Origin of the sequence: Amycolatopsis sp. CA-128772 (assembly GCF_002904295.1) — a bacterium.
Lineage (GTDB): Bacteria > Actinomycetota > Actinomycetes > Mycobacteriales > Pseudonocardiaceae > Amycolatopsis.
In genome coordinates this window covers 110,514-167,362 of record NZ_PPHG01000078.1, presented here as the reverse complement: position 1 = coordinate 167,362, position 56,849 = coordinate 110,514, and the positions used below count along the sequence as shown (strand labels likewise).

The following is a 56,849-nucleotide window of genomic DNA, read 5'->3' as shown; positions in this document are numbered from 1 at the left end:
TGGCTGGTCACGCTGGCCATCGAACTGGTCGTCTTCCTGCGGTTCTTCGCCGCCGACCTGCGGCCGCGCGAGACGCCCGAACCGCGGCAGCACCTCGAAACACCGACGTTCGCTCTGGTCGTCCTCGGCCTGACGCTCGCCGGGTTCGCGGTGGGGCAGCTCGGGCACGTCGAGCCCGTGTGGATCGCCGCGCTGGCCGCGCTGATCCTCGGCGTGCGGGCGCTCGCGCAAGGGAAGATCCGGCCGTGGCAGCTGGTCAGCGAGGCCGCGCCTCAGCTGTGCCTGTTCGTGCTGGGGCTGGCCGTCGTGGTGGAGGCCGTGTCCGAGCACGTCCTCGGCGGTGTGCTGCGGGACGTCCTGCCAACCTCGACCGGCCTGGTGGACCTGCTGGTGGCGGCCGGGGTGGCGGCGCTGCTCGCCAACCTGGTCAACAACCTGCCCGCGACGCTGATCCTGCTGTCCGTGCTCGGCCCGCACCCGGCGCCGGGTGTGCTGCTCGCCGTGCTGCTGGGCGTCAACATCGGCCCGAACGCGACCTACCTCGGCTCGCTGGCCACCCTGCTGTGGCGCCGGACGCTCCCGAAGCCGCCCTCGGCGCGGACGTTCCACGCCCTGGGCGCGCTCACGACGCCGTTGTGCCTCGCCGCCGCCACCGTCGCGCTCTGGCTGGGCCTCAGCTGGGCATCGTGATCGTCTGGCCCGGCTTCATCGTCGCGCCGCAGTCGTCCAGCGGGCCGCCGAAGCGGTCCGCGGCCACCGCGGGGATCGTCTTCGCCGCGTAGCCCTGGGCCGCCTTCAGCTTCGCCGGGTCGGTCGCCGCGTCGCGACGCACCCAGTCGCCGTTGCGGAGGCCCTCGATCGGGGAGCTGTAGATCAGCACGTAGTCGCGGTCCAGGCGCGGGTCCAGCGCGATGCCGTTGCCCGCCGCCCAGGGACCCCATGAGTGGATGAACGTCGGCTTCACCGTGTCGAACACGTAGTCGCGCAGACCGGCCAGGTCGTTGTCGTGGACCAGGTCCGCGATCGGCTTGTTGACCAGGCCCGCCATGTCGACCAGCTCGAGCCGGCTGGTCATCGACGAGCCGCCGAGGTCCGGCAGCAGCAGCGACGCCTTCTGCAGGCCGAGGATGTCGGCGTAGGTGTTGAAGCCGCGGCCGAAGCGGTCGGCCACCAGGCACGCGGTGATGTTCGGGTTCTTCGCGAACTTGTCCGCCGCCGCCGCGAAGCCGACCGCCGACGGGACGAACGCCCCGACCAGCACCACGACTACGCCGACGCGCAGCAGCGCCCGCCGGTGGCGCAGCAGCTCACCGGCCGACAGCGTGCCCGCGATCACCGCCAGCGGCCAGATCGGGCTGGCGAACCGGTGCTGGTACATCCAGTCGGCGACCATCACGCCGTACGCGACGATCCCCAGCCCCAGCGGCACCAGCAGGGCGACCAGCGAACGCCGCCACGGCGCCTTGACCAGCGCGAACACGATCACCAACACGAGCGCGACCACGCCCGCCCAGCCCGCGTAGCCGACCAGTTCGAAGGGCCGCTTGACGGCGTCGAAGCCGGGGAGGCCCTGCTGCTTCGCCACCGAAGGGTTGGCCAGCAGGCGCCCGAACTCCGCGTGCCGCCAGACGACGTACCCGCCGAACGGCACCGCGAACGCCGCCACCGACAGCAGCGCGAGCCGGAAGCTCTTCCAGAACAGCCCCGAGCGCAGCAGGAACAGCGCCGCCAGCGGGTACGCGCCCGCGTAGATCAGGCCTTCCGGGCGGGTCAGCGCGGCGAACGCCACCAGGACCCCGGCCCACAGCGCGACCTTCGGCGTCAGCAGCTTGTCCCGCCGCACCGACACGAACAGCGTCACGGCCAGGGTGACTACCGCGAACGCGAACAGCGAGTTCTCCAGGCCGGACACGACCCAGATGACGTACGACGGGATCGTCGCCAGCGTCAGCCCGGCGACCAGGGTGACCAGCCAGGCGAAGCGGGTGAAGATCTGCTTCGCGGCGATGTAGCAGGCCGTCAGGACGCCGCCGGTGAACAGCAGGCCGAGCGTCTTCGGGAACAGGACGTAGTCCGGGATGCCGAAGAGCTCGCCGTGGTCGAAGAGGCCGACGAGCTTGCCGAGGCCGAGCAGCACCATCCACGTCGGGTCGGAGAAGCCCTCGACCGGCGGGGCGCCCGGCTGCAGCACCGGGCCGAGGCCGTCGGCGAAGCTGCGGGCGTAGGAGAAGGTGATGGCGGCGTCGTCGACGATCCAGTGGCCGTAGCGGGTGGCGTGCACGGCGACCGCCGCGACGCCGGCGAGCACGGCCAGCACCGGCGCGAGGCGCGCGCCCCAGCCGCGGGTGGCCGGGGCGGCCGCCGGGTCCTCGGGGACGTCGCTGGGGGAGGTCTCGGTGAGTGCGCTAGCCGTCATGTCCTCGTCACTGTTCCGCCCGCAGGCTTCTGCCGGTGGGATACGCGCGAGCTGGCGCCCCCTTAGTGGACCGATCCAGCCGGCCCGCCACCGCGGCGACGCGGTCGAGACACTGTAGCCAATACCTCATCCGGGGTCCGCCACGCGTCGGGGTCGAGCGTGATCCACCCCACATTTTCCTGATCGGCACAGTCGCGGGTCAGCTCAGGTGCGAAGTGTCGTTGACGAGCCGGACCGAAGCGTTCCCGTCCGGGTAGAACTCGACGATCGACAGCGACGCCAGGTCCAGGTGCAGCCGGAACAGCAGCTGCGGCCCGGCGTCGAGGCCCATCCGGAGCAGGGTCTTGATCGGCGTCACGTGGCTGACCAGCACCAGCGTCTTGCCGCCGTGCTCGGCGATGAGCTCGTCCCGGGCCTTGCGCACGCGTCGGTGGACGACGTCGAAGCTCTCCCCGCCGGGCGGCGGGACCGAGCTGTCGCCCAGCCAGGCGCCGTGCAGGTCGGGGTCGCGGTCGGCCGCTTCGGCGAACGTCAGGCCTTCCCAGTCGCCGAAGTCGGTCTCGATGAGCCCGGGGTGGGTCTCGACGCGGCCGCCGAGCGCGTCGGCGACGGCCTGCGCGGTCTGCTTGGTGCGGGTGAGCGGCGAGGAGACGATCGGGACGGCCTCGCCGTCGACGACCAGGCCCTCGGTGGCGGCCAGCCGCTTCGCCGCCGCCGCGGCCTGCGTCCGGCCCAGCTCGGTCAGCGGGACGTCGCCGCGGCCGGAGTACCGGCGCAGCGCCGACATCTCGGTCTGGCCGTGGCGGAGCAGGACCAGCCGGGTCGGGGTGCCCTTCGCGCCGGTCCAGGCCACGGCCGCGCGGTCGGGCTTGCGGGTGGGCAGCTTCGGCAGGGTGGCGGCGGCCACGGGCTTCCCGGCCGTGCCGGGCCGGCCGGCGGCGGGCTTGCCGGTCGCCGCGTCCATGGCCTCGTTGGCCAGCCGATCGGCGTGCGAGTTCTGCGCGCGCGGGATCCACTCGTACTCGACGCGGGCGAACCCGGCGGCCAGCCCCTTGGCCTGCTCGGCCAGCGGCTGCATGTCCGGGTGCTTGATCTTCCAGCGTCCCGACATCTGCTCGACCACGAGCTTCGAGTCCATCCGGACGTCCACAGTGGACGCTCCGACCTCGGCCGCGGCGGCCAGGCCGGCGATCAGCCCGCGGTACTCGGCGACGTTGTTGGTGACGACGCCGAGGCTTTCCCTGCGCTCGGCGAGGACCTGGCCGTCGCTGTCCTTGACCACGGCGCCGTAGCCGGCCGGCCCCGGGTTGCCCCGGGAGCCGCCGTCGGCTTCGACGACCACATGCTTCGGGGGGTCCGTGGGGGCGGAGCCCCTCGGGCGGGGCGCGGGGGTTGCCCCCCCGAAGGCACCGTGCGAGGTCACAGACCCGACTCCAGGGTCCGGACCAGGATCGCGCCGCAGTTCTCGCACTGGATGACGTCGTCCTCCGGCGCGGCCTTGATCTCGTTGACCGTGTTGCGGTCCAGCTCCAGCTGGCAGGCGCCGCAGCGGCGGGCGCGCAGCAGCGCGGCGCCGATGCCCTTGTGCTCGCGGACGCGCTCGTACAGCTTGAGCAGCGGCTCCGGGAAGCGCGGCACCAGCTTTTCGCGGTCTTCGTCACGGCGGGCGCGGGTGGTGTCGAGGTCCTTGAACGCCTCGTCGCGGCGGGCGATCGCGGCGGCGACCTCGGCCTCGGCCTTGTCGACCTCGGCGCCGGTGCGCTGCGCGTCCAGGCCGAGGGCCTCGCGCTGCTCCATCAGCTCCAGCAGGTCGTCCTCGAGCGCGCTCTGCCGGCGTTCCAGCGACTGCAGCTCGTGCTCGATGTCGGTCATCTGCTTCGAGTTCACCGAGCCGGAGGCCAGGAGCTTGCGGTCGCGGTCCTCGCGGGCGCGCACCGACTCGATCTCCTTCTCCTGCCGGGCGATCTCGCGGTCGAGGTCGGAGGCGGCGGTCTCCACCGAGACGAGCGCGTCACGGCGCTCGCGGGCGGTCTTCTCCCCCGCGTCGATCTCCGCCAGCTCGGGCAGAGTGCGGCGGCGGTGCGCGGTGCGCGAGAGCTCGGCGTCCACCTTGGCGAGCTCGAGCAACTGGCGCTGCACGGCGGGTTCGGCCTTCACGGTGCTCCTCTTAGCTAGATGTGCGCTCGGCGCGGACGTTCCACGGGTCGGTGCACCGCGTGGAGACGTAGGTGTCGACGTTACCCGCAAACGCCTGCGCCACGAGCGCCGAGGCTTGCCCGCACCAGGGCCACTCGCTGGCCCAGTGGGTCAGCCCGACCAGCGCAGGCACCGCGCCCGGGTTCGCCAGGTGCTCGCCGGCGGGGTGATGCCGCAGGTCGGCGGTGACGAAGGCGTCGACGCCGGCCGCGGTGGCCTGCTTCAGGTAGGAGTCCCCGGCCCCGCCGGACACGGCGACGGTGCGGATCGGGCGGTCCGCGTCGCCCGCGCCGAGCACGCCGGGCACAGTCGCGGGCAGGGCGTCGGCGACGCGCTGGACGAAGGTGGCGAACGGCTCCGGCGCGGGCAGCTCGCCGAGGCGGCCGATGCCGGTGACGCCGTCCTCGTTGGCCGCGAGCGGGCCGGTCACGCGGAGCCCGATAGCCTGCGCGAGCGCGTCGGAGACGCCGGGGTCGGCGGAGTCGGCGTTGGTGTGCGCGCAGTAGAGGGCGACGCCCGCGCGGATCATCCGGTGCACGAGCGCGCCCTTGGCGGTGTCGGCGGGCACGCCGTGCACGCCGCGCAGCAGCAGCGGGTGGTGGGCGACGATCAGCTGAGCGCCGAGTTCGACGGCCTCGTCGACGGTCTCGGCGACCGGGTCGACGCAGAAGAGCACCCGGCTCACGGATTCGGCCGGGTCGCCGCAGACGAGACCGACGGCGTCCCAGGACTCGGCGAGCGCGGGCGGGTAAGCCTGCTCCAGGGCGGTGATGATTTCGGAAAGCGCGGGCACCCCGGGATCTTCGCATGTACGGTCGCGAGCCATGCGGGTACTGGCGGTGCTCTTCGCGGTGGTTTCCGGTCTCCTGCTGGCGACGGTCCCGGCCTCGGCTTCGACGTCGTCGCTGTGGCGCCTGACGGACCTGGCGGCGCAGCGCGTGGCGATCGCCGACCAGGTGGCGGCGGCCAAGTACGGGACGCCGTCGCCGATCGACGACCCGGCGCGGGAGCAGCAGATCTACGACTCGGTCGCGGCGCGGGCACCCGGCCTGGGCCTCGCCCCGGCGGCGGCGGTGCGGTTCTTCCGCGCCCAGATCGAGGCGAACAAGCTGGTGCAGCGCGGCCTCTACGCCCGCTGGGACGCGCACCCCGGGCAGGCCCCGACGACCCGGCCCGACCTCGCGCGGATCCGCCCGGTGATCGACCGGCTGAACACGGACCTGCTGACGGAGCTGGCGTCGACGACGCCGGTACGCGCGGCGCGGACGTGCCCGATCCGCCGGCTGCTGACGGCCGACGTGGTGGACCTGTCCCACCGGTTCGACGCCCTCCACGCGCGAGCGCTGGCGGAAGCGACGTCGGCGACCTGTTCGACGGATTAGGGGCGCCCCGGCGGCATCGAGCCGCCGCGGGCGCCGGGGGCGGTCAGTTGCAGTTGCCGCAGCAGCCGCAGCCCTGACCGGTGCACTTCGAGCAGCACCCGTGCATGATCGCTCTCCTTCCGGTTCGCGTCCTCGCCCGACCGACGCTAGGTGGGGGCTGTGGGCGGGGATACCGCCGAGCGGGCGGGTGACGGGGTGAACGGGCGGTTACGCACGGGGGCGTTCTGCGGCGCCCGGGGTGAGGCGGACTCGTGCCCGCACCCGCGCAGGCCGGTCGACCCCGGTGGTTACCCTCGGCACGTGACGCACATCGTCTTCGTCTGCTCCGGCAACATCTGCCGCTCGCCGATGGCCGAGCTCGTCTTTCGCGCGCGGCTCGAAGATGCCGGGCTTGGCCACGCCGTCCGCGTGACCAGTGCCGGGACCGGGCCGTGGCATGCCGGGGAGCCCGCCGACAAACGGGCCCGGGCCACGCTCAAGGCACACGGCTATCCCACCTCGCACGTCGCTTCCGAAGTGTCCGACGAAGACCTCGCCGCCGATCTCCTCCTGGCCGCGGACGAAGGGCACCTCGACTTCCTGCGCGCCCGCGTCGACGATCCGGGAAAGGTGCGGCTGCTGCGGTCCTTCGACCCGTCGGCCCCCGAGGGCGCCGAGGTTCCCGATCCCTACTACGGCGGCGATGACGGCTTCGAAGACGTCCTCGGCATGGTCGAGCGCTCGGTGCCCGGTCTGCTGGATTGGGTGCGTTCGCGGAGCTAGACGTCACAGCCCGCGACGACCCGCCGGGGGCACGGGCTACCGTGGTGGGGTGCGGTTGCGGTTCCTGCTCCGGCCCGGGTGGCTGGCTCTGACGGCGGTGGTGTTCACCTTCGCCGTCTGCTGCTTCACCCTGCTCTCCCCGTGGCAGTTCAGCCGCAACACCGAGCGCGAGCAGCAGAACTCCGCGCTCGAGGCGTCCTTCACCGCCGCGCCGCTGCCGCTGGACCAGCTGCTGCCGCCGGGGAGCGTGCCCGGCCAGCACACCGAATGGCACCTCGTGTCGATCACCGGCCAGTACCTGCCGGACAAGGAAGTCGTCGCGCGGCTGCGGACCGTCCAGGGCGAAGGCGCCTTCGAGGTCCTGACGCCGATGCGGACCACCGACGGCACCGTCGTGCTGATCGACCGCGGGTACGTCCGGCTGGACAGCAAGTCCGGCGCGCTGCCGTTCGCGCCGCCGCCGGCCGGGACCGTGCAGGTCACCGCGCGGGTGCGGGCCGACGAGACCGACCCGAAGAACCGCGACGCCTTCGCCGACGCCTCCACCGGCGGGCGGCTGCAGAGCTACGTCGTCGACTCCCGGGTCGTCGCGCGGGCGGGCAAGCTCGACATCCGGCCCGGGTACTTCCAGCTCGACGTCGGCCAGCCCGGCGTGCTCGGCGCGCTGCCGCTGCCGCAGACCGACTCGGGGCCGTTCCTGTCCTACGCGCTGCAGTGGATCGCGTTCGGCGCGATGGCGCTGCTCGGCTGGCTGTACTTCACCGTCCGCGAGCTGAAGCCGGGTGGGGCGCTGGACGGGGCCGAGGCCGCGCCGTCCCGGCGGAAGTCCGTCGCGGAGATACTGGCCGAGGACGAGCTCGCCGAAAGTGGCCATCAGAAGTAGGCCGGAACTGGCCCTTCGGTGTGGCCAATCCGCGTGGTGATACTCCAGGCATGCTGATCCACCCCTGGGACGCCGCCACCTCCGACGCCGAGTGGCGCGAGTGGCTGTCCGGGCACGACTTCGGCCAGCTGATCGCCGGCGGCCGGGATCGCGACCTGCCGGTGGTCACCCCGGCGCCCTTCGCGTTCGACGGCGACCACACGATCCTCACCCACCTGGCCCGGCCGAACCCGATCTGGCCGTTGCTGGAGGAACACCCGCGGGCGCTGCTGGCGGTGGTCGGCGACTACACGTACGTCCGGGCGGACTGGAACACGACGGCGGACCCGGCGTACGGCGTGCCGACGTCGTACTACGCGACGGTGCAGCTCGAAGGGGACGTCCGGCTGGTCGACGAGCCGGCGGCGAAGGCGGCGTTGCTCGACAAGCAGCTGCGGCACTTCGAGCCGGACGGGGCGAGGGCGCCGGTGAGCGCCGCCCAGGACGCGCCGGACCGGCGGCTGCTGCCGGGCATCCGCGGGATCGAGTTCACGATCACCGGCGTCCGGGCGAAGTTCAAGTTCGGCGGCAACAAGGCGGCGGAGGACCGCGAGCGGATCGGGACGCGGCTGGCGGAGCGCGGCGGCCCGCTGGACGCGGAGGCGCTGGCGCAGCTGCGCCGCCGCGGCTGAGGGAGCCCAGCCGCGGCACGCGGATCAGCCGCCGCAGGCCGGCACCGGCAGCACGGCCAGGGAGCCGTGGATGGTCTCGCCGGTGGCGTGGTTCAGGGCGTCGGCGGTCATGTGCTGGGTGACGCCCGGCTGGTCGGCGGTCGCGTGCTGCTCGCGGATGCCGGCGGTCGTCGAGACGTCGTCGCCGGTGAAGAAGATCTTCCCGTTGTCGGCGAACGTGATGGTCCAGGTCTGGCCCGCGACGGTGGTGTGAATCTCGAACTCCTCCCCCACGACGAAGGACCCGCCGGGGCCGTCGTCGTCGTGCTTGGACTTCAGCGTGAACGCCGTGCCCAGGCTGCCGAAGCCGTCCTGCTCGTAGGTGGGGCCGCAGCGCCGCACCTTGGCGTCGGCGGTCCCGGTCACGACCAGGGTGAGCAGGCTCGCGGCGACCACGCCGGCCGCCATGTGCTTGTACCGCATGAGTTCCTCCCGGTTATCGGCGATGCGTTGCCTACGCTCGTCGATACGCGGAGGAGTTACACGTCAGCGGCGTCGCAAGCCCGTCAGCACGGCCAGCACCACCGCGGTCGCCCCGGCCAGCCAGCCCACCACCCGGGACAGCTCCACCGCCCGCGTCACGTGTCCCGCGTCCGGGTTGCGGCCCACGCCCAGCACCGGCAGCTCCGCCACCCCGTGCGGGTACACCGTGCGGCCGCCGACCCGGATCTCCAGCGCGCCCGCGAACGCCGCCTCCACCCGGCCCGCGTTCGGGCTCGGGTGGGCGATCGTGTCGCGGCGCCACGCCCGCCACGCGCCGCCCGCCGAACCGCCGACGACCGGGGCCGCCGCGACCGTCAGGGCCGCCGCCACGCGGGTGGGGACCAGGTGGACCAGCTCGTCGGCGCGGTCGACCGCCCAGTGGCCCCGGCGGCCCACGCGCGCCCGGCGCAGCAGGCTCACCGCCCGGGCGCCGACCAGGCCCGGCACGCCCGCCACCGCACCCCACACCAGAGGCGCCACCACCGCGTCCGACGTGTTCTCCGCCAGCGTTTCCACCGAGGCCCGCGAAAGCGCGATCGCGCCCAGGCCGTCCGCCACCCGGGGGTCCAGTTCGGACAGTGTCGAGCGCGCCGGCTCGAAGCGGCACTCCTCGAGGTCGCGGGCCAGCTCCGTGCCGTGCAGGGCGAGGCCGGCCGCGCCGAGGACCGCCCACGTCGTCACCGCCGTGGCCGACGCCTGCAGCAGCGGGCGGCCGCGGGCGGCGCGTTCCAGCGCCGCCCCGGCGACCACCGCCGCGCCCGCGACCAGGACGCCCGAGCGGGGCGGGAGCCGGCGGAACGCCGTCACCGGGGCGCGGCGGCGGGGGTCGCCGAGGGCGCCGTCGGCCGCCACACCCAACACCAGTCCGATCGCGCGTGCCGCGCTCACCCGTGCCCCCCGGCGGAAGAAAAGTCCAGTTCCGCGAGCAGGCTACCCGGCCTCGGGACCGCCCTCCGATACCAGGGCGGCGATCTCGTCGCGCGCCTGGACGACGATGTCGCGCATCGCCCGCTCCGCCCGGTCCGCGTCGCCGCCGGCCACCGCCGCGGCCACCTCCAGGTGCAGCGCCACCGCCTCGGGCTGCGGTTCCGGGGGCATCAGGCCGTGCCCGGTCCGCCCGGTCAGCACCTCCGCGACGACCTCCGACAGCTGGCCGAACATCGGGTTGCGGGACGCGGTGAGCAGCAGGTCGTGGAAGGCGATGTCGAACCCGAGGAACGCCGGCAGGTCGCGCGCCCGGGCCGTCCGCGCCAGCCGCTCCCCCAGCGCGCCCAGGCGGCCACGCTCCTCCGGCGTCGCGCGCAGGGCCGCGTACCGCGCCGCGCACGGCTCGATCGCCGACCGCAGCTCGTTCAGCGTGGCCAGGGCCGCCGGCCGGGCCGGGCCGTCGAGCTGCCAGCGGATCAGCCGCGGGTCGTAGTGGTTCCACTCCGCCGGCTCGCGGACGATCACCCCGACGCGGCGCTTGCTGCTGGTCAGCTGCATCGTCTCGAGCACGCGGACGACTTCGCGCGCCACCGTCCGTGAGGCGCCGAAGCGTTCTTGAAGGTCTTCCGAGCGCAGCACGGTGCCCGGTTCCAGGGATCCGTTAGCGATCGCCGCGCCGAGGGCATCCAGTACCTGCTCGTGTCTCACGCTCGAAGGCTATCCATCTGACTCGATTAAGTAGTACTTCATCTTGAATAAGTAGTACTTTTGAGCTTGACTCACCTGAGCACAACGAAGTGGGAGGTGCGGATGACCGTCATCGTGGTGATGGGGGTGTCAGGCTCCGGGAAGACGACGATCGGCACGGCGCTCGCCGAGGCCCTGGGCGTCGACTACGCCGAAGCGGACACGTTCCACCCGAAGGCCAACATCGACAAGATGACCGCCGGCACGCCGCTGACGGACGAAGACCGCGCGCCGTGGCTCGAAGCCATCGCCGGCTGGATCCGCGAGCACGAGGCCACCGGCGGTGTCGTGACGTCGTCCGCGCTGAAGCGCCGGTACCGCGACGTCCTGCGCCGCGGCGGCGACGTCTGGTTCGCCCACCTGCACGGCGACCGCGCGCAGCTGGCCGAGCGGATGAAGACCCGGAAGGGCCACTTCATGCCGGTGTCGCTGCTGGACTCGCAGCTCGCCGACCTCGAACCCCTCGAGCCGGACGAGGCCGGTGCCGTCTTCGACAACACCAGCGGCACTCCGGGAGAGATCACCGAAGCCGTGTTGACCGCCTTCCGGGAGCACGCGTGAACACCGTCCTCGCCGCCGGCTGGACCGGCCACGACACCCGCCTGATCGTCGCGGCCGTCGTCGCGATCGCCGTGATCGTCGTGCTGATCACGAAGGTGAAGCTGCACCCGTTCCTGTCGCTGACGATCGGCTCGCTCGTGCTCGGCCTGACCGCCGGGATGCCGATCACCGACGTGATCAAGAAGTTCTCCGCCGGGGTCGGCAGCACGGTCGCGTCCGTCGGCATCCTGATCGCCCTCGGCGCGATGCTCGGCAAGCTGCTGGCCGACTCCGGTGGCGCCGACCAGATCGTCGACACCGTGCTCGGCAAGGCCCGCGGTGCCGCGCTGCCGTGGGCGATGGCCCTGGTGGCGGCCCTGATCGGGCTGCCGATGTTCTTCGAGATCGGGCTCGTCATGCTGATCCCGGTGGTGCTGCTGGCGGTGAAGCGCACCGGGAAACCGTTGATGCTGCTGGGCATTCCCGCCCTCGCCGGGCTTTCGGTGCTGCACGGGCTCGTCCCGCCGCACCCCGGCCCGCTCGCCGCGGCCGGCGCGCTCAACGCGAACGTCGGCATCACCCTGGCGTTCGGCCTGCTCGTCGGCATCCCGACGCTGGTCATCGCGGGCCCGCTGTTCGGCAAGGTCGCGGCGCGGCTGGTGCCGGACGCCGTGGCCCCCGAGCGGCTGATCCCGGAACGCGCCGACACGGACAAGCCGCGCCCGAGCTTCGCCGCGACGCTCACGACGGTGCTGCTGCCGGTCGTGCTGATGCTGGCGAAAGCGTTGTCGGACATCCTCCTGGCCAAGGACAACGAGGCCCGCAAGATCTTCGACTTCGTCGGCGACCCCCTGATCGCCCTGCTCGCGGCCGTGCTGGTGGGCATGGTCCTGCTGGGCCGCCCGGCCGGCCTCGGCCGCGACAAGCTGTCCACTGTGGTCGGTGACTCGCTCGGCCCGATCGCCGGGATCATCCTGATCGTCGGCGCGGGCGGCGGCTTCAAGCAGACCCTGGTCGACGCCGGCGTCGGCGACGTCATCACCGGCCTGGCCAAGGACGCGAACCTCTCGCCGCTGCTGCTCGGCTGGCTGGTCGCGGTGGCGATCCGCCTGGCCACGGGCTCGGCCACGGTCGCAACCGTGTCGGCGGCGGGCATCGTGGCCCCGCTGGCGGCGGGCATGGACCCGTCGCACAGCGCGCTGCTGGTGCTGGCGATCGGCGCCGGGTCGCTGTTCTTCTCGCACGTCAACGACGCCGGGTTCTGGCTGGTCAAGGAGTACTTCGGACTCTCGGTCGGGCAGACGCTGAAGAGCTGGTCGGTAATGGAGACGCTGATCTCCGTGGTCGCCATCGCGCTGATCCTGCCGCTCTCCCTCGTGGTCTGAACAACGGCACTTTCACGTGAGAGTGACCCGGAGGCTGCCTCCGGGTCACTTTCACGTGAAGGTGCCGCCTTGGTCAAGCGTGCGTTGACATGTGACCTTTTGGTCACCTATGTTGGGCAGGTGCCCGACGACGATCTGGTGTTCAAGGCGCTGGCGGATCCGACCCGCCGGTTCCTGCTCGACCTGCTCTTCGAGCGTGACGGCCGCACGCTCACCGAGTTGGAGACCCAGGTGGAGATGACCCGCTTCGGCGTCATGAAGCACCTGAAGCTCCTCGAGGAAGCCGGCCTCGTCGTCGCGCGGAAGGAAGGCCGGGAGAAGCGGCACTTCCTCAACCCCGTCCCGATCCGCCGGATCCACGACCGGTGGATCGACAAGTACACCGAGCGCCACGTGACCGCGCTGCTCGACCTCAAGAACGAACTGGAAGGCGAAGAACCATGACGGACACCGTGCAGGTCTACCGCGTCTACATCAAGGCGTCCCCGGAGCGCATCTGGGACGCCATCACGAAGCCCGAGTGGACAGCGAAGTACGGTTACACCGGCCTGGTCGACTTCGACCTGCGGCCCGGCGGCAAGCACCGCACCCGCCCGACGCAGGCGTTCATCGACGCCGGGATGACCGGTGACGTCGTCGACGGCGAGGTGCTGGAAGTGGACCCGCCGCGCAAGCTGGTGATCACCTGGAAGCTGCTGATGGCGCCGCAGGACGTGGCCGACGAGCCCTACACCACGCTCACCTACGAAATCGAGGAGTCCAAGACGGCCGGCACCCGGCTGACCGTCACGCACGACGTCACCGGCGCCCCGAACATGGCCGGAATGGTCAGCGGCGCCTTCGAGCGGCTCGATGCGCCGCCGAACGAGAACGCGGGCGGCGGCTGGGCCTGGATCCTCTCCGACCTCAAGTCCCTGCTGGAAACCGGCGAAACCATCGTCCCGGCGCCGTGAGGTGGGTCTGGTGGCCTGCCTCGCGCCGCTTCGAGGCAGGCCACCAGGTCTAGGTGCGCTGGGTCGCCGCCTTCAAAGCCGCCTTCGCGGCCTCGGACGCGCCCAGCGTGTCGAGTCCGAACAGCGCCGCCCCCACCACCGGGTTCACGTCGACGACGCGGACCACCGCGCGCGGCGCGACCTTGAGGCACCGGCGCTCGATCTCCGCGATCACCGGCGCGCCGATCCCGGTCAGGACGCCGCCGCCGAGGACGATCTCCGGGGCGTCCTCGGTCAGGTCCAGGTTGCGGAGGATCACCGCGGCGAAAACGCTGACCTCTTCGGCGAACCGGGTCACGACGTCCTGCGCGACCTCGTCACCCGCCGCCGCCACCTCGAACAGCAGCGGGCAGAGCCCGTGGATCGACGCCGGGTCGATCTCCTCGAAGTGCAGGCCCTGCACCACGTCCAGCAGCGTCGGCAGCCCGAAGTAGCCGGCCACCGCGGGCATCAGCGCCGTCCGCGGGCCGCGGCCGTCCTCGGCCCGTACGGCCCACCACAGGGCCTCCTCGCCGAGCCGGTAGCCGCCGCCCCAGTCGCCGGAGATCTTGCCCAGCGCGGGAAAGCGGTGCACGCGGCCATCCGGGCCGACGCCGGCACCGTTGATCCCGGCCCCGCACACGACCGCGACCCCCACCCCCGCGCTGCCCGCCCGAAGCAGCGCGAGGGTGTCGTTGCCGACGGTCAGGGTGTCGCTCCACCCGCGGGCGGACAGCGCCGCGTGCAGCGCCGCTTCCTCACGCGGGAAGTCCAGCCCGGCCAGGTACGCCGAGGTGTGCACCGCGGACGGCTTCTCCCCGAACGCCGGGTAGGCCTGCAGCACGAGTTCTTCCAGCGCCGCCACACATCCCGCTACGCCGATGTTCTGCGGCGACGCGCCGGGGCCGCGTGACGACCCCAGCACGACACCGTCTCCCGAGACCACGAGGACCTCGGTCTTGCTGTTGCCGCCGTCGACAGCGATGATGGCAGGCTTCATCCGCGCGCCCAGGGCAGGTACTCACGGTTGATCTGGACCAGCGAATCGGCGAGCGTGTCGGCTTTCGAATACTGGCCGACCAGCGGGTGCGCCAGCAGCGCGTCGGCCACGCGGTCGCGGCCACCCTTCAGCGCCGCCTCCAGCGCCAGGAACTCGTACGCCGTGGTCGCCGAGATCAGGCCCGAGTACCGAGGCTCCACCGGCGGCTGCGGGATCGGCGTCGCCCCCTTCGAGTCCACAGTGGACCTCGCCTCGATGACGGCGTCGTCCGGCAGGAACGGGAACGTCCCGTCGTTGCGGACGTTCACCACGTGCTCCTCGGCCGGCCCGCCCGCGGTCAGCGCGTGCACCAGCTGCACCGCGGCTTCCGAGTAGTACGCACCGCCGCGCTTCTCCAGCGACTCCGGTTTCGTGTTCTGCTCCGGGTCGAGGTAGATCTTCAGCAGCTCCTCCTCGACGTCGGAGACGACGTCCGCGCGCGGGCGCTCGGTGCGCTGCTTGGTGACCTGCTCGTCGTGCGCGTAGAAGTACTTCAGGTAGTACGACGGCACGACGTTCATCCGCCGCAGCCACTTCTCCGGGACGCTGACCTCCTTGGACAGGTAGTCCAGGTGCTGATCGAGCAGCTCCGGCAGCCGGTCGACGCCGTCGACGAGCGCGCCGCGTTCCCAGCTCAGGTGATTCAGTCCGGTGTGGACGAGCTTGACGTCGTCCGCGCCGACGCCCAGCAGCTTGCCGAACTGGCGCTGCAGGTTGATGGCGACGTTGCACAGCCCGACCGCGCGGTGACCCTCGTTGAGCAGGGCACGCGTCACGATGCCGACCGGGTTGGTGAAGTTGACGATCCACGTGTCGTCACCGGCGATCTTGCGGACGCGGTCGGCGATGTCGAGCACCACCGGGACCGTGCGCAACGCCTTCGCGAGGCCGCCCGCGCCGGTCGTCTCCTGGCCGACGCAACCGCAGGCGTGCGGGAACGTCTCGTCCGAGCGCCGGGCCCGCTGGCCGCCGACGCGCAGCTGGATCAGCACGGCGGAAGCGCCGTCGACGCCTTCCTCCAGCGACTGCGTGGTCCGCACCCGCGCCGGGTGCCCGGCGTGGTCGAGGAGGCGCTGGCTGAACCCGCCGACGGCCTCGACGCGGTAGGCGTCCGGGTCGACCAGCACGATCTCGTCGACATCCAAAGTGGACCGTCGACCGGCGATCCCGTCGACCAGCTCCGGCGTGTAGGTGGACCCGCCACCGACGACTGCCAGCTTCATCCCTTGACTCCCGTGAATGTGATGCCCTTGACGAACGACTTCTGCGCGAAGATGAACAGCACGATCACCGGCGCCATGATCAGCGCGGTCGCCGCCATCGTCATGTTCCACTCGACGTGGTGCATGCCGCGGAAGGAGGCGATGGCCAGCGAAAGCGGCCAGTGGTCCTGGTCCTCGCCGGTGTAGAGCAGCGGCCCGAAGTAGTCGTTCCAGGTGAACAGGAAGCAGAACATGGCGGTGGCCGCGATCCCGGGCTTGGCCATCGGGATCAGCACGCGGTACATCGCCTGGAACTCGTTGCAGCCGTCGATCTTCGCCGCTTCGAGGTAGTCCTTCGGAATGGTGAGGAAGAACTGCCGGAGCAGGAAGATCGAGAACGCGTCGAAGAAGAAGTACGGCACGATCAGCGGAACCAGCGTGCCGGTGAGGCCCATCCGGACCCACAGGTCGTACAGCGGCACGACGGTCACCTGCGGCGGCAGCAGCATCGCCGCCACGGTGAGCATGAAGAACAGGTTCTGCCCACGCCACCGCAGTTTCGCCAGCGCGTACGCCGCCGGGATCGCCGAAAGCAGCGCGCCCGCCGTCGCCAGCGCCGAATACAGCAGGCTGTTGCCGAAGTATTCGAGCAGCGGCGCCTTCTGGAACACCTTGACGAAGTTCTCGAAGTGCCACTCCGTCGGCCACAGGCTGGCCGTCATCGCCTGGTCGCTCGCCATCACCGCGGTGAGGAACACGAACAGAAGCGGCAGCAGGAAGATCACGCCGAGGGCGATCCCGATCGCGTGCGTGGCGATGAAGGACAGCCGTTTGTCCCAACTGCGCTTGAACCGCACCTTCGGCGGTACGCCCGCTTCGCGCTGCGGCGCTTCGGCCACGGCGGTCATGCGCCCACTCCATTCATGCGGGACACCCGCACCCGGTCGGGGTCATGAACAGGCTGTCGCGAGGGTATGTTCATGCCCCCTCCTCCTGGTGCTGGGACTTCCTGAGCTGCCGCACGAGAATCCACGTGAAGCCCGAGCTCACGATGAACAACAGGACGGCCATCGCGGCCGCGTAGCCCATGTTGAAATAGCGGAAACCCTGTACGTACAGCCAGATCGGGTACGTCAGCGTCGAGTTCTGCGGCGCCCCGATGAGTTTGGAGTTGCCGGCGACGTCGGCGGTACCCGCACTCGCGGACGACGCCACGATCGCCTGTGTGAAGAACTGCAGGGCGTAGATGATCGAGTTCACCACGCCGAACAGCAGCACGGGCGAGATCGACGGCAGCGTGACGTGCCAGAACCGGCGGACCGGGCCGGCGCCGTCGAGCTCGGCGGCCTCGTACTGCTCGGCCGGGACGTCCAGCAGCGCGGCCAGGATGATGATCATCAGCTCGCCGGAGCCCCACAGCGCCAGCAGCGTCAGCGCCGGCTTCGACATCGCCGGGCTGTTGAACCACAGCCCGCCGTCGATGCCGACGAGCCGCAGGAACCGGTTGACCGGCCCGAACTCCGGGTTGAACACGAAGACGAACGCCAGCGTGGCCGCCGCGGGCGGCGCGAGCGTCGGCAGGTAGCAGAGGGTCCGGACCAGGCCGACCCCCGACTTCAGCCGGGAGATCACCGACGCGATGCCGAGGGAGAACACCACGCGGCAGACCGTCAGGACGACCACCAGCCACAGCGTGTTGTACGCGGCCGTGCCGACCAGCGGCTCGGTGGTGAACATCCGGACGTAGTTGTCGAAGCCGATGAACTGCGGCGGGTTGATCAGGTCGTACCGGGTGAAGGAGTAGTAGACCGTGGCGATCAGCGGGTAGCCGAAGAAGACGAGGAACCCGATGAGCGCCGGGGCCATGAAGAACAGGACGGTCCGGCGGCGCTTGGCCCGGCGGGCCCCCGCCCGCGCCTTTTCGGGCGCGGACGGGGAACCCTGGGGTTTGACTGGGACAGCGGTGGAGGTCATCCGCCCGCGCCCTTCTGCTTGAGTTCGTCGTCGATCTGGGCGTCGACCTTCTGCAGGCCGGCGGTCAGGTCGGGCACCGAACCGGCCTGCCACTTCTCGGCGAAGTCGTTGACTGCCTTGAGGTGCGCGTCGCCGATCGGGGTGGTCTGGTTGGCGACCAGCTTGCCGCTGTCGTAGATGTCGAGGAACGTCTTGAACTGCGGCTGCAGGTCCAGCTTCGGCGAGGTGAGCGACGCCTTGGTGCTGGGCACGTTCTTCAGGCCGTTGGCCATGTCCACCAGGGTGTCGGTGTCCAGGGTGACCTGCTTGATCAGCTCCCACGCGGCGCCGGGGTTCTTGGCGCCCTTGGGGATCGCGATGATCGTGCCGGTGGTGAAGCCGCCGCCGTAGTGGTCGGCCATGCTGTCGAGCACCGGCGCCGGCGCGGTGCCGTAGTTGACGTTCGGCGCCTGGTCCTTGAGGAACGCGGTGCGGAACTCGCCGTCGTAGATCATCGCCAGCTTGCCCTTGTGGAAGCCGTGGTCGGCGGAGTACTCGTCACCGAGACCGGCCTTGAACTGCTCGACCTTGGCGTGCCCGCCGTAGAAGTCGATCAGCTGCTTCTGGAACTCGAACATCGCCTTCCAGCCGGGGTTGGTGGCGAGGTCCGACTTGCCGTCCGGGCCGAGGAAGGGCGCGCCGAAGTTCGGCGCCCAGTACTGGGCCTGGTTGGCGTAGAACGGCATCGAGGGCAGGAAGCCGGCGACCTTGATCGAGCCGTCCGGGTTGAACTCCGTGAGCTTCTTGGTCGCCTCGAACAGTTCCGAAGTGGTCTTCGGCGGCGAGGTGATGCCCTTCGCCGCGAACATGTCCTTGTTGTAGTAAAGCCCGTAGACGTCGGCGAGCATCGGCATCGCGCACCGCTTGCCCTGGTACTCGGTGTAGTTGCGGACCGCTTCCGGGATCTGGTTCAGGTCGATCTTGTCGCGCTCGATGTAGGGCTTGAGGTCCTGGAAGCTGCCGGTGGAGCACCACGCGCCCAGGTTGTCGGTGTAGAACGAGATCGCTACGTCCGGTGGGTTGCCGCCGCGGATCGACTGCGTCAGCTTGTCGTCGTCCTGGTTGCCCTCGTGCTTGATCTCGATGTTCGGGAACTTCGCCTTGAGCTTGTTCAGGCCCGCGGTGACCACGCCGTACTCGCGGTCGGTGAACTTGGAGTACACGGTGATCGTGAGCTTGTCGTCCTTGCCGGGCGCGGCCGCGACGTCACCGCCGCTCGGGGCGGCGGCGCCGGAACAGGCGCTGGTCAGCAGGACGGACGCCGCGGCGGCGGCCACAAGCAGGGCGCCGCGGCGGGTCCGGGTGGTAGGGGGCATGGCCCTCCTCCTCATCGGTTGGGCTACTGGAGTCGTGAACGGGTGCTGTCGCCCTCGGGCCTGCGCGACCCGAGGAGCGTGGGGGTGACGACGCCGAAGACGTCCTCACGGGTGGTGGCCAGCGCGGACTGCAGCGCGCCCGCGCGAACGGCGTTGCCCTGCACGGAAGCGCAGCCGACGGGCGTGCGCGGCAGGACCAGTTCGTGCAGCTTTTCCTGGACGAGCGCGGCGAAGTCTTCGCCGCCGGCGCGGCTGGTGTCGCCGCAGAGGAGCACGAGCTGCGGGTCGGCGACGGCGACGAGGTTCGCGACGCCACCGGCGACCCGCCGGGCGAGATCGTCGAGGAAGGGGTGGCCTTTCCCGGCTTTCTCCACGGCGTCCCAGGCGGTTGCGGCTTCGACGCCGTGCGCGGCGGCGAGCCGGCAGACGGCGGGCGAGTCGACCAGGTTGCCGAACCGGGCGCCGGCCTCCGGCCAGACGTCCCCGGTGTCCACAGTGGCCGGATCGGGCACCCGCATCCAGTCGATCTCGCCGCCGCCACCGGTGGCGCCGCGCAGCAGCCGCCGTCCGATGACGACCGCGCCGCCGACGCCTTCGGACAGCCACACCATGACGAAGTCGTCGACGTCCTGGGCCTGCCCGACGGTCATCTCCTCGACCGCGACCAGGTTGACGTCGTTCTCGATCAGGACGTCGACCCCGAGTTCGTCGGACAGCTTCTGCGGGACGTCGAAGCCGAGCCAGCCGGGGATGTGCGGTGCCGAGGACAGCAGGCCGGTCCGCGGATCGAACGCCCCCTGCGCGCCGATCACGACGTGGGCCAGGTCCGTCCGCTCGATCCCGGCCGCTTCAGCGACCGTTTGCAGGGCTTCGCCGAAGGCCCCGACGACGTCGGCTCCCGCGTGGACGGGCAGCGGAGCCCGGTACTCGGCGAGCACGACCCCGGCGACGTCGGCGACGACGAAGTCGGCTTGGTGCGGCGTGAGGTCGACGGCGGCGACGAAGGCGAGGCTGCCGTTGGCCGCCCAGAGCTGGGCCCGGGGTCCCCGGCCCCCACCCCGCACACCGGCCTTCGTGACGAGGTTGTCCAGCTCGAGCCGGGTGAGCAGCTGCGCGGTGGCGGGTTTGGACAGCCCGATGGCGAGCTCGAGTTCGGCCCGCGTGAGCGGCCCCTCCCGCAGGAGGACCTCGATGGCGGCGCGATCGTTGATCTCGCGCAGCATCCGCGGGCTACCGGCTCGCACTCGTTCCTCCGGACTTAATTAGGATACTTTACAGACGGTTTCCGGGGACTGTAGTGAGCCGGGGCACAGCCGTCAACGGTCTCGTGAAACGGCCAGGTAACGCTTGGCGGTGTTGGTCCGGTTGGCGGCGGGACCGGTGAACGACTGGCGCCGTCCTGCCGTACCTGGCCCGGAGTTCGCGGCCGGTCGAGCACGGGACGCAACGAAAACGGCCCCGGCGGGTAGCCGGGGCCGTTCTGCGGTCGCGCTCAGTGGCGGGCGGTTACTCCTCCGCGTCCGCCCAAGCCTTGAGCATCACGCGCGCGATGGACGAGTTGCCCGGCAGGATGATCTCCGCCGCCCCGCCCGCGATCGGCGTCGGCTTCGAACCCTCGCCCCGGACCGCGCTGTTCTCGAACGCCGCGCGCACCTCGGCCCGCGACACCCACAGCGCCTCTTCGATCTCGCCGTCCGCCGGTACCAGTGGCAACGACCGGTTCGCCCGGGCCGTGAAGCCCAGCATGATCGAGCGTGGGAACGGCCACGGCTGGCTGCCCAGGTACCGCACGTCGGACACCGAGGCACCGACCTCCTCGCGGATCTCCCGGACCACGCACGCCTCCAGGGACTCCCCCGCCTCGACGAACCCGGCCAGCACCGAGTAGCGCCCGGCCGGCCAGATCGGCTGGCGGGCCAGCAGCACGTGCGAGCCGTTCGTTCCCTCCAGCGAATGGACCAGGCAGATCACCGCCGGGTCCGTTCTCGGGTACTCCTCGCGGCCGTCGTTCGTGCACTTGCTCGCCCAGCCGAACTGGGTCAGCTCCGTGGGGCTGCCGCAGCGCGTGCAGAACTTCGCCTGGCGGCGCCAGAAGCGCAACGCCTGGGCCGTCGTGAACAGCCCGGCCGACGTGTCGTCCAGGAGGTCGCCGTAGCCGCGCAGCTCGACCCAGATCTCGCCGTCCGCGCGGGGAACCTCCTCCACGAAACCCCAGCTGCCCGCCATCTTCACCGTGTCGGCTTCGCCCGACGGGCCGCCCGGCAGCGACCAGTAGTCGACGTCCTGCCACTCGCCGAGGAACACCGCGTCCGCCGGGGGTGCCGAGCCGAAGTCGACCGCCTTGCGGAACGCCAGCGTCGACGCGCCCTCGACCACCGGGGTGCGCCCGGTGTCGTCCAGGAGGACGACCCGGGCGTCGGGCCAGCGCGACACCAGCCGCGCCGGGTTGGTGCGCAGGTCCTCCTGGCGGTCCACCGTGGACCGGGAGAGCGTCGGCCGCGCACCCAGGCTGAACGGGACGGACATCAGGCCGGCTCGCCCACGACGACGTCGCCGAGCGCGAGCAGCTTGCGTTCCAGCACCGCCGCGTCACCGACCACCACGCCGGTGAACCGCTTGGGCGCGAAGTACTTCAGCGCCGCCTCCGCGACCTCCTCGGCGGTCACCGCGGCCACCCGCGCCGGGTGCTCGTTCAGCCACTCCAGGCCGAGGCCGGTCGAGGCCAGCGCGAGGACCTGCCCGGCCAGCCCGGCCTGCGACGACGTCGAGGTCAGCAGCGAGCCGATCGCGTACTGCCGCACCGATTCCAGCTCGTCGCCCGACGGCGGGACCTGGCCGAGGCGGCCCAGTTCGTACCGGGTCTCCAGCAGCGCCGGGGCCGTCGCGTCGGTCGCGGTGTCCGCGTCGACGTTGACCACCGCCGTGCCGTCGGTGAACTCGAAGCCGGAGTGCGCGGAGTACGTGTACCCCTTGTTCTCGCGGATGTTCTCCACCAGCCGCGACGAGAAGTACCCGCCGTAGGCCAGGTTCGCCAGCTGCAGCGCCGCGTAACCGGGGTCGGTGCGCGGCACGGTCTGCGCCGAGAGCCGGATCTGCGACTGCACCGCACCCGCGCGCGGCACCAGCAGCACGTCCGGCCCGGTCAGGTCCGGCAGCGACGGCAGCCGCACGGCCGAGCGGTCCGACGCCCAGCCACCGAACACCTTCTCGAGCTCGCCGATGACACCGGCGGGATCGAGGTCGCCGACCAGCACCATGACCGCACCCCGCGGCAGCACCGACGCCTGGTGCAACGCCCGGACCTGCTCAGGCGTCACCACGGCGACGTCTTCGGCCTTCGGGACCTCGCGCGTCGCCGGGTGGTCGCCGTAGCGGTGCTTCTGCAGCGCCTCGCGGGCGATCGTGCGCGGCTGCGTCCGGGAGACGGCGATCCGCTCGACCAGCCGCTCCTTCTCGCGCGCGATCTCCTCGTCGGCGTACGTCGCTCCGGTGAGGACGTCGCCGAGCACGTCGAGGAACGTCGGCAGCTTGTCGGCCAGCGCGGATCCGGTGAGCACCAGGCGTTCCGGGTCGACCCCGGCGCCGATGTCGCCGCCGATCAGGGCCAGCTCGGCGTCGATCTCGATGCGGTTGCGGCGCGCGGTGCCGGTCAGGATCGTCTCGGCGAGCACCTCGGCGGTGGCCGGGTGCAGCGCGTCGTCGCCCGCGAACGGGATCCACAGGCGGGCCTCGACCATCGGCACGGTCGCCTTGCGGACGGCCAGCACGCGCAGGCCGTTCGCCAGCGTCGTGTCCACATGGGACAGATCGGCGGCGGCCCGCTGCTCGCCGAGCGGGGGCAGCGGCCGCGGGCCCCGCGCGGTGCGGCCGATCTCGTCGGCGCTGCGGTGCGTTGCTGAAGTCACTGCTCGTTGTTCCCTTCCGAAGCGGGCTTGACCACCAGCACGGCACGCGCGTCCGGGCGCAGCGCCTTCGCCGCCGCCGAAACGGCTTCCGAGGTGACCGCGGACATCCGGTCCGCGAGCCGGTACACCAGCGACGCGTCGCCGTAGAGCAGCTCGAACGAGCCGAGGGCCAGGGTCCGGGAGACCAGCCGGTCGTGCTCGGAGTGCAGGCTCGCCGCCCAGCGGGCGGTGACCTTTCGCAGCTCCTCCTCGCTCGGCGGGGTCTCGGCGAGCTTCTCCAGCTCGTCGTCCAGCGCGGCGAGCACGCGCTCGCGCGACACCTCGTGCGGGTGGATCAGGGTGATGGTGAACGTGTCCGGGTCGCGGGCCTCGAACGGGCCGAAGAGCCCGGCGCCGGCACCGATGTCGACCACCAGTGGCTCGCGGTGCACCAGCCGCTGCTGCAGGCGGGAGCCGTCGCCGTCGGTGAGCACGCCGGCCAGCACGAGGTAGGCGAGGTAGCTGTCGACGTCGTTGATCGGGTCCGGCATCCGGTAGCCGATGCCGAGCGCGGGCAGCGGGGCGTGCGCGTCTTCGATCTCGCCGTGCAGCTCGGTGGTCGGCAGCGGCTCGGCGAACGACGGCCGCTGCGGCGCCGGCCGGTGCGGGACGTCGCCGAAGTGGTCCTCGATCAGCTTCTTCGCGTTGTCCACTTCGAAGTCACCCGCCACCGTGAGCACGGCGTTCGCCGGCGCGTAGTAGGTGTCGAAGAAGGCCGCGCAGTCGTCGACCGTGGCGCTTTCGAGGTCCTCGAAGCCGCCGTAGCCGTTGTGCGCGTTGGGGAACGTCGAGTACAGCACCGGCGGCAGGGTGATCCACGGGAACCCGCCGTAGGGCCGGTTCAGCACGTTGAGCCGGATCTCCTCCTTGACGACGTCGATCTGGTTCGCCAGGTTCTCCGCCGTCAGCTTGGGCGCGCGCATCCGGTCGGCCTCGAGGAACAGCGCCCGCTCCAGCGCCGCGCTCGGGAGCACCTCGAAGTAGTCGGTGTAGTCCGGGTGGGTGGACCCGTTGAAGGTTCCGCCGCTGGACTGCACGTGCCGGAAGTGCGCGAGTTTCTCGAGGCTCTCGGAGCCCTGGAACATCAGGTGCTCGAAGAGGTGCGCGAAACCGGTGCGCCCCTCCGGCTCGGAGCGGAAACCCACGTCGTAGTGCACGCTGACGCCGACCACCGGCGCGGTCGCGTCGGGGGCGAGAACCACGCGCAGACCGTTGTCGAGGGTGTATCGGACGAGCTCGGGATCGGCCATGGCCCCACCCTACGACGACCCCGCCCTTCCCGGCGTCCCGGCTCGTGAGTGTCCAGGAGGGTTCTCTCGCGCCGCACCACTCACGAGCTCGAGGAGGCGGGCGCGGTGGGCGGCGGCGAACGTTCCCGCCACCGCCGTCGCGAAGGATCCGGCCTGGTCAGGGGTGATGTCGCCGGCGTGCCAGTAGACCGGCGGCGGGTGCTTGAGGCCGTCGAACGCGGCCACCCACGGAGCCAGTTCGCCCAGAGCGAGCGCGTACGGCAGGCCGCGGGAGAAGACCAGCTCGCGCTGCGGCTTGTCCAGGTCCTTCACCCGGATCCCGGTGATGCCGCCAAGGCGGCGTGCGACGTCGGCGCCCGCTCGCCGCCGCGCGGGCCGGGCGGCCGCGGTGGCGACGGCGGCGATCCCGGCCAGCGCGAGGATCACGCCGAGCTGGGCGTACCCGACGGTCAAGGCCAGCAGGACGGTGAGGAACACGCCGTAGCAGCCGATCCGGATCCCGGCCCGGCGCAGCCGCCGCGTCGCGAACCAGCCGCGCCGGACGACGTCGGCCTCCAGCTCGGCGCGGGGGACTTCGAGGCGGCGCTGCCGCAGTTCGGCGAGCGTCACCGGCTCGTCCGGCACGACGGCCTCGTACACCGCACGTTCGAAGGCGGTCAGGTGCTCGTCGGGCGGGTTGCGCCGGGCCAGCGTCGGACCGTCGCTCACCCAGAGGTAGTTGCGGACCGCGAGGTCCAGCACCGTCGCGGCCAGGTCGAGCGGCCCGGCCCGGCCGTGGCGGAGCAGGCCGGCGTGCCCCGGCAGCACCCCGGCGGGCGACGCGAACTCCGCCGGCACTTTCACGTGAAAGTGCCCACCTGGGGGCGTCACTTTCACGTGAAAGTGACGCCGGCGGGCGAGGAACACCCAGGTGGCCGCGGCCAGGAGGAAGGCGCCGAAGGCGGCCCAGGCCCAGGCGACCGGGGCGGTGAGCACGAACGCCCCGGCGATCGTCTTCGCCGGGACCAGGACCTCGTTCGCCGGAACGGTGCCCGCGGGCAGTTCGACGGTCGCCGTCATCCGCCGGCCCGCGGCGAGGTTCTGCTGGCTGAACCGGGTCAACCCGGAGTGGTCGATCTGCGCGGCCCCGCAGGGCAGGTCGCCGGCGAGGCAGTCGACGGCGACCGGGATCTTCGGGGCCGCGAAGGAGGCGCGGAGGAACTTCAGGTCGGCGCTCCAGCCGCCGGCCAGCTCCCAGGTGACCCGGTCGCCGGCGACCGCACCGTCCACTGTGTACCGGACGATCGACGTGCCCGCGGTCAGGTGGACGGTGAACGCGCCGGAGTCCACGTTCGCCGTCCCGCGGCCCTCCAGGACGACGTCGCGGACGCCGTAGACGCGGTCGCGGTGGTGCGGCGCCGGGACGCGCAGCGCGACCCGGCGGTCCATCGTCATGCCCTCGGGAACCGAGATCGCTTCGGCGACCGACAACGAGCCGTCGCGCTGGACCTTGAGCTGGATTTCGGCGCTCTGCGGCAACGCCGGCAGGGGCGGCTGGTCGGCCGGGGCCGCGGTCAGGACGAGCGCGAGGAGCGCCCCCGCGAGCACGGTCAGCGAGCCGCGGCGGCGGTGAGCACGCCGTCGAGCGCGGTCAGGAACGACGGGAAGCGGGCCCCGAACCGGCGCAGGTCGGCGTCGGCCTCCATGCCGCCGTACCAGTACAGCCCGGCCGCCCCGTCGGCCGACGGGTTCAGCGCGGCGAAGGTGCCGAGCCAGCGTTCGGTGTCGCCCAGCACCACCGCGTACGGCAGCGAGCGGGAGAAGACGAGCTCGCGGTCGGCCGGCGGGATGTCCTCGGCCCGGGCGGTGTGCAGGTAGTCGAGCAGCCCCCGGACCTGCCCGGCCAGCACCCGGCCGCGGGCCGTGCGCGAGGGCAGCAGCGCGGCCGCCGCGGCGACGGCGAGCCCGGCGAGCGCGACGGCGACCCCGAGCAGCGCGTACCCCGCGGTGAAGGTGAGCACGGCGGTGGCGACCAGGCCGACGGTGAAGAGGCCGGCGCCGAGCCAGGTCAGCCGCCCGCGGGCGGTGTCCGGGCGGCGGGAGAACCAGCGCTTGGTGACGACGTCGGCGTACATCGCGTCGCTGATCCGGCGCAGGTCGAGCCCGCCGCGGGCGCGCAGCTGCGACACCAGCACGGTGTCGGAGCCCGGTGGGAGCAGGGTTTCGCAGACCGCGCGTTCGAAGTCGTGCAGGTGCTCGTCCGGCGGGTTGCGGCGGGTGATCTGCCAGTCGGGCCCCGGTGCTTCGGCCAGCCACAGGTAGTTGCGGACGGCGAGGTCGACGACGGTGGCGCTGATGTCGACGACGTCGACGGTCTCGTCGACGACCGTGCCGACCTGGCCGGGCAGGACGCCGTCGGGGCTGGCGAAGAAGACGCGGCCGCCGTCGCGCAGGAGGACCTCGACCGGCCCGGTGGCGGTGTGCAGCGCACCGGCGTCCTGCCGGCGGCGCCGCCACACGAACAGCGCGGTGCCGGCGAGGAAGACGAGCAGGACGGCGAAGGCGATCCCGGTCGGCGGCGTCAACGCGAAGGCGTTGGCGAGCAGGCCGATGCCGGCGAACTTCGCGTTGGCGGCGGTGGTGCCCGCGGGCAGGCCGACGAGGAGGTCGACGCGGTCGCCGGGCCGGACGTCGTTCTGTTCCAGGCGCACCACCCCGGTGTGGTCGAGTTCGGCGAGGGTGCAGCGCCGGCTCGAGCCGACCGGGCCGGCGAAACAGTCCACAGGGGACAATTGCGGCGTCGGGGCGAGGAAGGACGCGGTGAGCTTGGCGAGCGGGGTGTCGAAGCCGCTCGCGACCTGCCACCGGGCCTGCTGGCGGCCGTCCTGGTCGGCGACGGCGCCGTCGACGGTGAACGTGGCGCTGCCGGAGCCGCCGGGGAAGGTGAGGACGAGCTGGTCGCCGGTGAGTTCGCTGGTGGCGCCTTCGGTCCTGACGTCACGGACGGCGAAGACGCGGTCCTGGTCGTCGCTCGCGGGAACCTTGAGCGGCACGCGGGAGACGAGCTGCTGCCCGCCGGGAACGGTGACGTGTTCGGTGACGGAGAGGGTGCCGTCGCGCAGCACCTTGAGCGCGACATCGGCCACGGCACCGGCCGGCGGCCGGACGTCCTGCCCGGTGAGCAGCTGGGGTTTCTTGACCTGGTCTTCGGGCAGGTTGGGCAGCACGGGCCCGGCGGAGGGCCCCTGCGCGGCGGCGCCCCCGGCACCCAGCACGACGACCGCAACGGCGACCGCGGCGGCGGCCCCCCATTTCATCGACACAGCACCACACCTTAGGGCACCCGATCTATGCTGACGCCCGGAACGGCGCGATCACCGCAGGTGAACCGCTTCCGACGGGGAAACAGCACGGGGGGGTCCCACTCGATGACGCACGGCCCGCAGGGTCCTGGTCCGCATGACCCGCGCCGCCGGCCACCACCGGGGGTGCGGCCGTTGGCGCCGCCGGGGGTGCGGCCGTTGCCACCACCGGGGGTGCGGCCGTTGCCACCACCGGGGGTGCGGCCGTTGCCGCCGCCGGGGGTGCGGCCGTTGCCGGGGCACGGTGGGCCGGGCGGGGCGCCTGGGTGGGGTGGGCCAGGCGCGCCGGGCCACGGCGACTCGCCGAACCCCGCCGGCGCACCCGGCCACGGCAGCGGACCCGGGCCGGGCGGGCCGAATCCCCTTGGTGTCCGCGGGCAGCAGCCGCCGGGTGCCGGCGGCGGGCCGCGATCGGGCGGACCCGTTCCGGGCCGGTTCCCGCAAGGGCCGGCCGGGCAGCCGCCGCGCGTTTCCGGTGTGCCCTTCGGCTATCCCGCGCCACCGCCCGCCCGGGCTCCCCTGCCGCCGCCGGCCGCTGCTCCGCCGCCTTCCTTCGCGCCCGCCTACCCCGGGCCGCCGTCCTTCGGGCCGCGGTTCGGTCCCGGCTATCGGCCCTATGTCGCCAAGAAGTCGAATGCCGGGGTGATCGTCGCCGTGGCCGTCTTCGCGATCGTTGCCGTGGCCGGGGGGCTCGTGGCCGCCGTTGCGCTTTCCGGGCCGCGGAAGCAGCACGTCGCCGACGCCGGTTACTCCAGCACCTACCCGACCACCAGCGACGAAACCACCACCGAAGCCACCACCACCGCGACCACCCCCTCGTCGGCCGGGGAAACCACCGCCACCCGCCGCAGCCAGCGCGGAGCTCCCACCTCGCAGCCACCCGCCGGGCCGCGGTCGGTCGCCGCGACCGGGGACAACCCGCTCTTCGCGCGGGCGGACTACGGGCTGCAGAACATCCCGTGCTCGCTGAGCCGCTGGGCCACCGACCAGGACAGCGCCACCCGGTTCTTCCAGTCCGGCATCGGCTGCCTCGACGCGATGTGGTCGCGCATGCTCGGCGCGGCGGACCTGCCGTTCGAGACGCCGAAGCTGGCCGTGCCGCGGTCGCTGTCGGAGTCGTCGACCCCGTGCGGCAGCGGCGGCACCACCACCGGCGTCACCCCGTTCTACTGCCCCGCCAACGACACGATCTACCTGCCGATGGACCGCATCGAGATCGAGGCGTGGGGCAACCACCCCGGCCCGTACCTGTCGATCCTGGCCCACGAATACGGCCACCACGTCCAGAACCTGGCGGGCATCTCGGAGGCGTACGGCAACCAGCGCTACGACGCGGGCGCGGACTCGGCGGCCGGCCTGGAACTGTCGCGGCGCATGGAACTCGAGGCGCAGTGCTTCTCGGGCATGTTCCTCGGCTCGGCCTCGGTCTCCGGCGGCTCGGTGGACAAGAACCTCTACAACGAAGCCTGGAACGCCCAGGACCGCGGCGACGACTACGCCCGCAACGGCAAACGCGACCACGGCTCGGCCAAGCACAACATCAGCTGGTGGCAGCACGGCGCGACGAAGAACCGCAACCAGCAGTGCAACACGTGGCTGTCGAACTCGGGTGACGTGTCCTAGCTCGGCGGGGTGAACGGGTTTTCCACGGGCACCGCGGTCCCCGACGGCGGCGTCGGCGGATCGACCGGACCCGGCTGCGAGACGGCCGCCGGGTACTGACCCCCGGCCGCAAAGCCCGGCCCCGCCGGATGATTCGGCCCGGAAACGCCCGGCCCCGGCGGGGACCCCGGCCCAGCAACACCCGCCCCAGCCGGATAACCGGGCCCGCCAAAGCCCGGCCCCGCCGCATACCCCGGCCCCGCGTACCCGCTGAACGCCCGGGCGTGGTCCCGCCGGCGCCGCTCGGCCAGCACCGCCGCCAGGAACGCCCACGGTGGCACGCCCGCCGGCACCGGTGTCCCCAGTGCGTTGCCCACCTGCTGCGCCAGCCCCCACCCCAGCGCGTGCGACGCCTCCGGGCGCAGCTCGCCGAACCGGGCCAGGAACTGGCGGCTCGCCAGGGCCAGGTCGTCCGGCAGGCGGGTCAGGTCCAGCTGCGCCGCCCAGCCCGCCAGCCCCGGCGGCATCGTGATCGCCGCGTAGCCGGCGCTCGCCGGGACGCGCTCGCGGACCACCAGCGTGCCGGCCAGGAAGTCGCCGACGCGGCGGCCGTTGGACGAAACCAGCGAGACGATCACCGCGACCGCCCCGAACAGCCCCAGCGCCCAGAAGTCCACCACGAACCCCGCCAGGCCGCGGACCAGCGCGTGGCGGAACCGGATCGGGCCGCCGTCGACGCGGACCACGCGCAGGCCCAGCGCCATCTTGCCCAGGGACCGGCCGCGCGAGAGCGTCTCGAACACCACCGGGTAGCCGACCATCACCAGCACCAGCGTCACGAGCAGCAGCGTCACGAAGAGCGCTTCGTCGGTTTCGGGCACCGCGAACGCCAGCAGCATGCCCACGCCCACCAGCGCCGCGAGCTGCACGAGCACGTCCAGCGCCATCGCCAGAGCGCGGCTGGCGAGCTTGGCCACCCGCAAATCCAGGACGACCGCTTCGCCGGTGACCAGCTCCGATTCCTCGTGCACGAGTCCCAGCGTAACGACGGCTAGGGTGGTGGGCGTGGATGTGGACGTCTTCGTCGCGGCGCACGCGGCGGAGTGGAACCGGCTCGGCGAGCTGACGCGCCGCGGCGGCAAGCTGACCGGGCCCGAAGCCGACGAGCTGGTGACGCTCTACCAGCGGGCGGCGACGCACCTGTCGATCGTCCGGTCGGTGGCGCCCGACCCGGCACTCGTCGGACGGCTGTCCGGGCTGGTCGCCCGGGGCCGGTCGGCGGTTTCCGGGTCGCACAACCCCGCCTGGCGCGAGGTCGCCCTGTTCTTCACGCGCCGGTTCCCCGCCGCGGTCTACCTGGCGCGGCGGTGGTGGATCCCGGCCGCGCTCGTGTCGATCGCGGTGATGGCGGTGATCGCCGTCTGGGTCGCGCGCGACCCGGTCGTGCGGGCGTCGATCGCGTCGCCCGAGGGGCTGAACGAGCTCACCAAACCCGGCGGCGACGCGGAAACCTACTACTCGACCGGCCCGGCGACGTCGTTCGCCGCCCGCGTCTGGACGAACAACGCCTGGGTCGCGGCGACCTGCCTCTTCCTCGGCGTCGCGCTGGGCCTGCCGGTGATCGGCGCGCTCTGGCTGAACTCGCTCAACGCCGGGCTGATCATCGGCGCGATGAGCGCGGCCGGCCGCGGCGACGTGATGATCGGTCTCCTGCTCCCGCACGGCCTCCTGGAGCTGACGGCGGTGTTCGTCGCGGCGGGCACCGGCCTGAAACTCGGCTGGACGGTGCTCGACCCGGGCCGCCGCTCCCGCACCGCCGCGCTCGCCGAGCAGGGCCGCGCGGTGGTCGTGATGGCGCTCGGGCTGACGTGCGTGCTGTTCGTGTCCGGCATCATCGAAGCGTTCGTGACGCCGTCGGGCTGGCCGACGTGGCTGCGCGTGGGCATCGGCGCGCTGGTGGAAGTGCTGTTCCTGGTCTACGTGTTCACGCTCGGCCGCCGCGCGGCGAAGGACGGCGAAGTCGGCGACCTCGACGCGCGCGACGCCGGCGACGCGCTGCCCGAAGCGGCCTAGAGCCGTCCCGCGGCCTTCAGCGCCAGATACCGGTCCGCCAACGCCGGCGGCAGTTCCTCCGGCACCGCGTCCACGACACCCACGCCGTGCCGGGCCAGCCGCTCGGTCATCCGCAGGCGCTCGGCCGTCGTCCGTGACGCCGATGCCGCGTCGTAGACCGCTTCCGCGTCGCCGCGGCCGGACAGCATCTCCGCCACCCGCGGGTCCGCCACCGACGCCACGATCAGCTCGTGCCGCGTGGTCAGCGAGCTCAGCACCGGGAACAGGCCCTCTTCCAGCGGCGCCGCGTCCAGTCCGGTCAGCAGCACCACCAGCGCGCGCCGGCGGGTCCGCTTGAGCACCTCCGCGACCATCCCCCGCGCGTCCGTCTCGACCAGCGTCGGCTCCAGCGGCGCCATCGCGTTCACCAGCGACGTCAGCAGCGCGGCCCCCGACGATCCCTGCACCGCCGCCCGCAGCCGCCGGTCGTAGGCCAGCAGGTCGACGCGGTCGCCGGCCCGGGACGCCAAGGCCGCCAGCAGCAACGCCGCGTCCATCGCCGCGTCGAGGCGGGGCGCGTCGCCCACCCGGCCCGCCGAAACCCGGCCCGTGTCGAGCACCAGTACCACCTGGCGGTCGCGCTCCGGGCGCCAGGTCCGGACCATCACGTCCGCCGCCCGCGCGGTCGCCCGCCAGTCGATGGACCGCACGTCGTCGCCGATCACGTACTCGCGCAGCGAGTCGAATTCCGTGCCCTGGCCGCGGATCAGCACCGCGTTGCGGCCGTCCAGCTGCTGCAGCCGCGCCAGCCGCGACGGCAGGTGCTTGCGGCTGTGGAACGGCGGCAGCACGCGGACCGTCCACGGCACCTCGTGCGAACCCTGCCGCGCGGCCAGCCCGAGCGGGCCCACCGAGCGGACCGTCACCCGCGCCGCCGTGCGGTCGCCGCGCCGCGACGGCCGCAGCGCGGTCACGAACGCCCGCCGTTCCCCCGGCGGGACGCGCAGAGAATGCCGGTCGGCCGCGCCCGCCGAAGGCGGCCACGCGTCCCGCAGCGCACCGCGCACGGTCCGCCCGCCGGGGTTCGCGACGACCAGCGTCACCTCGCACGGCTCGCCGAGCCGAACCGAGGTGTCGCCCGAACGCGAAAACGTCAGCGTCCGCACGCTGCCCGCCAGCGCCAGGTCGGCGACGACGAGCACCAGCAGCACCGCGCCGGCCGCCAGCAGCCCGGTGGCCGACGGCAGGAGCAACCCGACCACCAGTGCGCCGAACAGCGCGAGCAGCCCGAGCCTTCCGGTGACGGCCATGTCAGCGCGGCACGGGCACGGACGCGAGCACGCGGTCCAGCACGCCGTCCGCGGTGACGCCTTCCAGCTCGGCCTCCGGCCGCACGTCCAGGCGGTGCCGCAGGGCCGGCCGGGCGAGGGCCTTGACGTCGTCGGGGGTCGCGTAGTCGCGCCCGGCGAGCCACGCCCAGGCGCGGGCGACCGCGAGCAACGCCGTGGCGCCACGCGGGGAGACGCCGATCCGCACCGACGGCAGCTGCCGCGTCGCCCGGCACAGGTCGACGACGTACCCGATCACCTCGGGCCCGATCGTCACGCGGGCCACGGCTTCGCGCGCCGCGGCCAGCTCCGCCGCCCCGGCGACCGCCTTGAGGCCCGCCGCCGCGAGGTTGCGCGGGTCGAAACCCTGCGCGTGCCGCCAGAGGATGCCGATCTCGTCCTCGCGCGACGGCGCCGGCATGGTCAGCTTGAGCAGGAACCGGTCCAGCTGCGCCTCCGGCAGCGGGTAGGTGCCCTCGTACTCCACCGGGTTCTGGGTGGCGACCACGATGAACGGGTCCGGCAGCGGCCGCGACTTGCCGTCGAGCGAGACCTGCCGCTCCTCCATCGCCTCCAGCAGCGACGACTGCGTCTTCGGCGGCGTCCGGTTGATCTCGTCGGCGAGCAGCAGGTTCGTGAACACCGGGCCCTCGCGGAAGGAGAACTCGCCGCTGTGCGCGTCGTAGACGATCGAGCCGGTGACATCGCCGGGCATCAGGTCCGGCGTGAACTGCACGCGCGTGGTCTCCAGGTCCAGCGCCGCGGCCAAGGCGCGCACCAGCAGCGTCTTCGCCACGCCCGGGACGCCTTCGAGCAGCACGTGGCCCCGGCAGAGCAGGGCCAGGATCAGCCCGGTGACCGCGGCGTCGTTGCCGACGACGGCCTTGCCGACTTCGGCGCGCAACGCGATCAACGCGTCCCGGGCCCCCGTCGCGTTCTCGCTGGTCAAGTTCGCCCCGCCTCTCGTTCCACCCTGTCCAGTTCGCCCGCCAGCCGGACCAGCGCCGGGTCGTCCGGCACCGGCGGGCCGTACAGGACCGCACCGACGTCGTTCGCCGGGCGGCCGGTCCGCGTGCTCACCGCCGTCACCAAAGCCTGCGCGTCGGCGTCGCGCGGCAGGCCGAGCGTCGTCCGCAGGCGGGTCCGCGCCGCGTCCCGCAGCGTCTCACCCGCGTGGCCGGCGGCTTTCGCGCGCCGGTACAGCCGGGCGCGGCCTTCCGCCGTTTCGGCCGCCCGCACGACGATCGGCAGCGGCTCGGTGACCACCGGGCCGAGCCGGCGGCCCCGCCACAGCGCCAGCAGCGCCACGGCCACGCCCACCTGCGCGGCGCCGTAGTACCAGCCGTCCGGGATCAGGTCGAAGAACGACTTGCGGGAGTCGTCCAGCGCCGGGTCCGCGGCGGAGGGCAGGTACCAGACGAGCTTCGGGTGCGCGCCCAGCAGGCGCAGCGCCAGCGCCGCGTTGCCCTCTTCGGCGAGCCGCGCGTTGGTCAGCGGCGCCGGCGAACCGAGCAGCGTCGTCGTGCCGCCGGAGCCGGCGAGCTGCAGCAGCGTGCCGCCGCCGTCTTCGCCGGGGTAGCACGAGCGCGCGCCGGGCGACGCGTAGCCGGTCCCGCCGAGCGTGACGTTCCCGGCCGCGACCGCCGCGGCGACCGTGCACTGCGGGCTCAGCGTCCCGACGTCGCTCCGGCCGGCCGGGTGCACCAGCGGCAGCGAGTCCAGCAGCGTCCGCGTCCCCGGCGTCACCAGGACGACGTCGGCCGCGCCCGAGCGCAGCGCGTCGAACCGCTTCTGCGGGACCAGATCGGGCTCGGTGACGAGCAGCGTCGCGTCCTTGCCGATCGCGTCGTCCGCTTCGGCGAGCGAGTGCGCCGTCCGGACGTCGACCCCCTGGTCCTCGAGCAGTTTCGCGAGGGCGTGCGCGCCGCCGGGTTCGTACGAGCCGGGTTCGAGTGCGCCGTGCGTCTGCTCGCCGCGGGCGAGGAGGAGCAGGGCGCCGGCGACGAAGATCAGGGCCACCAGGGCGAGCGGGATGCGGGCGCCGCGCCAGATCCGGCGCAGGTCCGGCGAAACCGAGGTGGTCACGAGCCCGCCATGGCGACCGGTCGCTCACGGCGGCAGAGTTCGTCGAGCTCGGTCAGCGCCTGGTAGGCGGCTTCGGTGCCTTCGCGGCCGCCGTAGTGGACGTCGTCGAAGAGCCGCGCGCCCCGGCGCAGCCGGTCCGCGACGTTCGGCAGCAGCACGCCCGCCTCGGCCGCGGCCTCGTCCGCCGTCCGGCCGGAGCGCGTGTCGAGCAGCGCGCGTTCCTCCAGGGCCCGCACGACGGCGCGGAAGCGATCGCGGACGGCGTCGTCGAACCGGCCGGCGGCCGCGGCTTCCGCGGCCGACCGGCGGTAGTCGGCCGCACTCCGGCGCGCTTCGCCGAAGACGACGCGCTCGGCCCGGGCAGCGCGGGCGACCTTGCCGGTCCGCAGCCGGATCACCACGACGAGCACGATCACCAGCACGACGAGCAGCACCAGCCCGAAGATCCCGCCCGGCAGGCCGGAGGACAGGGTGTTCAGCAGCTTCTCCAGCTGCTCCCCGAGCCACTGCGCGATCTGCTGCAGGAGGTTCGGCTGGGCGTCCCGGTACTTCGGGTCGCCCAGCTCCCCGGCCGCCGCGCGCCGCGCCGAGTCCCGGTCGATGTCGACCGGGACGTCGATCAGCCAGCGCTGCCGGGGGGCCCAGGGGGGCTGGCCCCCCGGCTGGGGTCCGGGGCCCGGCCCCGGAAGACGCAGCAACGTCACCATGCCTGCGGCGGCTGGACCCCGGCCGCGCGGGCCAGCTCGATGTCCATGCCTTCGCGGCGCATCCGCTGGTCCAGGTAGACGATCACGGTGACCAGCGTGACGAACGGGATCGCGATGGTGCCGGCGATGATCTGCCCGGCCGACTGCAGCAGCAGGTCGCCGGTGCTCGGCACGGTCACCTTGCCCGGGTTCAGCATCTGACCGAACAGGCCGCTGCCCAGGGTGAACGGCAGCGAGACGATCTCCTCGAAGAACGCCTCGATGATCTTCGCCAGCACCAGGATGCCGAGCACCCGCCAGAACGCCCCGCTGACCAGCTTGACCGACCGCGAGAACGCCTGCCGGAACGTCCCGCGCTCCAGCACCAGCGCCGGGGCGGCCAGCGCCCAGAACACCCAGGCGACCACGCCCGGGATGATGCACAGCATCACGCCCAACGTGGTCAGGAGCGCGTAGCCGAACGCGACGCCGAGCAGCGGCAGCAGCCGCGGCTGCACGTCCCGCCACACGACGCCGAAGGTGACTTCGCGGCCCAGCGCGGCGCGGCCCATCACCGCGGCCATCAGGCCGGTGGTGACGGTCAGCAGCACCGTCGAGACCAAGCTGGAGGAAATCAGCACGATCAGCGCGTCGCCGAACGTGCCGAACACGGCGTTGCGCAGCTCTTCGTCGGTCGCGGCCGGGCCGAGCCGGACCGTCGTGGCCAGGCTTTCGAGGTCGGCGAGTGCGAACTTCTGCACGAGGAACGTGACGGCCGCGGTGATCACCGCCATCACCGCGCCGATGCCGAGCACGAGCAGCGGGTGGCGGCGGATCGCGGTGATCGCGCCGTCGAGGATGTCGCCGATGTTCAGCGGCCGCAGCGCGATCACGCCGGGCTTGCCGAGGCCGTGCGGGTTCCACCGCGGCTGTTGCCCGTACTGCGGCTGCTGTGCGTACTGCGGGCCGCCGTGCGCCGGCGGCGGGGCCTGCCGGCCCGGCGGCGGCGCGGCCGGGGCGCCGGGTGCCTCCCAGCCGGGCGGCGGAGTGGCCTGCGTGTCCGGCGCCTGCCAGCCTCGCGGCGGCGTCGCCGGTGACGGCGAGTGATCTTCGGGTGCTTTGGGCTCACCCGATCCGGGGGCCTGAGCCTGGGGGACGCCCTGGCTCGGTGTCGGCGTGTCGGCGCCCTCGCCGCCGGGCGCGCCACCGGTGTTTGTCATCGAAGCCCCTCGCCTGCAGTGCTTGCTTGCGGACACTCTCTCAGAGCCGCTTGCACCCGGTCAGACCTGGGGTGACGTCCGGCCGCGGTGACCCGGTGCGCACGGACGGGTGCGAGACGGCCCGTTCCCCCGATATGCTGAATGGCGGGATCGGGTACCCCCGGTCCGTACCGAGACCCTTCGGGACTGCCTAGTGACGCAACCGCCCTACGGCCAGGAACCGCCTCGCGGAACCGTCCAGCCGCCGCCGGTGCCGGATGCGCAACCGGATCTCCCGTGGCTCGGCCGTCCGCACACCGTGTCCGCGCCGAGGCGCCGCTCGCCGGCGGCGGTGATCGGCGTGTGCCTCGGCGCGGTGGCCGTGCTGGTGCTCGGGCTGGTCGCGATCGTGGCCCTCAACCGCACCGACACCCCGCTGGCGAACGCGAACTTCCGCGACACCCCATCGTCCCAGGACGTCCCTTCGCAGCTCCCGCCCGGCGGCGCGGGCGCCCCGGCGTCGGCGTCGGCCCCGTCGAGCGAGCTGCCGACGCCCAGCCCGACCGGCCCGCAGAAGGTCCTCAAGCTCGCCGACCACCCGATCCTGCAGGACCCCAACGCGGGCCTGCAGAACCGCGTCTGCACGCTGCCGGCCTGGCAGAGCACGCAGGCCGGTGCGGAAGCGTTCTTCACCGCGGCGAGCAAGTGCCTCGACGCGGCGTGGGGCCCGTTCCTCGAGGCCTACCACCTGCCGTTCACGCCGCCGGCGTTGCACTTCCCGACCGGCGCGAGCTTCGAGACCGAGTGCGGCACCATCCAGGTCGGCATCGCGACGGCCGCGTACTACTGCGAAAACAACCTGTACGTCCCGTTCCGCGGCCTGCAGACCGACCAGTACGGCAACAACCCGGGTGTCTACCTGGCCCTGTTCGCCCACGAGTACGGCCACCACGTCCAGGAGGTCGCCGGGCTGATGGACGCGGCCTGGCAGAAGATCTACGAGGCCGGCCAGAACAGCCCGGCCGGGCTGGAGATGTCGCGGCGCAAGGAACTGCAGGCCCAGTGCTTCTCGGGAATGTTCCTCGGCGCGCACGTCGACCAGGGCGGCACGATCACCCGCGACATGTACAACAAAGCGTGGAACGACCAGGAGACCCGCGGGGACAACACCTCCCGCAGCCACGACCACGGCACCAACGCGCACTACGCGTCCTGGTGGCGAGCGGGCGCGACGAGCAACCGGATCGCCGACTGCAACACCTTCGCGGCGCCGTCGTCCGAGGTCAGCTAGCCGTCTTGGGCCGCAGCGGGATGCTCAGCCACAGGTAGACGAACATCCCGCCGGAGAAGCAGGCGAACACCAGCAGCGCGAGCCCGAGCGGGCGCCGGGCGTCGGAGGCGCCCATCGAGGTGTCCGCGAGGGTGACGGTGACCGCGCCCTGGTCCGGCAGCGCCTCCGGCACGGCGACCTCGACGCGTTCACCCTGGCCGTGCCCGCAGCCGTCGAGCGTGCCTTCGTGGGTCTTCCCGGCGGCGGTGAACTTCACCGTTTCCCGCGCGTCGGCCTGCCCGCACGGCGCCGGCTTGGTGACCTCGGCCAGCACCGGCGCGCCCAGGACGTCGTTGCCGATCCCCAGCAGCCCGGGCCCGGCGAGCCAGGCCAGCAGCACGACGAGCACGCCCGCCGCGGCGGGAATCGCCACCGTGGGCCACTTGAGGGCGAGGGGTCGCGGGGGCACGTCGCCATGGTTCCAGATTCCGCGGCCGAAACCCAGGCGCCCCGGTTACCGCTCGATCTTCTCCGCCTGGGTGACCTTTTTGACGTAAAGCAGCTTGTCGCCCGGTTCGATGGCGTCGGCCTGCGGGGCGTCGACGCGGTACAGGACGCCGTCGCGGACCACGCCGAGCACCAGGTCGGACAGGTGCCGCGGCGAACCGCCCTCTTCGGACGGTTCGACCGGCCGCTCGGCGATCGCCAGCCCCGACTCGGGCGTGAGCAGGTCCTCCATGATGTCCACGACCAGCGGCGTCGACGTCGCCATGCCGAGCAGCCGCCCGGCCGTCTCGCTGGAGACGACGACCTGGTTGGCGCCCGACTGCTTGAGCAGGTGGACGTTCTCCGCCTCCCGCACCGACGCGACGATGTGCGCCTTGGGCGCCAGCTCGCGGGCGGTGAGCGTGACGAGCACCGCCGTGTCGTCGCGGTTCGGGGCGACGACGACCGCGCGCGCGTGCTGGACGGCGGCCACCCGCAGGACGTCCGCCCGGGTGGCCGAGCCGTGCACGGCGACGAGGCCGAGCGCGCTCGCCGCGTCCAGGGCCTGCTGGTCGGTGTCGACGACGACGATCTGGCCCGGGGCGACGTTCTCGTCGCCGAGCAGCGCGTTGACGGCGGACCGGCCCTTGGTGCCGAACCCGACGACGACCGTGTGGTCGCGCACCTTCGTCCTCCACTTCTGGATCTTGAACGCCTGCCGGGAGCGCTCGGTGAGCACCTCCAGGGTGGTCCCGACCAGGACGATGAGGAAGAGCACCCGCAGCGGGGTGATCACCAGCACGTTCACCAGCCGGGCGGACGACGTGGCCGGCGCGATGTCGCCGTAGCCGGTGGTCGACAGCGAGACGGTGGCGTAGTAGAGGCTGTCCAGCAGGGACAGCCCGTCCCCGTTGGCGTCGCGGTAGCCGTCCCGGTCGACGTAGACGATGATCACGGTGAGCAGCAGCGCCAGCGTCGCCCCGATGATCCGCTTGACGATCGACCGCAGCGGGCTGACGGTCAGCTCCGGCATCCGCAGGACGCCGACGAGCTCGTGGTCGGGCCGATCGGTGAGACTGCCCAGCGGCAACCGCTTGAGGGCCCTCATGCTGGCTCGTGTCGAGCGTCACTCACGCCCGGAGGATAGCCGAACCGGACACCCGCCCGCCGCGTGAAACGATGAGTTCATGGCAACTTCGCAACGACCCGCGCACGTACTGGCGGGCGCGCTGGGTTTCATGGGCGTCCTGCACTTCGCGGTCCCCAAGCCCTTCGACGGCCTGATCCCGCGGTCGCTGCCGGGGTCGCGCCGGGCCTGGACATACGGATCGGGGGTGGCGGAGCTGGCGGTCGCGGCCGCGGTGGCGACGCCGCGCACCCGCCGTCTCGGCGGCTTGGCGGCGGCGTTGCTGTTCCTGGGCGTGTTCCCGGGGAACGTGAAGATGGCGGTGGACGCCGCTTCGGCCCCGCTCCCCCGCCGCGCGATCGCCTGGGCCCGCCTCCCGCTGCAGTGGCCCCTGATCGCCTGGGCCCTCAAGGTCCGCGACAACGCGTAACCCGCGTGATCAGGCCCGTGACTCGCGTGATTGAAGCCGTAACTCGCGAGTTCCGGGCTCAATCACGCGAGTTCCGGGCTCAATCACGCGAGTTCCGGCTCTGATCACGCGAGTTACGGGCCTGATCACGCCTCGGGGAGGTCGCGGAGCAGGCCGCGGAGGGCGTCCGGGGACAGGAGGTCGGCCGGGCGGATCGTGCGGTTCGCGCGGACGTAGTGGAACGCCGCCCGCACCCGCTCGACCGGGACCTCCTTCAGCGCCGCCCACGCCATCCGGTAGGCCGCCAGCTGGACCGACAACGCCGGGATGCGGGACTCCGGCGGGACCGCGCCCGTCTTCCAGTCGACCACCGTCCAGCCGCCGTCGGGGTCGGCGAAGACCGCGTCCATGCGGCCGCGCAACGTGATGCCCTCGACGTCCGCCGAGAACGTCACCTCCACCGCCACCGGGACGCGCGCCGCCCACTCGCTCTTCTCGAACTCCGTCTGCAGTTCCTCGAAGTCCGCGTCGGGGGCCTCGCCGAAGTCGGCCGCGCCCGGGAGGTCGTCGATCTCGATGAGCTGGTCGCCCGCGAAGCGGCGCTCCAGCCAGCCGTGGAACTCCGTGCCGCGGCGGGCGAAGCTGTTGGGTTCCACCGGGAGCGGCCGGCGCAGGTCGCCGGCCAGCCGGGCCGCGTCGTCGGCCAGGGCGACCAGCTGGCTCACCGACAGCCGCGACGGCAGCGGGACCCGCTTGACCTGGTCGTCCTTGCGCGCCCACTCCTCCAGCAGGACGTCGGTGTCGGTCATCCAGCCGTCCGGATCGTCGCCGTCTTCGTCCGGGGAATCCGGCGCTGACGCCATCGCCTCGGACACCAGCTCCACCCCGGTCTGCACCCCGGTGCGGCGGTCGGCGAGGGGGTCCACCGGCCAGCGCCCCGCGCGCGAGTCCGACACCAGCGGGTTTTCGTCGTCCTTGGCCGGTTCCGGCGCCCACTCGGCGAGCTGTCCGACGCCGGTCTCGCGCAGCACGTCGCCGATCTCGGTGAGGAACTCCGACGGCCCCTTGGCCCGGCTGCTGCTCTCGTTCCACCAGTGCCCGGAGACGATCAGCGCGTGCTCCGACCGCGTCAGCGCGACGTAGCAGAGCCGCCGTTCCTCCGACTGCTCCCGCTCGACGAACCCGGCTTCGTGCAGCTCCAGTCCTTCTTGGACTTCCTTGCGGTCGTAGCCCTCGGCGATCCGCAGCTCCGGCAGGTCTTCGGCGTCACCGCGCAACGCGGCGGGCAGCGACGTCGCGGTCCGCAGCCACGACGACGACCGCCGCCGGCCGGGGAACACCTCGTGCACCAGGTGCGGCACCGCGACGACCTCCCACTCCAGACCCTTCGCCGAGTGCACGGTCAGCACCTGCACCCGGTCCGGCACGACCTCGACCTCGCCCGGAGTGAGCCCGTCTTCGGCGTGCGCGGCGGTGTTCAGGTAGTCCACAAAGGACAGGAGGGTCGCCGTCGGGGCCGTCTCGGCGTAGTCGGTGACGACTTCGGCGAACGCGTCCAGGTGCGCCCGCCCCGCGGATCCCGGGCGCGCCAGTGATTCGACGTCCAGCAGCATCGTGCGTTCGACATCGGCGACGAGCTCCGGCAGCGACTGGTCGAGCCGCCGCCGCAGCGCGGCCAGCTCCCAGCCGATCCGCCGGATCCGCCGGTACCCCTCCTCGGAATACCGCGCCGGATCGCCCGGCTCGTCGATGGCGTCGATCAGCCCCGCCTGCTCGACGCGCTCGACGACCAGCTCCGGTGTGTCCGCCTTCTCCGGGCTCGACAGTTCCCCGGCCCGCCGCCACAACGCGGCGACGTCGGCGGCCGCGAGCCGCCAGCGCGACCCGGTCAGGAGCCGGGCCGCCGCACTGCCGGACAGCGGGTCCGCGAGCACCTTCAGCGTCGAAACGAGGTCCGCGACCTCGGGCTCGTCCAGCAGGCCGCCGAGCCCGACGACCTCGACCGGCAGCCCGCGCGCCCGCAGCTCGGCGGCGATCGGGGCCATGTCGGCGCGGCGCCGCACGAGCACCGCGGCGGTCGGCGGCTTGCCGGTGCCCTCCTGCTGGGCGTGCCAGCGCCGCGCGACCGCCTCGGCGACCCACTCGCGTTCGGCGCGGATGTCCGGCAGCAGCGCGCACGCGATGTCCGCGGGCCCGGCGCCTTCGCGCGCCCGCAGCCGTTCGACGCCGAGGCCGCGGGCGCGCAGCGGTTCGGCGATCGCGTTCGCGAGGTCCAGGATCTCCGGCGGGTTGCGGAAACTGGTCAGCAGCCCGAATTCGTGGGCGGGAACGAGCCGTTCGCCGTCGAAGCGCGGGAAGTCCGTGGTGAACCGGGGCAGGTTGGCCGCGCTGGCGCCGCGCCAGCCGTAGATGGCCTGCGCCGGGTCGCCGACGGCGGTGACCGGCATCGGCGGGTGCTCGACGCCGCCGAACAACGCGCGCAGCAGCACGCGCTGGGCGTGCCCGGTGTCCTGGTACTCGTCGAGCAGGACGGCGCCGTAGCGCTCCCGCTCGCCGCGCACGACCGACGGGTACCCGCCGGCCAGCTGGGCGGCGAGCGACATCTGGTCGGCGAAGTCCAGCGCGCCTTCGTTGCGCTTGCGGCGGTGGTAGTCGTCGACGAGCGGCAGCAGCGCGAGCCGGAAGTGCTGCGCCGCCATGATTTCGGTCAGCTTCTGCGGCAGCCCGGCCCGCTGCCCCTTGGCGCGCGGCGCGTTTTCGATGACGCGGCACAGCCAGGTCGTGTAGTCGGCGAGCTGCTCGGTCGAGACGAGGTGTTCGCCGAGTTCGCCGGCCAGCGCGAGCAGATCGGCGGTCACGGTCGGCGGCACCCGGTCGGTGTCGAGCTCGTTGTCCCAAGTGGACACCACGCGGTGCGCGATCTGCCACGACGAAGTTTCCGACAGCAGCCGGACCCCGGGCTGGACCGGCAGGCGCAGGCCGTGTTCGGAGAGCAGGCGCCCGGCGTAGGCGTGGTAGGTGAGGACGGTCGGTTCGCCGGCGACCACAGTGGACCGCAGCCCGCCGGTGGGGTCGAGCCGGTCGAGGAGGCCCGACCCGGCGAGGCGACGCAGCCTGGCGCGGACGCGTTCGCCGAGCTGGCGCGCGGCTTTCCGGGTGAAGGTCAGGCCGAGGACGCGATCGGGGCTGACGATCCCGTTGGCGACGAGCCAGACGACCCGCGCGGCCATGGTTTCGGTTTTCCCGGCCCCGGCCCCGGCGACGACGAGCGAAGGTTCGACGGGCGCGGCGATGACGGTGGCCTGCTCGGGCGTCGGCCGGTGCAGGCCGAGCGCATCGGCGAGTTCGGCGGGCTCGACGGGATTGGCAACGAGAAGCGGGCTCACACCCACCCCCAGCGGGCACTTTCACGTGAAAGTGCCGCTTTCGTGGTCGCGGTCACGGGCCTGGCACCTGACGGCCTTCGGGGCGCAGCGGGCAGCAGCCGCGCGCGGGACACCGGTCGCAGTCCGGGTTCTCCTGCGCCTGGTAGTCCGGCCCGGCCGCCGAGGCCGCCGCCTTCTGGACCAGCTCCAGCCACTGCTTGCCGGCCACCTCGTCCATCGGCGGCTGGGACCGTTCCGTCGAACCCGTCTTGTTGTTCGCCTTCGCGACGTACACCAGCCGCGCGCCGCCCGCCTCCGTCCGGCCCTCGATCGCGCCCAGCAGCACGGCCAGCTGGTAGGCCGCCAGCTGCGGGTGCGCCTCCGCCTCCGCGCCGGACACCGGGACCTTGCCCGTCTTGATGTCCACGATCACCGGCCGCCCCGAGGAGTCCAGCTCCACCCGGTCGACCCGCCCGCGCAGCAGCACCCGGACCTCGTCCGAGCCCCCGACCGGCAGCTCGACCTCGATGTCCTGCTCGACTCCCGCTTCCTTGAGCTCCGCCCGGCTTTGCTCCAGCCACGTGGTGAAGTTGCGCAGCATCTGCTCGACGCGCCTACGCTCCCGCCGCGAGAACCACGGCGCGCCGGCGTCGACGCGCACCCAAGCCTCGTCCAGCGCGGCCTGCAGCTCGGCGTCCGTGCTGCCGGACGCCACGGCCTGCGCGAGCCCGTGCACCAGCGTCCCGGTCACCGCCGCCAGCTGCGCCGGGTCGCTGCCGCCGTGGCGCTCGACCATCCAGCGCAGCGGGCACTTCGCCAGAATTTCCACTGTGGACGGTGAGATCCGGATCAGGTCGCCCGGCGGGTGCACCGGCTCGTCGGTGGACGCCGGCAGCAGGCCGTACCACGTCGACGGGTGCGCGCCCGGCACCTTCGCCTCGGCCAACCGCGCCAGCTGCTTCGCCGCGCGGCGGCGGCGTTCCGGCTCCGCCTTGTCGTCGCAGACGACCTCGCGCAGCTCCCCCACCAGCTCGGCGAGCACCAGCGACCGGCCCGGCGGCTTCATCCGCGAGTCGAGCCCGCCATCGTCGGCGCCGTTCTCCTCCAGGTCGTCGAGGAACCGGGACGGCTGCTCGTCCTCCCCCGACACCGCCGTGACCAGCAGCGTCTGCTTCGCCCGGCTCATCGCGAGGTAGAACAGGCGCCGCTCCTCGGCGAGGATCGGCGCGGTCTGGGACACGGCGTCGTCGTCGACGCCGGCCATCAGGTCCTTCAGCCGTTCCACGCCCAGCACGGATCCGCGCAGCCGCAGGTCCGGCCACGCGCCCTCCTGGACGCCGGCGACGGCGACGACCGTCCACTCGCGACCGGCGGCGGCGTGCGCGGTGAGCAGCGAAACGCCGTCGGACGGCACGGCCGCCGGCGCCAGCGTGTCACCGGCGATCCGTTGCGCGCCGAGGTAGTCCGCAAAGGACGCGACACTCGCGCGGGGCAGCCGGTCGACGTACCGGCCCGCGGCGTCGAACAGCGCGACGACGGCGTCGAGATCGCGATCCGCCTGCGCGCCAAGCGATCCGCCCCGATCGACCTGCTTCAGCAGTTTCTCCTGCAGCCCGCTTTCCCGCCACAGCTGCCACAGCACCTGCTCGACGCCGTCGCCGCGCGCCACCGCCTGGTGCGTGACGCGCAGCAGGCCGCCGACGCGCCGCACGGGTTCGGCCTCGGCGTCGGCCAGCCCGGCGAGGATGTCGCCGCCGCGCAACGCTTCCACGAGCAGCTCGTCGCTCGACCGCTGGCCGCCGCCGGCCAGTTCGAGGCGGCGCAGGCCGCGCCGCAACCGCCGCAGCGCCAGCGGATCCGCGCCGCCGAGCGCGGACGACAGCAGCATTTCGGCGAGGTCGACGTCGAGCAGGTCGGGCGACGGCGCGAGTTTCAGCACGGCCAGCAACGGCCGCACCGCGGGCTGGCGGGCCAGCGGCAGCTCTTCGGTCGCCGACCCGATCGGGACGCCGGCCGCGCGCAAAGCACGTTGCAGCACCAGGAAAGTGCGCGCCGGCGACCGGACGAGCACCGCGATCTCCGACCACGGCACGCCGTCGACGAGGTGCGCGCGGCGGAGCTGGTCGGCGATCCAGCTCGCCTCGGCGGCCGGGGTCGGCATCACGCGCACGCGGACGTTCCCGCCCGTCGCCCCCGGGGGCGGGACGATCTTGCGGTGCGGCGACGCACCCGGCAGCGTCGCGCCGATCTTGGCCACCGCGAGCCGCACGGCCGGGGCGAGCCGGTGCGCGGTGGTGAGCGTGACGGTCCGGCTGCCGTCCGGGTCGGCGTCGGCGAACAGGCGCGCGTCGGCGCCGCGGAAGGAGAACACGTTCTGGTCGGGGTCGCCGGCCACCACGAACTCGGCCGCGGTGTGCCCGATCACCCGGACCAGGCTGGTCTGCAGCGGATCGAGGTGGTGGGCGTCGTCGACGAACAGGTGCCGGACGCGGGTGCGCTCGCGTTCGCGCAGCTCGTCGTCGTCTTCGAGGGCCAGCAGCGCGGAGGTGACGAGCTCGGCGGCGTCCAGCGCGGGCGCGCTCGCGACGCCGAGGGCGTTGCCGCCCGCGCCCTGCAGCTGCGTGACCTCTTCGTACTGCGCCCAGAACTGCCCGGCGGCGATCCATTCCTCGCGCCCACGGCGGCGGCCCAGCTCGGTGAGGTCTTCCGGGCCGAGCCCGCGTTCGGCGGCGCGCATCAGCAGGTCACGCAGCTCTTCGGCGAACCCGGGGACCATCAGGGCGGGCCGCAGCTGCTCGGGCCAGTACTCGGCTTCCTCGTCCAGGTCCCCGGCCAGCAGTTCGCGGACGACGACGTCCTGCTCGGCCCCGGCGAGCAGGCGCGGCGGCGGGAGTTCCTCGGCCATCGCTTCCAGCCGCAGCAGCGAGTAGGCGTAGGAGTGCACGGTCCGGACGAGCGGTTCGCGGACGGTCCGGGGCAGCGGCCGCGCCAGGTCGGGGTCGGCGGTGAGCCGTCGCGTGATGTCGGCGCGCAGGGCGTCGGCGGACCGGCGGGACGTGGTGAGCACGAGCACGCTCTCCGGGTCGGCGCCCTCGGCGATGCGGCGGGTGGCGGCCGAGGCCAGCAGGGCTGTCTTGCCGGTGCCGGGCCCGCCGAGCACGCGGAGGAACCCCCCGGGCGCGGAGAGCACGCGGCGCGCGCCTTCGTCCCAGGTGAACGAGGGTGTGGCGGTGACCGGCGTGCGCACCAGCCGCGCGTTCGCCTGCGCCGTTCGCCTCCCGTTCACCCCGCGATGGAACCACGCCGGGTCCCCCGGGTGGTGCACCGGCACGCTTGACAACGGCGAAGCACACACCCGGTGCGGCGGACGGCTGCGGAAAGTGTCGGTGGGGTGCGGCAGAGTGTCCGGCATGGACGACGTTCTGCACGAGCGGGTGCGGGAGATCATCGAGTCGGTACCGGCCGGCACGGTGGCGACGTACGGCGACATCGCGGCCCTGGCCGGAGCCCCGTCGCCGCGAATGGTGGGCGCGATCCTGGCCGAGGACGGGCACGACCTGCCGTGGCACCGGATCCTGCGCGCGAACGGCACCCCGGCGCCGCACCTGGTCCACGACCAGCTGGAGAGGCTGCGGGCGGAGGGCGTGCTGGCTGACGGCCAGCGCGTGGACCTGCGGAAGTACCGGTGGAAGCCGGACGGAGAGGCGGAAGCCGAGGCGTCGTTGTTCTGAGCCGGGCTACACCTTCCCCAGCTTCGTGACCAGCAGCTTCACCAGCGCGCCCAGGCGCTGGCGGTCCGGCTGCAGCGTCTCGACGCCCGCTGCCTCCAGCGGTGCCGCCGTCACCGGGCCCACGCACGCGACCACCAGCCGCCCGCGCAAGGCCGCGAGCAGCTCCTCGTAGCGGCCATACGACCGCGCCAGCGTCAGCAGGTTGGCCGCCGCCGGGGCGCTGGTGAAGGCCAGTGCGTCCAGCTCGCCCGCCAAGGTCGCGTCGATCAGGTCGTGCACCGGGGTCACGTCCGGCGGGGAATGCCAGCGGTACGGCTGCACCTCGACCAGCGCCGCCCCGGCCTGCACCAGCGGGTCCGTGTGCTCCGGCAGCGGCGTCCCGTGCAGCTGGACCGCCACCCGCTCACCGCCGACCCCGGCCGCCGCCAACGCCCCGAACAGCTCGGCGTTCGACTCCGATGCGGCCGAAAAGGACTCCCGCAGGCCCACGCCACGGACCGCGCCGACGGCCTTCGGCCCGCGCGCGTAGATCCGCGACCGGCCCAATGCCGTCACCAGCCCGTCGCGCAGGCCCCAGCCCTCGGCCGCGTCGAGCCAGCCGCGGAAGCCCGCGCCCGTCGTGACGACCGTGAAGCCGACCGGGGCCGCCAGCACCGCCTCGGTGCCGGCGCGCAACGAAGGGTCCGAGGCCAGCGGAACGATGGTGATCGTCGGCGCGTGGCGGACGTCGGCGCCGTAGCGCTCGAGGGCCGCGATGAAGTCGCCGGCTCGCCGTTCGGCCGTGACGCCGATGGCGATCCCGCTCAGCTCACCCATAGAACGCGCCCATCTCCTCGATCGCTGCGGCCAGCTCCGCCCGCAGGTCCGCCGGTTCGAGGACCTCCAGGTGCGGCCCGAAGCGGAGCAGTTCGCCGATGGCCGGTTCGCCCGGCTCCACCGGCAGCTCCACGGTGAGCCAGCCGTCCGCGTCGGGCTCGTTCGGGCAATCGCGCAACGCGCGGGCGCCGACGGAACCTGCGTAGAACGGTACGAGAGCCTGCGCCCGCGGCGAAAGCCGCACCACCGCGACGCGCGGGTACATCCGGCGTTCGAACTGCTCGGACCACTCCTGCCAGTACCGCGCGAGGTCGAACCCGGCGGGCCGCTCGAACACCTCGCCGAGGTCGGTCAGCTCCAGCACGCGCGAAATCCGGTAGGTACGGTCCGTACCGTCACAGCGGCCGGCGAGGTACCAGTTGCCCGCCTTGAGGATCAGCCCCAGCGGCTCGACGTCCCGCTCGACGACCCGCTGCCCCCACCGCTCGTAGCGGATCCGGATCCGGTGCGACGACCACACGGCGTCGGCGATCGCCGACAGCGCCGGCAGGCTTTCGATCCCCCGGTGCCAGCCGGGCACGTCGAGGTAGAACCGCTCGGCGACGCGCCCGGCGCGGTCGCGCAGCTCGGCCGGCAGCGCGGCGTACAGCTTGAGCTGCGCCGCCGCCAGCACGGTGCCGAGGCCGAGCTCGGCCGCCGCCACCGGCAACCCGGCCAGCGACAGCGACTGGGCCTCTTCCTCGGTCATCCCGGTGAGCCGGGTGCGGTAACCGTCGACCAGCCGGTACCCGCCGGTGCGGCCGCGGTCGGCGTACACCGGGACGCCGGACGCCGACAGCGCGTCGATGTCCCGGTAGACCGTCCGCACCGAAACCTCGAGCTCTTCGGCGAGTTCCTCGGCCGTCATCCGGCCGCGGTTCTGCAGCAGCAGGAGGACGGACAGGAGGCGGCTCGCGCGCATGACCCGATCTTGGCAGAAATACCTGACACGAGCTGACAGGTATGCCCGGCAGGGTGAGTCCCATGAACGCATTCACCACGAAGAACTGGGAAGAGAAGATCGTCAGCGGCACCGAGGGCGGCCCCCGGGTGGCGTACGCGCACGCCACGATGGCGTACCGCGGGGTCCTCGAAGGCGGGTCGAGCTGCGACCTTCTGCTGTACTACGCGGGCGAAGGCTACGAAAGCGGGCAGACGACGTCGCCGAGCTTCGAGCGCTTCGAGGGTAAGGTCGAGGGTCGCGAAGGGACGTTCATCATCCGCCACGAGTACACGTTCGACGCGAAGGGCATCGCCTCGACGTTCACCGTCGTCCCGGGCTCGGGCACCGGCGAGCTGGCCGGGCTGACCGGCAGCGGCACCGCCGGGGGCGCGATGGGCGAGGACAAGGTCGGCTACACCTTCGAGTACGCGTTCTAGGAGCTGCCCCGTGGACCGCCGTCAGGTACTCGCCTACCGCATCGCCGAGCACGGCCTGCACCGCACGACGCCGGACGTCGCCGGCCTCGCGGTCGTCCGGGCCGGGCTGCAGGACAGCATGCGCGACACCGCGCTGCTCGCCCTGGCGGCCCGGCTCGACGGCCCGGTGTTCCTCGAGGACGAACGCCTCGTCCTGGCCTGGACGCTGCGCGGCGCGCCGCACTACCACCTCCGCGAGGACCTCCCGGAGGCGATCCGCGCGCTGATCCCGCTCGACGACGCCGACGCGCAGGCCCGGATGCTGTGGCAGCGCAAGGAAATGGCGGCGACCGGGCTGGGCGCGTCCGAAGTGGTGTTCACCGCGGCCGCGGCGTTGCGCGAGGTCGTCACGGAACCGATGACGAAGGGCGCGGCGTCGACGGCGGTCACCAAGCGCCTGCCGCCGACGTTTTCCCGCTGGTGCCGGGGCTGCAACGCGACGCACATCCAGGAGCAGCTGATGCGCATCGCGACGCCGCACGCGGGAGTCCGCCTGGTCTCGGGCGCATCCCCGGCAACCCTGGCCCCGCTGGAGGGCCGCGGCCGCATGCGCAAAACCCCCGATCCGGCGGCGGCGACGGCGGTGATCGAGCGTTACCTGCGGCTCAACGGCCCGGCATCCCCGGGCGAAGCGGCGGAGTTCGCGGGCACCGCCCGCGCGGTGGTGGACCGGACGTGGCCATCCGGCTTGGCTTCGGTGCAGGTCGAAGGCAAGACCCGCTACCTGCCCGCGGACCGGCTCCCGGCGTTGGAGAGCCCGCCGGAGCCGGAACTGGTGCGCCTGCTGCCCCCACTGGACCCGTTCATCCAGGCGCGCGACAAGGCCCTGCTGGTCCCGGACCCGGCGCGCCGCAAGGAGGTCTGGAAGATGCTCGGCAACCCGGGGGTGCTACTGGCGGACGGCGACATCGCGGGCACGTGGCGCACGAAGGGCAGCGGGGCGAAACTGACGTTCACGATGACGGCGTTCGACCCGCTGCGCCCGGCGCTGCGCGAGGAGGCGGAAGCCGAGGCGGCTCGAGTGGCGGCGGCACGGGGGTTCGAGAAGCACGCAGTCACCTGGGTCGGCTGACCACGCCTGCGGGGGCGCCCCCCGTTTTCCATTCTACCGGTGGGCACCGACAGTTCCGGTCGTTCCCAGGGCCCCGACGTGGCGCCAACGCCGCATCGGGGCACCCCAGAACCGCCCTCACAGGCTGCGCGCCTCGACGTCGCCGTAGGACGTGGTCGCCTGGATGGTCAACCCCGCCCGCCCCTCGTTCCTCAGCGAGTTCCGGATCCGGCCGTACGTCGTCCCCGCGTCGAGTGACGCCGAAACACCCTCCGCCGCGCCGACCGTGATGTCGCCCGCCTGGGTGCTCAAGACCAGGTGGCCGCTCGACGCCTCCGCGATGCGGATGTCGCCCTTGCCCGTCGTGATCTCCGCCGGGCCCGTCAGGCGGCCGACCGAGATGTCGCCCGCGTGGGCCGTCAGGTGGAGGCCGGTGGCTTTGTCGAAGACCGCCTCGCCGTGGGCGCCTTCGACCGTGACGTCGCCGAGGCGGCCGACGCCCCGCAGCGCCACGCTGGCCGACTTGGCCTCGACCGACGATCCCTCGGGCAGGGAAACGGTCACGTCGACCGCGCCGGACGGGCCGAAGTACTGGTTCTTGGCCGTGAGCGAGACCCGCAGGACGCCGTCGTCGAAGGTCACTGACGCCTCCGCGGCCGCCTTCACGTCGCGGCTCTTCGCCGGGTCGGCGGGGAGGACCTGCACGACCGTGTCCTCCCGAACCGATGCGACGAACCGGACGCGGCCGGCCGGGATCGAAAGGACGGTGGCGATGGGGACGGGGGTGGTGAACTGGTGCATCGGATTCTCCTAAGTGGTGGCTCGGTGTCTGGAACCACCATCGCCGGGCCCGCTGACACCGGAAGGCCACCGCCCTGACACGGCCGCTGACACGCCGTCAGGCGTCCACCGCCAGCCGGTACCCCCGCTTCACCACCGTCTGGACCACCTTCCCGCCCCCCAGCGAGGTCCGCAGCCGGCCGATCGCCGTCTCCACCGCGTGCTCCTCGCCTCCTCCCGGCAACGCCGAAATCAGCTCGCGCCGGGACACCACCCTCCCCGGCGACGCCGCCAAGGCGCGCAACAACGCCATCGGTGCCGGCGCCACCTCACGCCACTCGCCGTCCACGATCGCCGCCTGGCCGCGCAGCTCGATCGACCGGCCGCCCGCCCGCAGCCGGGGGGACCGGGCCACCAGGGTCTCCGCCACCGTGCGGGCCAGTGCGCCGATGCGGGCGCGGTGCGGCTGGACCGTCGGCACCCCCAAAGCCGCCAACGGTCCAGCCGTTATGGGGCCGACGCACGCCGCCACCACCGGGCCCGACACTGCCTCGACCAGTCCTGGCAGCCGGCCCGTGCGGCGGGCCAGCGCGATGAGCGACGCCGCCGCCGGGGCGCTCGTGAACGGCAGTGCGTGGATCGAGCCGTCCAGGACGCCGTCCAGGAGGCGGTCCACCGGACCCGGGTCCACCGGGCCGACCCAGCGGTACACCGAGATCTCGATGACCTCCGCCCCGGCCGCGCGCAGGGTGTCCACAAAGTACGGCAGGGGCTCCCCGTGCAGCTGCACCGCGATCCGCAGCCCGTCGACCCCCGACGAGAGCAGGTGCTGCAGCAGCTCGGCGTTGCTCTCCGACGCCGGCGAATACGCCTCCGACAGCCCGGCCGCCCGGAGCGCGCCGGTCACCTTCGGCCCCCGGGCCAGCAGCGACGCCGACGACAGGTGCGCGAGCAGCGGATCCCCCAGCCCCCAGCCCTCGGCCGCCTCCAGCCAGCCCCGGAAGCCGATGCCGGTGGTCGCGACCACCGCGTCCACCGGCGAGGCGAGCAGCCGCGCCGTCGCCGCGTGCAGCTCGGTGTCGTCCGTCAGCGGCACGATCCGGATCGCCGGGCCGTAGCGGACGCTCGCCCCCTTGCGCACCAGCAGCGCGCCGAGCTCGTCAGCCCGGCGCGCCGCGGTGATGCCGATCACGAAACCGGCCAGTGGGAGCACATCGGTCACGCGCTCTCCACTTCGACGACGCCTTCCCGCACGCGCACCTCGTACACCGGCACCGAAACGTCCGAAGCGTCCAGGCACTGTCCACTGTCGAGCGCAAACCGTTCTTTGTAGACCGGCGAGGCCACCACCGGCACACCGTCCGCGTCGCCGACGATGCCGCGGGAGAGCACCGCCGCGCCGCTGCACGGGTCCCAGTTGGACAGTGCGAAGAACCGGTCGCCGGGGAGCCGGAAGATCGCCACCTGCACGCCGCCGTCGAGCAGCGCCGCCACCCCGGCGTACTCGGGCACCGCGCCGGCGGGGCAGACCGCCGTCCAGGTTCGCTCGATCGACGTGGTCATCGCCGCACCTCCGGAACTCCCAGCATCACGGGCACTTTCTGGTCCCGCTCCTCGCGGAACGAGATCGCCGGGTCGGGCGCGCCCGGCGCGTTGACGAAGGAGGAGAACCGGGCCAGCTTCTCCGGGTCCTCGAGGACTCCCTTCCACTCGTCGGCGTAGTTGTCGACGTGCTTGGCCATCGCCGCGTCGAGGTCCTCGCAGATGCCGAGTGAGTCGTCGACGATCACCGCGCGCAGGTGGTCGAGGCCGCCGTCCAGCTCCTCGATCCACGGCGCGGTCCGCTGCAGCCGGTCGGCGGTGCGCACGTAGAACATCAGGAACCGGTCGATCGTACGGATCAGCGTCGCAGTGTCCACATCGGACACCAGGAGGTCGGCGTGCCGCGGGGTGGTGCCGCCGTTGCCGCCGACGTAGAGGTTCCAGCCGTTCTCCGTGGCGATGATGCCGAAGTCCTTGCTCCGCGCCTCGGCGCATTCCCGGGCACAGCCCGAGACGGCCGACTTCAGCTTGTGCGGCGAGCGCAGGCCGCGGTAACGCAGCTCCAGCTCGATGGCCAGCCCGACGCTGTCCTGCACGCCGTAGCGGCACCACGTCGACCCGACGCACGACTTGACCGTCCGCAGCGCCTTGCCGTAGGCGTGCCCGGACTCGAACCCGGCTTCGACGAGCCGCCGCCAGATCAGCGGCAGCTGGTCCACCGTGGCGCCGAACAGGTCGATCCGCTGGCCGCCGGTGATCTTGGTGTACAGCCCGAAGTCGCGCGCCACCTCGCCGATCACGATCAGCTTCTCCGGCGTGATCTCACCGCCCGGGATCCGCGGCACCACCGAGTACGTGCCGTTGCGCTGCAGGTTGGCCAGGTACCGGTCGTTGGTGTCCTGCAACGTCATCTGCTCGCCGCCGAGCACGTGCCCGTTGCCGAGGGTGGCCAGGATGGACGCCACCGCCGGCTTGCAGATCGCGCAGCCGCTGCCCGAGCCGTAACGGCCGATCAGCTCGCTGAACGTGGTGATCCGGGTGGCCTGGACGATCTCGAACAGCTCCGCGCGCGACTGCGGGAAGTGCTCGCAGAGCGCCTTCGACTGCTCGACCCCGGCCGCGTTGAGCAGCCGGCCCAGCAGCGGGACGCACGACCCGCAGGCCGTGCCCGCCCGGGTGCACGCCTTCAGCTTGCCGACGGTGTCGCAGCCGTCCTCGTGGATGGCCTTCGTGATCGCGCCCTTGGAGACGGCGTTGCACGAGCAGATCTGCGCCGCGTCCGGCAGCGCGTCGACGCCGACCGCGGCGCCACCGCCCGCCGGGGCGAGGATCGCGCCGGGTTCGGCCGGCAGCGGACGGCCGACCAGCGCACGCAGGGTGTTGTACTCGGTCGCGTCGCCGACGAGCACGCCACCGAGCAGCGTCTTGCCGTCGTCGGTGACGACGAGCTTCTTGTACGTCCCGGCGACCGCGTCGTTGACGGCGACTTCCAGCGCGCCTTCGGTCGTCGCGTGCGCGTCACCGAAGGAAGCGACGTCGACGCCCATCAGCTTCAGCTTGGTGGACGTGTCCGGCTCCGGGAAGGTCCCCGAACCACCCGTGAGCTGCGCGGCGACGATCTCCGCCATCGCGTACCCGGGCGCCACGATGCCGTAGACCTTGCCCTCGACCGCGGCGCACTCGCCGATCGCGTAGATCGCCGGGTCGCTGGTGCGGCAGGAGGCGTCGGTGAGGACACCACCGCGTGGGCCGAGGTCCAAACCGGACTGCCGGGCGAGGTCGTCGCGCGGCCGGATGCCGGCGGAGAACACGACGAGGTCGACGTCGAGCTCGGTGCCGTTGCCCAGCTTGGCCAGCAACCGTGAGCCGTCGGCCTCGATGGAGCTGGTGGACGTTCCCGTGTGGACGGTGACGTCGAGGTTCGTGATCATCCGGCGGAGCATCGACCCGCCGCCCTCGTCGACCTGCAGCGGCATCAGCCGCGGCGCCATCTCGACGACGTGCGGGGACAAGCCCATGTCCCGCAACGCCTTCGCCGCCTCCAGCCCGAGCAGGCCACCACCGATGACGACGGCCGAACGGCGGCCGCGGCCCGGCTTGTCGAGCGCGGCGGCGCGGATGCGGTCGAGGTCCTCGATGGTCCGGTAGACGAAGCAGCCGGCCAGGTCGTGCCCGGGCACCGGCGGCACGAACGGCCGCGAGCCGGTGGCCAGCACCAGGGCGTCGTAGGACACGACGTCTCCGGACGCTGTGGTGACCGTGCGAGCGGCCCGGTCCACCGAAACCGCCGGCTCACCGAGCCGGAGATCCACAGAGGAGTCGCCCGCGTAGTCCGAGCCGGGCAGCGCAAGCGAAGCCGGGTCCCACGTGTCCACGTAGGAGGTCAGCGCCACCCGGTCGTACGCCGGGCGCGGTTCCTCGGACAGGACGACGACGTGCCAGGTGCCGGAAGGATCTTCCGCGCGCACCGCCTCGACGAGCCGATGGGCGACCATGCCGTGTCCGGCGACGACCAGGGTGGGCATCTCAGACCTCCGCTCCCGCGAGCGCCAGACCGCGCTCACTCGTGGGCTGTTCGGCGGGCTTGCGCAGGTAGACCGCCCAGGTGACGGCGAAGCAGAGCCCGTAGAAGACGAGGAACCCGACGAAGGCGGGCACCCCGCTGTGCGCGTCGGCGAAGGACTGCCGGAACGCCAGGTTGATGAACAGGCCGCCTTCGGCGCCGATCGCGCCGGCCAGGCCGATCAGCGCGCCGGACAGCCGCCGCGCCCGCAGCAGTTCGGCCCCTTCCTCGGCGCCGTTGGCGATGGCGACCTTCGCCTTGGCGCGGAAGATGGCCGGGATCATCTTGTACGTCGAGCCGTTGCCGATGCCGGTGAGCACGAACAGCACCACGAACGCGACCGTGAACAGCACCAGCGACTTCGAGGTCGAAGCCAGGATCAGCACGACCGTGGCCACTGCCATCCCGATGAACGTGAAGAAGGTGATCTTGCCGCCGCCGATGCGGTCGGCCAGCCAGCCGCCGGTCGGCCGGGAGAACGAGCCGAGCAGCGGGCCGAGGAACGTCACCGCGGCCGCCTGCAGCGGCGTGCGGCCGAACTGGTTCTGCAGCACCAGGCCGAAAGCGAAGCTGTAGCCGATGAACGAGCCGAACGTGCCGACGTAGAGGAACGACATCACCCAGGTGTGCGGGTCCCTGACGACCTCGCGCATCGCCTTGGTGTCGCCCTTCATCGTGGCGAGGTTGTCCATGAAGAAGTACGCGCACACCGAGGCGACGACGATCAGCGGCAGGTAGACGAACAGCACCAGCCGCGGCACGGTCGCGCCCGCCGTGCCGATCACCAGCAGCCCGACCAGCTGGATCGCCGCGACGCCGAGGTTGCCGCCGCCGGCGTTGAGCCCGAGCGCCCAGCCCTTGTGCTTCTCCGGGTAGAAGGCGTTGATGTTCGTCATCGACGACGCGAAGTTGCCGCCGCCGACGCCGCCGAGGGCCGCAACCAGCAGGAACGTGCCGAGCGACGTGCCGGGGTGCAGCACGATCGCGGCCAGCGTGGTCGGGATCAGCAGCAGCACGGCCGACACGACCGTCCAGTTGCGACCGCCGAACTTCGCCACGGCGAAGGTGTAGGGCAGCCGCATCAGGCCGCCGATCAGCGTCGGCGTCGAGACGAGGAGGAACTTGTCGGCGGCCGAGAAGCCGTAGTCCTTGCCCATGAACAGGACGATGACCGACCACAGTGTCCAGATCGAGAAGCCGATGTGCTCGGCGAAGACCGAGAACCACAGGTTGCGGCGGGCGATCTTCTTGCCCGTCGACTCCCAGAACTGCTCGTTCTCGGGTTCCCAGTGCTCGATCCAGTGCTTTCCCTTGGCCGCCTTCGGGGGGTCCAGGGGGGCTTGCCCCCCGGCTGGGGTCTGGGGCTCGGCCCCAGGGATTACAGCCACGGCGTTCTCCTCAGTGCGGGTCGGGTCGGTCATTGCGCCGCGAGCCAGTTGGCGATGCCGCCGACGGTGTCGGTGCACCCGCCGCAGCCCGTCGTCGCTCGCGTGGCCCGCGCCAGTGCGGGAGTGTCGGTGGCCCCGGCCTTCCAGGCTTCGATCAGCCGGCCCTTGGTCACGTTGTTGCAGCGGCAGATCACCGCCGCCGCGGGCAGGTCGCCGGGGCTGGCCGCGGGGGTGCTGCCGCTGGGCAGCGCGCGGCCGAGCAGGACGGCGAGCCGGTCTTCCGGCAGCGGCGTCCCGCGGTCGTGGAACTGGGTGATGGTCGCGGCCGCGTCGGGCAGGCCGAGCAGGATCGCCCCGGTCACGCGGTTTTCGCGGACGACGAGCTTGCCGTACCGGCCGCCGGTG

Annotated in this window: 52 protein-coding genes (2 of these 52 cut by a window edge); 16 read left to right on the top strand and 36 right to left on the bottom strand. The window is 72.6% G+C overall.

The genetic code is table 11. The features are described from left to right. Positions 1-690: the 3' portion of an SLC13 family permease gene (locus C2L59_RS32200; RefSeq protein ID WP_103353299.1), read on the top strand. The gene continues 552 nt to the left of window position 1, outside the view; only the last 690 of its 1,242 coding nucleotides appear in the window; its start codon lies beyond the left edge, outside the window; it ends in the stop codon at positions 688-690. Here the strand turns inward: C2L59_RS32200 and C2L59_RS32195 are convergent. From C2L59_RS32195 to C2L59_RS32180, 4 genes are all read right to left on the bottom strand, one after another. Beyond that, positions 674-2,416 (bottom strand): hypothetical protein, encoded by a 1,743-nt coding sequence (locus C2L59_RS32195; RefSeq protein WP_103353298.1) that lies wholly within the window; start codon positions 2,414-2,416, stop codon positions 674-676. The genes C2L59_RS32200 and C2L59_RS32195 overlap by 17 nt on opposite strands. Before the next feature lie 199 nt (positions 2,417-2,615). Then, positions 2,616-3,758 carry a bifunctional RNase H/acid phosphatase gene (locus C2L59_RS32190; protein ID WP_103353297.1) on the bottom strand — a complete coding sequence of 381 codons (1,143 nt, stop codon included), beginning with the start codon at positions 3,756-3,758 and terminating at the stop codon, positions 2,616-2,618. Positions 3,759-3,835: 77 nt separating this feature from the next. Continuing rightward, positions 3,836-4,573 carry a zinc ribbon domain-containing protein gene (locus C2L59_RS32185; RefSeq protein ID WP_103353296.1) on the bottom strand — a complete coding sequence of 246 codons (738 nt, stop codon included), beginning with the start codon at positions 4,571-4,573 and terminating at the stop codon, positions 3,836-3,838. A 10-nt stretch (positions 4,574-4,583) separates the two neighbouring features. Next, on the bottom strand, positions 4,584-5,405 hold the full coding sequence (locus C2L59_RS32180) for a Nif3-like dinuclear metal center hexameric protein (protein WP_103353295.1): 822 nt from the start codon (positions 5,403-5,405) through the stop codon (positions 4,584-4,586). Positions 5,406-5,436: 31 nt separating this feature from the next. On the opposite strand from C2L59_RS32180, the gene C2L59_RS32175 reads away from it, so the two are divergent. From C2L59_RS32175 to C2L59_RS32160, 4 genes are all read left to right on the top strand, one after another. Beyond that, entirely contained in the window at positions 5,437-5,994 is a 558-nt protein-coding gene (locus tag C2L59_RS32175; RefSeq protein WP_103353294.1) for a chorismate mutase, read from the top strand. A gap of 300 nt (positions 5,995-6,294) precedes the next feature. Further along, entirely contained in the window at positions 6,295-6,756 is a 462-nt protein-coding gene (locus C2L59_RS32170; protein ID WP_103353293.1) for a low molecular weight protein-tyrosine-phosphatase, read from the top strand. Between the two features lie 49 nt (positions 6,757-6,805). Further along, on the top strand, positions 6,806-7,639 hold the full coding sequence (locus tag C2L59_RS32165; protein WP_103353292.1) for an SURF1 family protein: 834 nt from the start codon (positions 6,806-6,808) through the stop codon (positions 7,637-7,639). Between the two features lie 50 nt (positions 7,640-7,689). Next, positions 7,690-8,310, top strand: a complete 621-nt coding sequence (locus tag C2L59_RS32160; protein ID WP_103353291.1) for an FMN-binding negative transcriptional regulator — start codon at positions 7,690-7,692, stop codon at positions 8,308-8,310. 24 nt (positions 8,311-8,334) lie between these two features. On the opposite strand, the gene C2L59_RS32155 is transcribed toward C2L59_RS32160, so the two are convergent. From C2L59_RS32155 to C2L59_RS32145, 3 genes are all read right to left on the bottom strand, one after another. Then, positions 8,335-8,772: a hypothetical protein gene (locus C2L59_RS32155; RefSeq protein ID WP_103353290.1), complete on the bottom strand. Its 438-nt coding sequence runs from the start codon at positions 8,770-8,772 to the stop codon at positions 8,335-8,337. A gap of 63 nt (positions 8,773-8,835) precedes the next feature. Further along, positions 8,836-9,720, bottom strand: coding sequence for a cobalamin biosynthesis protein (locus C2L59_RS32150; RefSeq protein WP_103353289.1), 885 nt, complete (start codon positions 9,718-9,720; stop codon positions 8,836-8,838). A 42-nt stretch (positions 9,721-9,762) separates the two neighbouring features. Continuing rightward, the gene (locus tag C2L59_RS32145; protein WP_103353288.1) at positions 9,763-10,467 is read right to left on the bottom strand and encodes a FadR/GntR family transcriptional regulator; all 705 of its coding nucleotides are present in this window, start codon (positions 10,465-10,467) and stop codon (positions 9,763-9,765) included. Between the two features lie 102 nt (positions 10,468-10,569). On the opposite strand from C2L59_RS32145, the gene C2L59_RS32140 reads away from it, so the two are divergent. The 4 genes from C2L59_RS32140 to C2L59_RS32125 all read left to right on the top strand — a co-directional run bounded on the left by C2L59_RS32140 (position 10,570) and on the right by C2L59_RS32125 (position 13,384). Next, positions 10,570-11,067, top strand: coding sequence for a gluconokinase (locus tag C2L59_RS32140; protein WP_199199356.1), 498 nt, complete (start codon positions 10,570-10,572; stop codon positions 11,065-11,067). Further along, positions 11,064-12,431 (top strand): gluconate:H+ symporter, encoded by a 1,368-nt coding sequence (locus tag C2L59_RS32135; protein WP_103353286.1) that lies wholly within the window; start codon positions 11,064-11,066, stop codon positions 12,429-12,431. Before C2L59_RS32140 ends, C2L59_RS32135 begins: the two co-directional genes overlap by 4 nt. A 120-nt stretch (positions 12,432-12,551) precedes the next feature. Then, complete coding sequence (locus C2L59_RS32130) at positions 12,552-12,875, top strand: helix-turn-helix transcriptional regulator (protein ID WP_103353285.1); 324 nt, start codon at positions 12,552-12,554, stop codon at positions 12,873-12,875. After that, entirely contained in the window at positions 12,872-13,384 is a 513-nt protein-coding gene (locus C2L59_RS32125; protein ID WP_103353284.1) for an SRPBCC domain-containing protein, read from the top strand. Before C2L59_RS32130 ends, C2L59_RS32125 begins: the two co-directional genes overlap by 4 nt. A 49-nt stretch (positions 13,385-13,433) precedes the next feature. On the opposite strand, the gene C2L59_RS32120 is transcribed toward C2L59_RS32125, so the two are convergent. The 11 genes from C2L59_RS32120 to C2L59_RS32070 form a co-directional block, all read right to left on the bottom strand. Continuing rightward, positions 13,434-14,402, bottom strand: coding sequence for an N-acetylglucosamine kinase (locus tag C2L59_RS32120; protein ID WP_103353283.1), 969 nt, complete (start codon positions 14,400-14,402; stop codon positions 13,434-13,436). Then, a complete protein-coding gene (locus C2L59_RS32115) occupies positions 14,399-15,664 on the bottom strand; it encodes a 6-phospho-beta-glucosidase (RefSeq protein WP_103353282.1) in 1,266 nt (421 codons plus the stop codon). Before C2L59_RS32115 ends, C2L59_RS32120 begins: the two co-directional genes overlap by 4 nt. Then, positions 15,661-16,551, bottom strand: coding sequence for a carbohydrate ABC transporter permease (locus C2L59_RS32110; protein WP_103353281.1), 891 nt, complete (start codon positions 16,549-16,551; stop codon positions 15,661-15,663). The genes C2L59_RS32115 and C2L59_RS32110 overlap by 4 nt, the downstream gene beginning before the upstream one ends. 70 nt (positions 16,552-16,621) lie before the next feature. Continuing rightward, positions 16,622-17,617, bottom strand: a complete 996-nt coding sequence (locus C2L59_RS32105) for a carbohydrate ABC transporter permease (protein WP_103353280.1) — start codon at positions 17,615-17,617, stop codon at positions 16,622-16,624. Beyond that, positions 17,614-18,972 carry an extracellular solute-binding protein gene (locus C2L59_RS32100; protein WP_103353279.1) on the bottom strand — a complete coding sequence of 453 codons (1,359 nt, stop codon included), beginning with the start codon at positions 18,970-18,972 and terminating at the stop codon, positions 17,614-17,616. The genes C2L59_RS32105 and C2L59_RS32100 overlap by 4 nt, the downstream gene beginning before the upstream one ends. A gap of 23 nt (positions 18,973-18,995) precedes the next feature. Beyond that, positions 18,996-20,195: an ROK family transcriptional regulator gene (locus C2L59_RS32095; protein WP_103353278.1), complete on the bottom strand. Its 1,200-nt coding sequence runs from the start codon at positions 20,193-20,195 to the stop codon at positions 18,996-18,998. 283 nt (positions 20,196-20,478) lie between these two features. Continuing rightward, positions 20,479-21,498, bottom strand: coding sequence for an NAD(+) diphosphatase (gene nudC, locus C2L59_RS32090; protein WP_103353277.1), 1,020 nt, complete (start codon positions 21,496-21,498; stop codon positions 20,479-20,481). After that, the gene (locus C2L59_RS32085) at positions 21,498-22,877 is read right to left on the bottom strand and encodes a pitrilysin family protein (protein ID WP_103353276.1); all 1,380 of its coding nucleotides are present in this window, start codon (positions 22,875-22,877) and stop codon (positions 21,498-21,500) included. The genes nudC and C2L59_RS32085 overlap by 1 nt, the downstream gene beginning before the upstream one ends. Then, positions 22,874-24,166, bottom strand: coding sequence for a pitrilysin family protein (locus C2L59_RS32080; RefSeq protein WP_103353275.1), 1,293 nt, complete (start codon positions 24,164-24,166; stop codon positions 22,874-22,876). The genes C2L59_RS32085 and C2L59_RS32080 overlap by 4 nt, the downstream gene beginning before the upstream one ends. Before the next feature lie 9 nt (positions 24,167-24,175). Beyond that, complete coding sequence (locus C2L59_RS32075) at positions 24,176-25,753, bottom strand: DUF2207 domain-containing protein (protein ID WP_103353274.1); 1,578 nt, start codon at positions 25,751-25,753, stop codon at positions 24,176-24,178. A gap of 2 nt (positions 25,754-25,755) precedes the next feature. Continuing rightward, complete coding sequence (locus C2L59_RS32070; RefSeq protein WP_199199362.1) at positions 25,756-27,462, bottom strand: DUF2207 domain-containing protein; 1,707 nt, start codon at positions 27,460-27,462, stop codon at positions 25,756-25,758. Between the two features lie 687 nt (positions 27,463-28,149). On the opposite strand from C2L59_RS32070, the gene C2L59_RS32065 reads away from it, so the two are divergent. Beyond that, positions 28,150-29,130 carry a neutral zinc metallopeptidase gene (locus C2L59_RS32065; protein WP_103353272.1) on the top strand — a complete coding sequence of 327 codons (981 nt, stop codon included), beginning with the start codon at positions 28,150-28,152 and terminating at the stop codon, positions 29,128-29,130. On the opposite strand, the gene C2L59_RS32060 is transcribed toward C2L59_RS32065, so the two are convergent. Beyond that, positions 29,127-30,140: an RDD family protein gene (locus C2L59_RS32060; RefSeq protein WP_103353271.1), complete on the bottom strand. Its 1,014-nt coding sequence runs from the start codon at positions 30,138-30,140 to the stop codon at positions 29,127-29,129. The two genes, C2L59_RS32065 and C2L59_RS32060, sit on opposite strands and share 4 nt — an antisense overlap. Before the next feature lie 34 nt (positions 30,141-30,174). Between C2L59_RS32060 and C2L59_RS32055 the strand changes: the two genes are divergently transcribed. Beyond that, positions 30,175-31,182, top strand: coding sequence for a stage II sporulation protein M (locus C2L59_RS32055; protein ID WP_199199355.1), 1,008 nt, complete (start codon positions 30,175-30,177; stop codon positions 31,180-31,182). Here the strand turns inward: C2L59_RS32055 and C2L59_RS32050 are convergent. The 5 genes from C2L59_RS32050 to C2L59_RS32030 all read right to left on the bottom strand — a co-directional run bounded on the left by C2L59_RS32050 (position 31,179) and on the right by C2L59_RS32030 (position 36,480). Further along, positions 31,179-32,471: a DUF58 domain-containing protein gene (locus tag C2L59_RS32050; protein WP_103353269.1), complete on the bottom strand. Its 1,293-nt coding sequence runs from the start codon at positions 32,469-32,471 to the stop codon at positions 31,179-31,181. The two genes, C2L59_RS32055 and C2L59_RS32050, sit on opposite strands and share 4 nt — an antisense overlap. Before the next feature lies 1 nt (position 32,472). Continuing rightward, entirely contained in the window at positions 32,473-33,438 is a 966-nt protein-coding gene (locus C2L59_RS32045; protein WP_103353268.1) for a MoxR family ATPase, read from the bottom strand. Continuing rightward, a complete protein-coding gene (locus C2L59_RS32040) occupies positions 33,435-34,574 on the bottom strand; it encodes a DUF4350 domain-containing protein (protein ID WP_103353267.1) in 1,140 nt (379 codons plus the stop codon). Before C2L59_RS32040 ends, C2L59_RS32045 begins: the two co-directional genes overlap by 4 nt. Beyond that, complete coding sequence (locus C2L59_RS32035) at positions 34,571-35,197, bottom strand: DUF4129 domain-containing protein (RefSeq protein ID WP_233223794.1); 627 nt, start codon at positions 35,195-35,197, stop codon at positions 34,571-34,573. Before C2L59_RS32035 ends, C2L59_RS32040 begins: the two co-directional genes overlap by 4 nt. A gap of 77 nt (positions 35,198-35,274) precedes the next feature. Continuing rightward, the gene (locus C2L59_RS32030) at positions 35,275-36,480 is read right to left on the bottom strand and encodes a hypothetical protein (protein WP_103353265.1); all 1,206 of its coding nucleotides are present in this window, start codon (positions 36,478-36,480) and stop codon (positions 35,275-35,277) included. A gap of 250 nt (positions 36,481-36,730) precedes the next feature. Between C2L59_RS32030 and C2L59_RS32025 the strand changes: the two genes are divergently transcribed. Further along, positions 36,731-37,750 carry a neutral zinc metallopeptidase gene (locus C2L59_RS32025; RefSeq protein WP_103353264.1) on the top strand — a complete coding sequence of 340 codons (1,020 nt, stop codon included), beginning with the start codon at positions 36,731-36,733 and terminating at the stop codon, positions 37,748-37,750. Here the strand turns inward: C2L59_RS32025 and C2L59_RS32020 are convergent. Together C2L59_RS32020 and C2L59_RS32015 are read right to left on the bottom strand one after the other, a co-directional pair. Further along, positions 37,743-38,162, bottom strand: a complete 420-nt coding sequence (locus C2L59_RS32020; protein ID WP_103353263.1) for a hypothetical protein — start codon at positions 38,160-38,162, stop codon at positions 37,743-37,745. The genes C2L59_RS32025 and C2L59_RS32020 overlap by 8 nt on opposite strands. A gap of 81 nt (positions 38,163-38,243) precedes the next feature. Continuing rightward, the gene (locus C2L59_RS32015) at positions 38,244-39,323 is read right to left on the bottom strand and encodes a TrkA family potassium uptake protein (RefSeq protein WP_103353262.1); all 1,080 of its coding nucleotides are present in this window, start codon (positions 39,321-39,323) and stop codon (positions 38,244-38,246) included. Between the two features lie 79 nt (positions 39,324-39,402). Here C2L59_RS32015 and C2L59_RS32010 point away from each other — a divergent pair, with 79 nt between their 5' ends. Continuing rightward, complete coding sequence (locus tag C2L59_RS32010) at positions 39,403-39,771, top strand: hypothetical protein (protein ID WP_103353261.1); 369 nt, start codon at positions 39,403-39,405, stop codon at positions 39,769-39,771. Positions 39,772-39,896: 125 nt separating this feature from the next. On the opposite strand, the gene C2L59_RS32005 is transcribed toward C2L59_RS32010, so the two are convergent. Both C2L59_RS32005 and C2L59_RS32000 read right to left on the bottom strand, forming a co-directional pair. Next, complete coding sequence (locus C2L59_RS32005; RefSeq protein WP_103353325.1) at positions 39,897-43,136, bottom strand: ATP-dependent DNA helicase; 3,240 nt, start codon at positions 43,134-43,136, stop codon at positions 39,897-39,899. A gap of 52 nt (positions 43,137-43,188) precedes the next feature. Further along, the gene (locus C2L59_RS32000) at positions 43,189-46,362 is read right to left on the bottom strand and encodes an ATP-dependent DNA helicase (protein ID WP_103353324.1); all 3,174 of its coding nucleotides are present in this window, start codon (positions 46,360-46,362) and stop codon (positions 43,189-43,191) included. Between the two features lie 163 nt (positions 46,363-46,525). Between C2L59_RS32000 and C2L59_RS31995 the strand changes: the two genes are divergently transcribed. Beyond that, the gene (locus C2L59_RS31995) at positions 46,526-46,846 is read left to right on the top strand and encodes an MGMT family protein (RefSeq protein ID WP_199199354.1); all 321 of its coding nucleotides are present in this window, start codon (positions 46,526-46,528) and stop codon (positions 46,844-46,846) included. Positions 46,847-46,852: 6 nt separating this feature from the next. On the opposite strand, the gene C2L59_RS31990 is transcribed toward C2L59_RS31995, so the two are convergent. Together C2L59_RS31990 and C2L59_RS31985 are read right to left on the bottom strand one after the other, a co-directional pair. Continuing rightward, positions 46,853-47,662 (bottom strand): uroporphyrinogen-III synthase, encoded by an 810-nt coding sequence (locus C2L59_RS31990; protein ID WP_103353259.1) that lies wholly within the window; start codon positions 47,660-47,662, stop codon positions 46,853-46,855. Then, the gene (locus tag C2L59_RS31985; RefSeq protein WP_103353258.1) at positions 47,655-48,623 is read right to left on the bottom strand and encodes a YafY family protein; all 969 of its coding nucleotides are present in this window, start codon (positions 48,621-48,623) and stop codon (positions 47,655-47,657) included. Before C2L59_RS31985 ends, C2L59_RS31990 begins: the two co-directional genes overlap by 8 nt. Positions 48,624-48,685: 62 nt before the next feature. Here C2L59_RS31985 and C2L59_RS31980 point away from each other — a divergent pair, with 62 nt between their 5' ends. Beyond that, a complete protein-coding gene (locus C2L59_RS31980) occupies positions 48,686-49,081 on the top strand; it encodes a DUF3224 domain-containing protein (RefSeq protein ID WP_199199353.1) in 396 nt (131 codons plus the stop codon). A gap of 10 nt (positions 49,082-49,091) precedes the next feature. Beyond that, on the top strand, positions 49,092-50,192 hold the full coding sequence (locus C2L59_RS31975) for a DNA glycosylase AlkZ-like family protein (RefSeq protein ID WP_103353256.1): 1,101 nt from the start codon (positions 49,092-49,094) through the stop codon (positions 50,190-50,192). A gap of 117 nt (positions 50,193-50,309) precedes the next feature. Here the strand turns inward: C2L59_RS31975 and C2L59_RS31970 are convergent, their stop codons facing one another. The 6 genes from C2L59_RS31970 to C2L59_RS31945 all read right to left on the bottom strand — a co-directional run. Beyond that, positions 50,310-50,972 carry a DUF4097 family beta strand repeat-containing protein gene (locus tag C2L59_RS31970; RefSeq protein WP_103353255.1) on the bottom strand — a complete coding sequence of 221 codons (663 nt, stop codon included), beginning with the start codon at positions 50,970-50,972 and terminating at the stop codon, positions 50,310-50,312. 97 nt (positions 50,973-51,069) lie between these two features. Continuing rightward, positions 51,070-52,173 (bottom strand): uroporphyrinogen-III synthase, encoded by a 1,104-nt coding sequence (locus tag C2L59_RS31965; RefSeq protein WP_103353254.1) that lies wholly within the window; start codon positions 52,171-52,173, stop codon positions 51,070-51,072. After that, positions 52,170-52,514 carry a nitrite reductase small subunit NirD gene (nirD, locus tag C2L59_RS31960; protein WP_103353253.1) on the bottom strand — a complete coding sequence of 115 codons (345 nt, stop codon included), beginning with the start codon at positions 52,512-52,514 and terminating at the stop codon, positions 52,170-52,172. Before nirD ends, C2L59_RS31965 begins: the two co-directional genes overlap by 4 nt. Further along, positions 52,511-55,018, bottom strand: coding sequence for a nitrite reductase large subunit NirB (nirB, locus tag C2L59_RS31955; protein WP_103353252.1), 2,508 nt, complete (start codon positions 55,016-55,018; stop codon positions 52,511-52,513). The genes nirD and nirB overlap by 4 nt, the downstream gene beginning before the upstream one ends. Before the next feature lies 1 nt (position 55,019). Next, the gene (locus tag C2L59_RS31950; RefSeq protein WP_370444801.1) at positions 55,020-56,477 is read right to left on the bottom strand and encodes a nitrate/nitrite transporter; all 1,458 of its coding nucleotides are present in this window, start codon (positions 56,475-56,477) and stop codon (positions 55,020-55,022) included. Then, a protein-coding gene (locus C2L59_RS31945; RefSeq protein WP_103353251.1) for an FAD-dependent oxidoreductase crosses the window boundary here: on the bottom strand, positions 56,474-56,849 show its end. The gene runs 1,052 nt beyond the window's last position; the window shows 376 of its 1,428 coding nt (coding positions 1,053-1,428); the start codon falls outside the window, past its right edge; its stop codon occupies positions 56,474-56,476. The genes C2L59_RS31950 and C2L59_RS31945 overlap by 4 nt, the downstream gene beginning before the upstream one ends.

Excerpts from the sequence above, each read along its gene's own strand:
- C2L59_RS32195 (WP_103353298.1), bottom strand. The coding sequence starts at position 2,416 with ATGACGGCTAGCGCACTCACCGAGACCTCCCCCAGCGACGTCCCCGAG.
- C2L59_RS32175 (WP_103353294.1), top strand. The coding sequence starts at position 5,437 with ATGCGGGTACTGGCGGTGCTCTTCGCGGTGGTTTCCGGTCTCCTGCTG.
- C2L59_RS32160 (WP_103353291.1), top strand. The coding sequence starts at position 7,690 with ATGCTGATCCACCCCTGGGACGCCGCCACCTCCGACGCCGAGTGGCGC.
- C2L59_RS32155 (WP_103353290.1), bottom strand. The coding sequence starts at position 8,772 with ATGCGGTACAAGCACATGGCGGCCGGCGTGGTCGCCGCGAGCCTGCTC.
- C2L59_RS32140 (WP_199199356.1), top strand. The coding sequence starts at position 10,570 with ATGACCGTCATCGTGGTGATGGGGGTGTCAGGCTCCGGGAAGACGACG.
- C2L59_RS32125 (WP_103353284.1), top strand. The coding sequence starts at position 12,872 with ATGACGGACACCGTGCAGGTCTACCGCGTCTACATCAAGGCGTCCCCG.
- C2L59_RS32120 (WP_103353283.1), bottom strand. The coding sequence starts at position 14,402 with ATGAAGCCTGCCATCATCGCTGTCGACGGCGGCAACAGCAAGACCGAG.
- C2L59_RS32115 (WP_103353282.1), bottom strand. The coding sequence starts at position 15,664 with ATGAAGCTGGCAGTCGTCGGTGGCGGGTCCACCTACACGCCGGAGCTG.
- C2L59_RS32110 (WP_103353281.1), bottom strand. The coding sequence starts at position 16,551 with ATGACCGCCGTGGCCGAAGCGCCGCAGCGCGAAGCGGGCGTACCGCCG.
- C2L59_RS32105 (WP_103353280.1), bottom strand. The coding sequence starts at position 17,617 with ATGACCTCCACCGCTGTCCCAGTCAAACCCCAGGGTTCCCCGTCCGCG.
- C2L59_RS32100 (WP_103353279.1), bottom strand. The coding sequence starts at position 18,972 with ATGCCCCCTACCACCCGGACCCGCCGCGGCGCCCTGCTTGTGGCCGCC.
- C2L59_RS32095 (WP_103353278.1), bottom strand. The coding sequence starts at position 20,195 with ATGCTGCGCGAGATCAACGATCGCGCCGCCATCGAGGTCCTCCTGCGG.
- nudC (WP_103353277.1), bottom strand. The coding sequence starts at position 21,498 with ATGTCCGTCCCGTTCAGCCTGGGTGCGCGGCCGACGCTCTCCCGGTCC.
- C2L59_RS32080 (WP_103353275.1), bottom strand. The coding sequence starts at position 24,166 with ATGGCCGATCCCGAGCTCGTCCGATACACCCTCGACAACGGTCTGCGC.
- C2L59_RS32070 (WP_199199362.1), bottom strand. The coding sequence starts at position 27,462 with ATGAAATGGGGGGCCGCCGCCGCGGTCGCCGTTGCGGTCGTCGTGCTG.
- C2L59_RS32050 (WP_103353269.1), bottom strand. The coding sequence starts at position 32,471 with ATGGCCGTCACCGGAAGGCTCGGGCTGCTCGCGCTGTTCGGCGCACTG.
- C2L59_RS32030 (WP_103353265.1), bottom strand. The coding sequence starts at position 36,480 with ATGACAAACACCGGTGGCGCGCCCGGCGGCGAGGGCGCCGACACGCCG.
- C2L59_RS32015 (WP_103353262.1), bottom strand. The coding sequence starts at position 39,323 with ATGAGGGCCCTCAAGCGGTTGCCGCTGGGCAGTCTCACCGATCGGCCC.
- C2L59_RS32010 (WP_103353261.1), top strand. The coding sequence starts at position 39,403 with ATGGCAACTTCGCAACGACCCGCGCACGTACTGGCGGGCGCGCTGGGT.
- C2L59_RS31995 (WP_199199354.1), top strand. The coding sequence starts at position 46,526 with ATGGACGACGTTCTGCACGAGCGGGTGCGGGAGATCATCGAGTCGGTA.
- C2L59_RS31990 (WP_103353259.1), bottom strand. The coding sequence starts at position 47,662 with ATGGGTGAGCTGAGCGGGATCGCCATCGGCGTCACGGCCGAACGGCGA.
- C2L59_RS31985 (WP_103353258.1), bottom strand. The coding sequence starts at position 48,623 with ATGCGCGCGAGCCGCCTCCTGTCCGTCCTCCTGCTGCTGCAGAACCGC.
- C2L59_RS31980 (WP_199199353.1), top strand. The coding sequence starts at position 48,686 with ATGAACGCATTCACCACGAAGAACTGGGAAGAGAAGATCGTCAGCGGC.
- C2L59_RS31970 (WP_103353255.1), bottom strand. The coding sequence starts at position 50,972 with ATGCACCAGTTCACCACCCCCGTCCCCATCGCCACCGTCCTTTCGATC.
- nirD (WP_103353253.1), bottom strand. The coding sequence starts at position 52,514 with ATGACCACGTCGATCGAGCGAACCTGGACGGCGGTCTGCCCCGCCGGC.
- nirB (WP_103353252.1), bottom strand. The coding sequence starts at position 55,018 with ATGCCCACCCTGGTCGTCGCCGGACACGGCATGGTCGCCCATCGGCTC.
- C2L59_RS31950 (WP_370444801.1), bottom strand. The coding sequence starts at position 56,477 with ATGACCGACCCGACCCGCACTGAGGAGAACGCCGTGGCTGTAATCCCT.